The sequence below is a fragment of the Thermoflexus sp. genome (assembly GCF_034432235.1).
Taxonomy (GTDB): Bacteria; Chloroflexota; Anaerolineae; order Thermoflexales; family Thermoflexaceae; genus Thermoflexus.
Window position 1 is genome coordinate 1 of sequence record NZ_DAOUCJ010000105.1, and the last position, 48,968, is coordinate 48,968.

Consider the following 48,968-nt stretch of genomic DNA (forward strand, 5'->3'; position numbering starts at 1 on the left):
GGAGTAGCCGGCATGGCGCAGGCGGCCAGCAGCAGGCTGAACACCGTTAGACCCAGCAGGATCCTGGGAAACCTCATGACCTCCTCCTTTTAGCAGGATCGTGGAAAAGAGAGGTCTCTGCAAGGAATGACCCTCTGAGGGCAACATCCGCCCTCGATGGATCCCTTCGGACCCAGAGTCAGGCCTCGACGATTCGCTTCCGCCCGACATCCCTCCTTTCCAAAACCAAGGCTTGTTCCAAATTTTAGAGAACGATCGGACATCTGTCAAGGCCCGATCCATCCTGCCAACCATCCGATTCCACAAAAAGCAGATCTTCCTGGACCGTTTCTATTCTCTCGTTGTTTGATGGCTCTCAGAAATCAGCATATCCTAAACGGAAGGCTGAGGTTTCGAGAGGGGAAGAGCCGCCTCCGTTCGTGGGATCTCCCTGCCTCAGGCGTGTGATATCTGCTTCGGGCACACCCAGCGCCTGGAGTTCCTCCCGGAGATCGAACTTGAACCGCTGGAGCCAGTAGATGGGCACTTTCAGGTTAAAGAGAAAGACCTGTTCGTTGAGCTCGGCGATCCGACGGGCGAAGGCCCGTAGGGCTCGATCCCACTCCGCCTCCACCCATTCCCGCTCCGCCCGGCTTCGAGGATCGGTTTTCCCTTCCAGAGCTCGCAACGCTTCCTCCCGCCACTGCATCGTCCGCTGCAAATCCTGGCGGGCGAGCTCAATCCCCCGTCGGATCGCCAGATCCGCCTCAATCCACTCGGGGCGGGCGTCGTTCTGGCGGAGGATATGATAAGCAATGGCCAGGCCTGGCTCCAGGTAGGGATTCTCCTCCACCGGCAGCGGCTTCCCTTTGCCCGAAAGATGTTCGAACGCCCCCTGGCGCATCGCCTCCAGGATCTTCTGCTCCAGCCATTCGCCCCAATAGACCATCTCAGACCTCACCTATGCTGATGCTTCCTCGTCACCGGAGCCGCATCTCGCTGGAATGTCCAGGAAAGACCTTCGCTTGCGGGTTGATATAGGTAGCTGCGTAGTTCACCGCGGTTGCCGCCTGAGCGAAGCCGATCACAATGAGGTTCAGGGGCTCTACGCCTTCCGGCGCAGTGATGTCTCCGGCTGCGTAGACCCCCGGTAAATTGGTTTCCATCCGCGCGTTCACTTTGATATACCGGTTGCCCACCGTCTCCAGGCCCCAGCTCTTGATCGGCCCCAAATCCGCCTTGAACCCCAGGCTCATGATGATCGCGTCCACCGGGATGACGGTCTCCTCCCCTGTCTGGTTGTTGAAGATCACCGCCTCGCGGACGGATCCATCTGGCCCGGGGCGGATTGCTTTCAATTCATGGAAAAGGCGGATATCGATGTTCGACCGCATCAGCTCGGCGACGCTACCCGGATGGGCGCGGAACTGGTCGCGGCGGTGGATCAATGTGATATGCGCGGCGAAATCCCGGAGGTTCAGCGCCCAGTCCACCGCCGTATCGCCTCCGCCCACGATGAGCAACCGCTTGTTGCGGAAGGGCCGCCGCTCGGTTACCACATAATAAAGCCCCCGCCCTTCATACTGGTCGATCTCCGGCTTCCCCAAGCGGTTCGGCTGGAAGGCCCCGATCCCCGCTGCGATCAGGACAGCCCGCGATGAATAAACCGATTTGTCGGTCTCCACCACCCACAGCGCATCTTCCCGTCGCAATGAGAGGGCACGCTCCCCCAGGCAGAAGATCGGATTGAAAGTGGAAGCCTGCTCGACCAGAAGGCGCACGAGATCTTTCGCCATGATCTTGGGATGGCCCGGGACATCGTAGATGAACTTCTCCGGGTAAAGGACAGCCAGCTGCCCTCCGGGCTGGGGGAGCGCATCGATGATCCGGACGCTGAGCCCGCGCAGGCCAGCGTAAAAGGCGCCGAACAAACCCGTAGGCCCTGCTCCAACGATTGTCAGATCCACGGGCTCGGCATTCCCAAGGCTGGAGGTGGAAGCCATCCGCTCCTCCTTGCAAAGAGAATTCCCAAGGCGATTGGTATTATAAAGCCTCGCGCTGTTTATGGAGCAACCCAAAAATCCGAAGAGCCGATATTTCGCAGGGTGGAAGAGGTCGTGGGAGCCCCTACCCTATGCCGTCGCCCTTTGAGAGGCTACAACGACTAAGTCGAGAACTGAGAGGGGCGGCTACCGATCTCGCTAACTCCGCATATAATTATTTATTTAAAAGGGCAATTGCCCCGCTGAGGACCGGTTATGATGGCGGCAGAGATCGAAGGGCTCCTCCAGCGTCTCCAAACAACGGGGGAGCGGCTGGCGGGCCTCCCTCCCGAGACTCCCATCTCTGAGTGTCTGCGACGCATCGGGGAAGAGGCACTCCGGTTGCTGGCTCTCGAAGAGGCGGCCACCGCCATCCTTTTTTCCTATAGTCCAGAACAGCGCGGCTTGGATCCGTCCTCCCGGATCGCCGTGGGGGAGATCGAAGGATGGACAGCCCCGGACTGGCCGCGACCGGACGGGATGGCCGCCCGGGCCCTGGCTCGGGGCCGGCGGATCCTCTCCTGGGAAGAGCCCGACATGCCGATCCATCCGGCTAAGCAGGCGGCAGGGGCCCGAATGGTCGGATGCTGGCCGCTGCTTGCCGCTGGGGAACCGGTCGGGGTGCTCTATCTCTCCTGCCAGCAGGAACGATCCTTCACGGCTCTCGAGCTGGAGGCCATGGAGCTCTTCACCCGCGTGGCTGCTCTGCTGCTCCGGCGCGCCCAGGTTATGGAACGGCTTCAGCAGAACCTTCACCGGGTGACCCGGGAGCTGGATGAGCTGCGTCGAATGGACCATCTTTTGAGCGCCCGGGCCGATCCCCAGGAGATCCTGGAAGCGATCCTGCGGATCGCCCTGGAGCTGACCGGGGCCCGCTTCGGCACGCTCCGGCTGGTGGATCGACAGCGCCAGCGTCTGGTGCTGGGGGCGCTGATCGGCCGCCCGCTCCTCCCCAACATCGCCCCTGAGCTGGAGCTGGACGAGACCAGCATTGTGGGATGGGTGGCGGTGCACCGCCGCTCGCTGCGCATCGATGACCTCCACGCCTCCCCGTGGGCTTCGATCTATCGGCCCTGGCTGGCCGGCTACGAGATCCGATCGGAGCTCGCTGTGCCGTTGATCGGCGCCGGCGGAGAGGTGGAAGGCGTGCTGAATCTGGAGAGCCCTGATCCGGGCGCGTTCACAGAAGGAGACCAGCGGTTGCTGGAGATGCTGGCCGCCCGCGCGGTGATCGCGCTCCAGGAAATGCGATTGCTGCGGGGCATGCAGGAGATCACCGGTCAGCTCCTCCACGGCGGCCGGGAGGCGCTCTTCGCCCGAGCGGTCGCGCTGGCCTGCGAGCTGATCCAGGCCTCTGATGGGGCGATCTGGCTGATCCCGCCTGCGGGGCCCCCGCATCTGGCCTTCGCCACTCACCCCGCAATGGCCGGAACCGCCGGGCTGGTGGAAGCGGTGAGCCGATCCCGCCGGCCTCTCTCCTTCGAGTCCGGCGGATGGGCCCTGGCGGTCCCCATGCTGCAACCGGATGGAACCGTCTGCGGCGTCTTCGTCGTTCACTCCTCCCAACCCCGCACTTTCACAGAGCGGGATCAGCGCTTGTTGATCATCCTGGCCAACCATGCCGCCCTGGCCGTGCAGCTGACGGAGCACGTCCAGGCCCTCCAAGCGGCCCGCGAACGCCAGGCGATCACCGAGGCCTTCGCCGCGGTGGGCGACATCGCCGCCAACCTGCTTCACCGCCTGACCAACCACATCGGCCTGATCCCGGTACGCCTGGAAGGACTCCAGGAGAAGCGACCAGATCTCTTCCAGGACCCTTATCTGGCTTCGGTGTTCCAGGAGATCGAGAGCCGCGCCCGGGCCGCCCTGGACGCCGTCCGGGAGGCAATGGTGTACCTGCGGCCCATGGCGCCCCGCCCGATCGCCCTGCTCCCCTGCTTGGAGATGGCGCTGCGGGACCTTCGGATCCCGCCCGGCATTCGCCTGGAGATCGTGGGCATGGAGGATCTACCGCCGGTGATGGCGGGGGAGCCGCAACTGGCCCTGGTGTTCTTCAACCTCCTGGAGAACGCGGTGGAGGCGCTGGGGGAAAACGGGTGGATCCGGGTGGAGGGCGTCGCCGGGCCCGATGCGGTGCACTTCACCGTGCGGGACAACGGGCCGGGGATCCCCCCGGAGCTCCAGGAGCGGATCTTCGAACTGGATTTCTCCACCAAGCGATCGCCCAAGAAGCTGGGCTTCGGTTTATGGTGGGTGAAGATGCTGATCCAGCGGTTCGGCGGCGAGATCCGCGTGGAGAGCACTCCCGGACAGGGCACCGCCTTCCACGTGCGATTGCCCCGCGCTCCGGACCGCTGAGGATCGTCTAGTCATGTCTGGCCTTCGCCGGGAAATCGAAGCAGCTCCTAACTCCGGAGGAAGGAATTAAGATGGGTGTATCCTTCCCAGCGGCTTTTCCGATCGGGAAACGGGTGCTGATCGTGGATGACGACGCAGCCTGGCGGAAGCTGCTCGAGGAGGTGTTCGAGGATCTGGGCCTTACGGTAGATAGCGTCGCGGACGCACGAACAGCTATCGCGATGCTGCGCGAACGAACTTACGCCATGGCGGTCGTGGATGTCTCCCTGGATCCTGAGGACCATCGCAACCGGGGCGGCTTTCAGGTGCTGGATGCACTGGCGAACCATGAGCCGCCCATCCCTGCCATCGCGCTAACGGGCTACGCGACGGTAGAAATGGCGGTGGAGGCCTTGACCCGCCATCGGGCTGCGGATTTCCTGCGGAAGGAAACGTTCCAGCGCCGGGCCTTTGTGGAGGTCGTCGCCCGCCTGCTCCAGCAGGAGCGGGTCTCGCCCGGCCGCGCCCTGTCGACCCCCCCTCCCTTCCGTCCGCAAGCCTCCCCGACAGGGCCCCGGGTGCTGGTGGTGGAGGATGACCCGGGCTGGCAGGACCTCTATCAGGAGCTCCTCGCAGAGCTGGGCCTCTCATGCGAGACGGCACCTTCCTATGCGGAGGCGCTGGCCTGGCTCGAGCGGGAGAGCTTCGCGATGCTGATCGTCGATCTGCAACTGGCCAGCTCCATGAACCCCTTCGGGAATCGAGATGGCCTCCGCTTGCTGCAGGTCGCCCGGCGGCGCGGGCTTCCGACGATTGCGGTGAGCGCCACGGCCTCGGTGGATGAGGTGGAAATGGCCTATCAGAGCCTGGGGGTTTTCGCTTTCTTTGATAAGGCGGCGTTCAACCGGCGCACCTTTCTTCAGTTTGTCCAGCAGGCCATGAGCAGCCGGCCGACCTCCCCGACGCCCCGTCCGGCAAGGAGCCTCTCACCGGAAGACCAAGCCGCCCTGGCCTCTCTGACACCCCGGGAGCGAGAGGTGCTGCGCTGGATGGCCCACGGGCTGACCAACCGGGAGATCGCGGAGCGGCTGGTGGTCTCGCCGAATACTGTGAAGAAGCAGGTCGATAGCATCCTGAGCAAACTGGGCGTCCACACCCGTGCCGCCGCGGTGCGCAAGGCCATCCTGGGTGGATTACTGGAAGATCCCACGGACGATCCTCGGGCCCCGCTCCCGTGATCGGATCCGCTGGAGAGCTGGAGATATGATAAAATCCTTTCAGAACCCATTGAGGGGTCTGAATGGCGTTCACGGTTGCCGATTTCCACGATCTGGTGCGGCTGCTGGAACAGCATGAGGAGTGGCGGAAGGAGCTGCGCCGCCTGCTCCTGACGGATGAGTTATTGAATCTTCCGGATACAGTCCATGAGCTCCGGAAGGAGGTGAACCGTCGCTTCGCCGAGCTGGCCCGTTCGATCCGCGACCTGAGCAAAACATTCACCGCCCATCGCCAGGAGTTCCTGGCCCACCAGGCGCAGACGGAGGCCCGCTTCGCCGAGCTCAGCGCCGAAGTCCGGGCCCTGGCCGAAGCCCAACGGCGACACTATGAGGAGTTCACCGCCCAGCGCGCCGAAACCGACCGCCGCTTCGCCGAACTGGCCGAAGCCCAACGGCGCACGGAGGAAACCCTCAACCGCTTGGCCGAGGCCTTCACCACCCACCGCCAGGAGTTCCTGGAATACCGGACGGAGACCGACCGCCGCTTCGCCGAACTGGCCGAAGCCCAACGCCGCACCGAAGAATCCCTGGTCGCCCACCGCGCTGAAACCGACCGCCGCTTCGCCGAGCTCAGCGCCGAAGTCCGAGCCCTGGCCGAAGCCCAGCGGCGACACTATGAGGAGTTCACCGCCCAGCGCGCCGAAACCGACCGCCGCTTCGCCGAGCTCAGCGCCGAAGTCCGAGCCCTGGCCGAAGCCCAACGCCGCACCGAAGAGATCATACAGCAGATCCTCCTGCGTCAGGAGCAGTTCCAGCGCACCCTGGATCGATTCGGGCAGACGATCGGGGTGACGGTGGAAGGACAGATGGTGGAAGCGCTGCAGCGTTATCTGCGGGAGCGCGGCTATGCCCTCCTGGAACCCATCACCACCCTGGCCATCGATCAGATGGGAGAGCTGGATGGAGTCGCCCGGGTCCGGGGGCCGGATGGGAACGAGGCCTGGGTGCTCGTCTCGGTGAAAGCCCGCGTCAGCCCCCGCGCGGTTCACGAGTTCGTCGATCTGCTACGGAATACGCGGGTGGTGCAAGCCCTGCAGGCTTACGGCATTCGGGGGAATGTATTGCCCCTCATCTTCGGCGTGACCCTGGACCGTCGCGCTTTGGAGATCGCCCGGGAGAGCCAGGTGGGCCTTCTATTGCAGGCCCAGGGGGAGCTGATCGCCCCCCGGGCCTGGATCCTGGAGACGCTGGAGCCGTCTTAAATTGTAGGCCTTCGAACGGCGAAGAAGGGGAGGAGTAGGCCGGAGCGGCGCCGCCAGAGCGGCGGGGTCGCAGGCTGAGAGCCCCGCTCGGCGACCGCTGGCTGAAGTTCGCCCCGGAGCCGGAGCGGCGAACCGGAGGGGGATTCCCCGGCATCCGCAGTAGTCGCTCCCGGAGGGCCCGCCGTTACCTGGGCCACCCATGGGAACGCGAAACCATGGGCCCATGAGGGGGTCTGGGCCGGATGCGCCCAGGCCAAGCAGGGTGGTACCGCGGGGGATCCCACGCCCTCGTCCCTGGCCGGGATGAGGGCGTGATTGTTTCATGAAGACTTGCGTCCATCCTCCCCAGGAGGAAAGATGCGGAATGATCACCTCGGATGAGCTGGAGCGCTTACAGGAGGAGGCGCTGCGGGCCCTGGAGGCGCTGGATACTGAGGAGGCGCTCCGGGCCTGGTATGCCGGTTATCTGGGGCGGCGAAGCCGGCTGATGGAGACGTTCGCTATGCTGGGGACATTGCCGAAAGACCAGCGGCCGATCATCGGGCGCAAGGCCAACGAGGTGAAAGAAGCCCTCGAGGCAGCCTACGCGGCCCGCCTGGAAGCGATCCGCCAGGCGGCGCTGCGCCGGGAGCTGGAGGCCCCACCCCTGGATGTCACCCTGCCCGGCCGACCGGTCCGCGCCGGCCGGCTTCACCCGGCCACCCGGACCCTGCGGGAGATCATCGCTATTTTCGCTGAGATGGGCTTCCAGATCTTCACCAGCCGGGATGTGGAGACCGACGAATACAATTTCCAGCTGCTCAACATCCCACCTCATCACCCGGCCCGGGATATGTGGAGCACCTTCTACACGGACCGGGAGGGGGTGATCCTGCGCACCCACACCTCGCCGGGCCAGATCCACGCCATGCGGGCCTTCTGCCCGGAGCCGGTGCGGGTGATCCTGCCCGGGATGTGCTACCGCTACGAGCAGATCACCGCTCGCTCCGAGATCATGTTCCACCAGGTCGAAGGGCTGGCGGTCGGCGAGCGGGTGACCATGAGCGATCTGAAGGGCACCCTGGCGGATTTCGCCCGCCGGATGTTCGGGCCGGAGCGCCGGATCCGTTTCCGCCCCTCTTATTTCCCCTTCACGGAGCCCAGCGTGGAGGTGGACATCGATTGCATCCTGTGCGAGGGGCGCGGCTGTCGGGTATGCAAGTTCACGGGGTGGCTGGAGATCGCCGGGGCCGGGATGGTGCACCCGGTCGTGCTGGAGAACGGGGGATACGATCCCCGGCGCTTCACCGGCTTCGCCTTCGGCATGGGGCCGCAGCGCATCACCATGTTGAAACATCGCATCGATGACATTCGATATTTTTGGGCCAACGATCTGCGTTTCCTGGAGCAATTCGGATGAAGATCTATCGGGTTTCCCCGGAGGAAAAAGAACAGATCGCCAGGCTACTGGCCACGGCCCTGGCCGGGGAGCCTGATGTGGTCTTCGCTTACCTTCATGGGTCCTTCATGGAGGCGGATACCTTTCGGGACATCGACGTGGCGGTCTTCCTGGATCCGCTGCCGATGGTGCTCTGGCGCCGCGAGGGCAAGCTGGCGGACCGGCTGGAAAAGGCCCTGCATCGGGCGGGCTTCAAGTTCCCTGTAGATGTCCAGACGCTGAATCGGGCACCGCCTGCCTTCCGCGCTGCAGCCATCCGAACCCGGCGGATCCTGTTCTGCCGGGATGAGGATCGGCGGTCCGATTTCGAAGCGGCCACGTAGTCGGAGTATCTTGAGGTCCGCCGCCTGCACGAAGGCTACCTGCGGGAGGTTCTCTCTTTATGATCCGCTACCGAAGTGACCGATTGCGCCCGTTAATCTCCGCGCTCCTGGAAAGCCGGGATCGCCTTACCTCGCTGGCTCCGATGAGCTTGGAGGAGTTCATCGGAGACCCTGGAAGCGCCCGTTATGATCTGATCGTGAGCGCTGAGGCCATGGTCGATATCGCCCATCATCCGATCGCTCAAAACCGGTGGCGAACTCCAGAAACCTATGGTGAGGCCGTTCAGATCCTGGAGGAGCATCAAGTCATCTCGAATGAGCTCGCCGAACGTTTGCAGGGGCTGATCCGTCTTCGAAATCGCCTGGTCCATCGCGATTGGGAAACAGATGACCGGGCGGCCTTTGAGGCGATTCCAGAAGCCCTGCGGGACATCGAGGGGTTCATCCGCGCGATTGGAGCTTTCACCGGGCTTTCTTCCGAGGCCTGAACGATGGTGGAGCTTGCGCCCGGATGAATCCGTTTCGCGCCCTACTCCGAACAGAGAGCTTTTTATTCGTAGCAAGGCATGTCCATGCCCGTTCTTTTCCTGGGAACGCCTCTGACGGGCACCTCGCCTCGTGCTCGACCACAAACTGTTGCTGGAGGGATGCGCGATGCGGGTTCCGTTGCGCTGGCTGCAGGAATACGTGAAAGTGGATCTCACGCCGGAGGAGCTGGCGGAACGGTTGACCATGGCCGGCCTGGAGGTGACCGCCATCGAGCGGTTCGGGATCCCCGGCGCCCCCCTAGAATGGGATCGGGAGCGGATCGTCGTGGGCCAGATCCTTCGGGTGGAGCGCCATCCGAACGCCGACCGCCTGCTCCTGGCCACCGTGGATTACGGCCGGGGGGAGCCGAAGGTGGTGGTCACCGGCGCTCCGAACCTCTTCCCCTTCCTGGAGCGTCCCCCTGAGCGGCCGCTGAAGGTGGCCTTCGCCCTGGAGGGGGCGACGCTTTACGATGGCCATCAGCCCGGCTGGGTGAAGATGACCCTTCAGGGCCGGGCGATCCGAGGGATTTACTCGGATGCAATGGTGTGCTCAGAGAAGGAACTGGGGATCTCGGAGGACCACGAGGGGATCATCCTGCTGGACCCGGAGGCGCCGGTGGGGATGCCTCTGGCGGATTACATGGGCGACGCCGTGCTGGACATCGATCTCACTCCCAACCTGGCTCACGCCTTCTCGATGATCGGGATCGCCCGTGAGGTGGCTGCCCTCACCGGCCGACGCCTCCGATATCCCTCCACCGCGGTGAAGGCCCTGGGCCCAGCCGTCCGCCGCCTAATGGGGATCCGAATTGAGGACTCCCATGGCTGTCCGCGCTATTCCGCGATGGTGATCCAGGACGTCCAGGTCGGCCCTTCCCCTTACTGGATGCAATGGCGTCTGCGGCTGTGTGGGCTCCGCCCGATCAATAACATCGTGGATATCACCAACTATGTGATGCTGGAATGGGGCCAGCCGCTCCACGCCTTCGATTACGACCGGCTGGTGGAGCGCGCCCGCGGCCGCCCGCCCACGATCATCGTCCGCCGCGCCCGACCCGGTGAGCGCATCCGCACTCTGGATGGGGTGGATCGAACGCTGGATCCCGAGGATCTGCTGATCTGCGATGAGGCCGGGCCCATCGCGATCGCCGGCGTGATGGGCGGGGCCGAGACGGAGGTCACGGAAGCCACCCGGGCTGTCCTTCTGGAATCGGCGAACTTCGATTTCGTCTCCATCCGCCGCACCGCCGCCCGCCACCGGCTGCCCAGCGAGGCCAGCGCCCGCTTCGGCCGGGGAATCCACCCGGCCCTCACCGTGCCGGCCGCTCAGCGGGCCGCCGCCTTCATGCAGCGGCTGGCGAGGGGCCTCGTGGCCCGAGGGATCGCCGATGCCTATGTGCGGAAAGCCCGACGGGTGGTGATCCCGCTCTCCGTCGAAGCGGTGGAGCGGATCCTGGGCTTCTCGATCCCACCCCGACAGATCGAGCGGATCCTTCGCTCCCTGGAATTCCAGATGGAACCGATGGCATCCCCCCGCCGCCGGGGCCGCCGCCCATCGCCGCCGACGGCCTGGCGGGTGACCGTGCCGGATCACCGGCTGGATTGCAGCCGGCCGGAGGACCTCGTCGAGGAGATCGCCCGGATCTGGGGCTACGATCGGATCCCGGAGACCCGTCTGCGGGATCCCCTGCCGCCCCAGCGAGGAAACCCCGCCTGGGCCTTCGAGGAGCGGGTGCGGGACATCCTGGTCGCCTGCGGGCTCCAGGAGGTGATCACCTATTCCCTGATCCATCCCGAGGATGAAGCCCGCCTGACCCCACCTGACGTTGCCAACCCTTACACCGCTCTGGAATATCTCCGCCTAATCAACCCGATCAGCGAGGAGCGCACGGTACTCCGCCACACCCTGCTGCCGGGCCTGTTGCGCACCCTGGCTGCCAACCTGCGGTTCCGGGAGCGGGTGGCTCTCTTCGAGGTGGGGAAAGTCTTCCTCCCGGTCCCAGGCGCTGCGCTACCGGAGGAGCCGCGGCGCGTAGGCCTGGCCCTCACCGGCCCTCGGGATCCGGCTTCGTGGCTGAGGATGGATCGGGCGCCGATGGATTTCTTCGACCTGAAGGGGATTGTGGAGACCCTGCTGGAGCGGCTTCACATCCCGGAGGTCGTGTTCGAGCGCGCGGAACATCCGACGCTCCATCCGGGCCGCGGAGCCGAAGTGATGGCAGGGGGGCGCCCCATCGGGATCCTGGGGGAATTGCATCCGCTGGTGCGTCGAAGGTGGGAGCTGCCCGATCAACCGGTGCTGGTGGCGGAATTGGATCTGGAGGCCATGCAGGCCCTGACGCCGCTGGCTCACGCCTTTGAAGCGGTGCCCCGGGTGCCCCCTGTGGTCGAGGATCTCGCTTTCATCGTTCCAGAGAGCGTGCCGGCGGCCGCCCTGGCTGCCGTGCTCCGGGAGGCCGGCGCTCCCCTGGTGCGCGAGGTGCGCCTCTTCGATGTCTATCAGGGCGCTCCCATCCCGCCCTACCACCGGAGCCTGGCGTTCACTGTGGTCTATCAGGCCGAGGACCGCACCCTCACGGATCGCGAAGTCGCCGCGTTGCGGGAACGGCTGATCCGTGCGGCGGCGGAGCGACTGGGGGCGATTGTTCGGCAACGAGAGGAGTGATGCGAGGAAGGACTGCGAGGGCTACGGGGAGCGCCTGCGGTGCCCCTGTAGCCCTCAAAAAGCCCGGAAAAACTATCCCGCCTCCCGAATCCGGGCCGAACGGTATCCGCTCATCCCATGGAAAAGCCCGGCGGCTCCCCGAGGTCCGACGCCCTCAATGGCAACTGCATCCCCCACCGGAGGGCGCAGCGCCGCCCTGGGTGCGGAAGGAGTGGCCGCATCCACAGGTCGCGATCGCATTGGGATTGTGGATCTGGAAGCCGCCCCCCATCAGGGCATCCACATAGTCGATCGTGGAGCCCCACAGATACATCGCGCTGATGGGGTCCACCAGAATACGGATCCCGTGGCTTTCGGTTTGATAATCCTCCGCCTCCGGCTGGGCTTCGAACCCCATTCCATACTGAAGGCCCGCGCATCCCCCGCCGGCGACAAACACCCGGAGGAAATACCCTTCCAGCTTTTTCTCGGCCATGATCTGTTGCAGCTTCCGGGCTGCCTCCTCCGTCAGGGCCACCACCGGGGCTTCCACCTGGACCCTCTCTTCCTGCATGAGCTCTTCGGCCATCGGACGCCTCCTGAGATTCGTCTCCAATCCACGCCGCCAGGGAAGGGCAAGAGATGCTGGAGCGGGAAATCCCATCCTGATTTATGATACCACACCTCATCATAATGGGCGCCTTCCCCGCGCGTTCAACCCCACACTATGGTGGGGTAGTATCCTCGATCCCGCATCTCCTTCCATAGACGCTCCAGGGCGGACTCCTCTAGGATGACCAGGTTGGGGGCCAGCCAGCCCAGGATGGCGGATCCCAGGGAGGTGGCTGCGAGAAGCTCCTGCAGAATGAGGGGATCGTCGGTCTCCAGGAGGGTGATGTTCTCGAACGCCTGCACCCGGCTGAGACGCGCCCAGGCGTCCTGGAGCGCCTGACGCAGCGTGGGGGTGGGCGACAGGCCCGAGGCCTCGAAGAGGGCCAGGATCTCCTCCGGTCGATATCCCTCCCGGAGCACCGTCTCGATCCGCGCCTCATCCAGGGTGAACACGAAGGGGGAGCCCATCGGACGGCCCAGGCGGCTGGAGAGCCCGAGCAGACGGGCAGACTCCGGGCCCGGCCGCACCGACCAGGTCCGCTCATCCAGCCATTGGGTCTCCGGCAGGGAGACCCGCTCCAGCGCTCCTCCCGAGAGCGGGGCGTCCGCATCGGTTTCCCCTCGGACCCAGCGGCGGCCGCGCGGTGTCAGACGGAACGCCCGGAGCGCGTCTCCTTCATAGGCGAGGGCCACGGCTCCCAGCCAGAACAGCGATCCTTCAAGGTATGCCCGCACATGCTCGGCGAGCGGGAGGGGCTCCTGAACCGGGTGGCCACGGACCAGCCGCCAGGGCCGGTCGAGGGAGGGGCCCGCAAATCCCGGCGGCTGTGCCGCCTCCAGCGCCCGCGCCACATCCGTCCAATCCACCCATTCGTCCGGCAGCCCACTCAGCAGGCGGATCAGGATCTGCCGGCCCAGCCCCCATTCGTAATAGAGTTGCTCCATTCCCCCGACCCAGCCGATGGACCGCAACAGGCGAACCGTTGGATCCCGGCGCTGAAGCCAGAGGATCTCAAACAGGGTGGCACCGCTTTGCCACAGCCTCCACAGCTGATCCATGATCTCCCCATCGTCGGCCTCCTCCATGGCCGATGAGGCCGGGAAGCTCTCCCCCAGAGGGGTGCCGGAAAGCCGCCACATGGCCTCCACCAGGAACGCCGCGCCTTCCCACGGCAACCCGATCCGTTCCACCATCGCCTCGACCGTTTCAGAGGCCAGCCAGCTCACCGGCACCGTGATCCACTCGTAAGGGGGAGGGCCCCACGGATGGCGGGCGAGGAGGGCCTCTACTTCCTCCGCATCATGGAGCCACCCCCACAACCATGGGAACGTCCTCGCCCGGGGATGCACGCGAAGGGTGATCCTGAACCGCTGAGGGAGCATCCCGCGACGAGCCTCGCGCAGCAGCGGGGCGATGGGCGGCGCCGCCACAATCCGATCCGATGGGAAACCGCGATAAACCGTAATGGGGAACACGGGAGCCGGGAGCGCGGAGATCTCCAGGGCCGCGGCGAGATGGGCATGGGGACGCGGCCGTGTCTCATGGCCCAGGGCACAGGGGATCAACAATCCCTTCCGGATCGCCCGGTTCCAGATCTGCCGGAACGCCCGGCGCTCCCCACCCGTCCAGCGGATCCACCGCGTTTCGAGGTCCTCCAGATCCACCCGCTCATCCCCCAGCAAACGGATCAGCCCCAGGAGGCCCTCCAGCGCCGGGTCCAGCTCCTCCCGCCACAGCCCCAGCCGAAAGTGAAGGAAAAGCCGGGCGGCCAGCCGGCGTGCCAGCTCCGGCTTGCGCCCGCGGGGCAGGGACCATCCCCGAAGGCGGGCCAGGCGGAGCAGCTCCACCGTCGTCCGCTGTTCCAGCTGGGCTTCCAGCCGCCGCAGATCTTCCAGGCCCTCCTCCGGGGCGGGCCCGATATCCAACAGCAGGGCCAGCCAGGCCGCCACCTCATGGGCGCATGGTTTGCTGCTGCGACATCCACAGCCCCGCTCCCGCAGCGCTTCCAGACGGATCTCCCCTCCGGGGCTGGGCCGCCGCCATTTCATTTCCCTGGGAGCACCAGCGGGGGCCTTCGAACGAGATGAAGGGGAAACCATCACGAAGAGCACATCCCCATCCCCGGAGCGCCAGTGGATCCGGCCGGAGGACCACAGGCGGAATGCCTCCATCAGGAGCGAGCGGGGGAATCCATCAAGCCAGCGATCCATGCCCATTGGAGGAAGGTCCTCGCCTATCGGAGCGCGAGCCAGGCAGGGAACGATACCAGACCGGCACATCCGCGACGGCCGGGTGATAAGCGGGCAATTCCTCCGCCTCGAGGATCTCATATCGATAGCCCTGCTCCGTGAGGAACAACTGGCGCCGGGCGGCATAATCTTGCTCCACTGTATCCCGGCTCACCAGAGTGTAGAAGTGCGCCAGGACCCCATTGCGCTTGGGGCGAAGGATCCGGCCCAGACGCTGGGCCTCCTCCTGGCGTGATCCGAAGGTCCCTGAAACCTGGATGAGCACGTTGGCGTCTGGGAGATCGATCGCGAAATTGCCCACCCGCGAGACCACCAGGCGGCGGATCTCCCCCCGGCGCAGCTGGTCGAAGAGCCGCTCTCGCTCGACCACCGGCGTGCGGCCGGTGATCAGCGGGGCGCGGATCGCCCGGGCGATCCGCTCCAGCTGATCCAGATAATGGCCGATGATCAGCACGGTATCTTCCAGATGCTTTTCCAGCAACTGACGGACCACCGGCTCTTTGGCCCGATTGGTGGCCGCGAGGCGATACCGCTCGCTTTCTTCCGCCGTGGCATATCGAAGCCGATCCTCCGGCCCCATCGGAACGCGGACCTCATGGCATTCCACGGCAGCGATCCAGCCCCGCGCCTCCAGCTCCCGCCATGGGGCCTCGTAGCGCTTGGGGCCAATCAAGGCGAACACCTCCCGCTCCAGGCCATCCTCCCGCACCAGCGTGGCGGTCAACCCCAGACGTCGCCGGGCCTGGAGCTGCGCCGTGATGCGGAAGACCGGGGCGGGCAGCAGATGGACCTCATCGTAGATGATCAGCCCCCAATCCAGGGCGTTGAACAGGCGGAAATGGGGGAACTGGCGGAGAAGGTCCTCCTCGAAATCCCGTCGGGGACGGTGGGTGAGGATCTGGTAGGTGGCCACCGTCACCGGACGGATCTGCTTCCGGTGGCCGGTGTATTCCCCGATTTGATCCGGGCTCAGATCGGTTTTATCCAGGATCTCGGCGATCCACTGGCGAGCGGCCACCGTGTTGGTGGCGATGATCAGCGTGGCCGTCTGCAACCGGGCCATCACCCCCAGGCCCACTATGGTTTTCCCGGCCCCGCAGGGGAGCAGAACCACCCCGCTCCCCGCCTGGAGGAAAGCTTCAACGGCCTCCTCCTGGTAAGGCCGCAGGCGGAACGGCTCGCCCGTGGAACGGGAGGCCGGGCGCAGGCGCAGATCCAGGCGCGCCCCCTCGATGTATCCGGCCGCATCCTCCACTGGATAACCCAGGTAAAGAAGCGCCTGCTTCAGATGTCCGCGGGCCCGAGGCTCCACCTCCACTCGATCCCGGATCGAGCCCCCCGGGGCCGTCCGGAGGAAGGGGGCGACCACGGATTGATCGGCGGCCCAGGCCAGGAGCGCCGGATCATCGGCGACCAGCCAGAGCCGGCCGTCTTCCATCTCCAGGCGAAACCGTCCATAGCGAGCCATCCATTCCCGGATCTCCTGACGGAGCGTCTCGGGGACATGGCCGCCACTGAACTGTTCGAGCCCGGCCAGGATCTCCTCCGCCGTGAGGCCCAGGGCGGCCGCGTTCCATACCGAGAGGGGGGTCATTCGATAGACATGGATCGACCCGGCGCTTCGCTCCAGATCTGCAAAGCGGGCCAGGGCATCCCGGGCCTGCTCATATTCCGGGTGCCGGGTTTCCAGCCAGATCGTTCGATCGGTCTGGATTGTAATCGGGAAAGCGAGGCGGATCGCCATGGGCCACATCGGCAAGAGATCAGGCTATTTATTTTCACCCGCCTTCAAGGATTTCGCAAGGCTTTCCATGGAAGGCACAGGGCTTTTCGAAGATCTTACCCATTCCGACAGGAGGTGGGGGGACACCCCCGATCTCTTAGAACATTGAAAAGCCCCATGGAAGGCAGCCGGGATCAAGATCAAGAAAAAATGAGGGCGGAGCGCGGCACCCTGGGCAATCCGCTCCGCCCCCAGCGCCAGTATGGACCACGCATCCCCGGCTTTCAGGGTCGATAGACGACCGCTCGATACACCGCCACCGTATCTGCAGCGATCCGCTGATGGGTGAACCGCTCCAGGACGCGCTGCCGGCCCTTCTCCTGCAGGGACTGGTAGAGCGCGGGGTCTTCCATCAGACGACGGAGAGCCTCCCGCAAGGCGTCCTCCCGATCCTCCGGGAACACCAGCCCGGCCTCCCCGATCACCCAGGGGATCTCCCCGGCCGAGGAGCCGATGACCGGAACGCCGCACGCCATCGCCTCGATCAGCACCCGGCCGAACTGCTCCGTCCAGTTCCACCGGGTTCGGGAGGGAAGCACCAGCACATCCAGGCTTCGATAGACCTCCGGCATGCGCGTGGAGGGCAATGGGGGCTCAAACGAGACGCGTCCGGAGAGCCCCAGGCGTTCCGCCAGCCGGCGCAGGGCCGGCCCTTCGGGGCCGCTCCCGATGATCCGCACCCGCCAGTCTCCGGGCAGCCCCACGGCCGCCCGGAGCAGGAGATCGATCCCCTTCTCGGGGACCCACCGGCCCACATAGCCGATGGTGAAAGGCCGGGGCGGCCGCTCCGTCGCCGGCGAGAACAACTCCGGATCCACGCCCACCTGGGGGATCACCGCCAGAGGCCCCGCGTATCCCTTGGCCCGCCAAACCCGGGCGGCCGTCTCGCTGCCCACGATCGCCGCGTCGGCGGATCGGAGGACCTCCCGCTCCCACGCGCAAAACGGCGGGGGATATTGACGAAGGAGGTTCTGCCAGGAGAAGAAGATCACCCGGATCCCCATCCGTTTCGCGATGCGGACGGCGTGCCAGGTCGCCAGGTTATAGGGCTCCTCCTCGATGTGCAGGAGATCCGGCCGCAGGGCGCGCAGGCGTCGGCCCAGGTGGGGATAGAAATGCAGGTGGAAGTGTCCGTTGAGGGCAATGGGCTCCACCAGCAGGGTATAGCCCCGGGTGTGCGCCCGCTCAAGGGGAAGTGCCCCCCGCTCATCCCGCCAGGCAGGAGGGACAAGCACGATGAGCTCGACGTCCTCGTAGCGGGCGATCTCCTCCGCTTTGCGTTGATACGCCCCCACGACCATGGCTTTGGAGAGCAGGACCACCCGCATGAAGCTCCTCAAGCGTTGAGAGAATCATCCTGCCCGGATCCGCAGGGTTGTGTAGGGGAACTGCTTGCAGTTCCCCTACTCCCCTTCCCATGCGGTGAGAGCATCCAGGCGCTGCTTCGTCTCCTCTGGAAGGGACCAGCCTACCGCGCCGAGGAGCTCCTGCAACTGCTCGACGGTGCTGGCCCCGATGATCGGGCTGGTCACCACCGGGTTGCTCCGCACCCAGGCCAGGGCGACCTGAGAAGGCGTTTTGCCGAGCTCACGGGCGATCCGCTCCACCTCCTCCAGGGTCCGCCACGCCCGCTCGCTCCGGAGGTAACGCGAGAGCCATTCGCTGACCGCCCCCCGGCTGCCGGAAGGGGGCGGAGCATCTCGCCGGTATTTCCCGGTGAGGAAACCGCCCGCCAGCGGGCTGTAGGGGATCACGCCCAGGCCCTGATCCCGACATAAAGGCATCAGCTCCCGCTCGAACTCCGCCCGGTGGAGCAGGTTATAATGCGGCTGCAGGCTATCGAAGCGCGCCCATCCGTTCCGATCACTGATCCACAGCGCCTTGCAGAGCAGCCACGCCGGGAAGTTCGAGGCCCCGATGTAGCGCACCTTCCCCTGCCGCACCAGATCATCCAGTGCCCGAAGGGTCTCCTCCAGGGGCGTCTCCTCATCGGGCCAGTGGACCTGATAGAGATCGATGTAATCGGTCCCCAGGCGGCGGAGGCTCCCTTCCACCGCTTCCATGATGTGCTTTCGGGAGAGCCCCTGGTCGTTGGGGCCCGGGCCCATCGGCCCGCGCACCTTCGTGGCGATGACCAGGGCCTCACGCCGCCGCCCCTTCAGCCAGCGGCCGATGATCTCTTCGGTGCGCCCGGCCCATGCCCCTGGAGCCCAGTAAGGATAGATGTCAGCCGTATCGATGAAATTGACGCCCGCGTCCACGGCGGCGGAGAGGATCCGATGCGCCGTGGGCTCATCCGCCGTCCAGCCGAAGGTCATGGTTCCCAGGCAGAGAACGGAGACCTTCAGACCCGTTCGTCCGAGGGTGCGATATTCCATGGCGCGTCCTCCAGAGAACGGATTGTCACGGCGCTCGCAGCGCCCCGTCCGCCCTCACCCTACTTCCTCCACCTGAACGCGCTGATCTCCAAAGGAGGCGGATTGAGGACCCCGGGCCAGCATGGATCGCCAGATCTCCGGGATCACCGTGACCCGGCCGTTGCGATCGAGACAGACATGCCGGGTCCAGCCCGTGGCCAGGCGCTCCCCGGTATCGGCGTTGTAAACGGCGTAGCCAAAGGTGATGGCGCGGCTGCGGACCTCCTCCACCCATGTGCGCACTGTGACGCGCTCGCCGTAGCGGGCAGGGGCCTCATAACGGGCGTGCGCTTCCGTCACCGCGAACAGGGCCCCGCTGCGCTCGATATCCGCATAGTCGGCCCCGCAGGCGCGCATATACTGGCTTCGCCCTTCCTCAAACCAGACCAGATAGGCGCTGTGATGCACGATGCCCATCTGGTCGGTTTCGGCATAGCGCACGTAAAACGTCGTCGCCACAACCGGTCGATTCCCGGATGTTCCCGGCATGAGCAGATTCCGCCTTCCTCATGAAAAGGGTTCCGCGGGTCTTCCCCTGGTATGATCATCCACAGGTGGGCGACAGCCCGATTTCCCCTCCCCGCTTCGGGGAGGGGAGATTTAGGCTCCCCCTTCCCTACGAGGGAAGGGGGCCGGGGGGTTAGGTCGACGGGATGCCTGGAACGACAGCCGCCCTGGCCATCTGGACGGAGTTCGGCGGCCCCCACTGCCCGTGGGCGAGGGAAGGGCGGCCGCTTACGAGCCGGCTGGCCGCAAGAGCTCGCCGGCCTCTCGCACGGTGAGGAAAACCAGAAGCGTGATCAGGAGGAAGAAGCCGATCAGATGGACAATCCGCTCCCGCTGCGGATCCACCCGCCGGCCCCGAACGGCTTCCACCAGAACGAACAGGATCCGTCCGCCATCCAGGGCGGGGATCGGCAGGAGATTGGTGAACGCGAGGGCCAGGCTGATCAGCGCTGTGAAGGTCAGGAACACATTCGGCGAGCCCACCTCCACGCTGGCTTGAAGCGCCTCGCCAGCCTCCGCCCCAATTCGAATCGGGCCCGCTGGCTGAAGCACGCTTGGGGGAACGAGTCCCAGCACGATGCGGGCTGGTAGGCTGAAGAGCTGCCCGGTCAGCGTGGCGAACATCGCCGTGCCCCGGACGATCGCCCCGGGAACGCCGAAGCGCTGAATCCGCTGGTAATCCGGGACGGTGGCGATGATGACCCCCATCGCGCCCTGATTGGGAGGCGGATCCGGCCGCACATACACGGAAACCTCCCGCTCCACCCCGTCGCGACGGATCCGCAGGATCACGGTTTGTCCGCGGCGCTCCTGGGCCAGCCTTCGCACCTCCTCGGTCGTGGAGACCGGAATCCCATCCATAGCGATGAGGAGATCGCCCGATCGAAGCCCGGCCCGGGCCGCGGGCGAATCCGAAGCGACACCCTGGATCTGCACCCGGGGAGCGGGAACCCCGAGCAGGAAGATCAGGATCAGCACCCCCCAGGCGACCAGCATGTTCATCAACGGGCCCGCCGCCAGGATCAGCAGCCGCCACGGCCACGGCCGGGCGGCGAACCCGTCCGGAACCTCCGGATCTTCTTCCCCGCGCAGCCGCACAAAGCCCCCAAAGGGGATCGCGTTGAGGGACAGAACCGTCTCTCCCCAGCGGCCCAGGGTCACCAGGCGCGGGGGGAAACCGAAACCGAACTCCTCGACCGCAACCCCACCCAACTTCGCGGTCAACAGATGTCCCAGTTCATGGAAAAAAATCAAAGGACCCAAAACCAGCAGGAACCCCAGGATTCCCCAGGGCACTCCGATCATTGGCTCGCTCATGGTTCCTCCGCGGTGGAATTTCTCCGGATTTCTGACACCGGCGCCTGAGGGCGGGAAGCGAAATGGCCCCTTTTCCTCGGGAGGCCAGCAACACCCCTCCGGATCCCTATGAGCCCGGGATACGAGAGGCTCCACCCCCTGGCCCGCTGGTCAGCACCCGTCGCACCCCGGGCACTCGCTCCAGCCGCTGGGCCACCTCGGGGGCGACTTCCCCCGGACAGAGCACATGCACATTGGGTCCGGCGTCCAGTGTGAAGGCCACAGGCAACCCTTCCTCCCGCCAGCGACGGACCGCCTGCAGGACCGTGATGGTGGCGGGCTCCCAGTAGAACAGCGGAGGCCGCGAGGTCATCATCACGGCGTGCATCCAGATCGCATCCGTCTCTACGATCTCCACCAGGGATTCGAAGTCCCGTTGCTGGATCGCCTCCCGACAGCGAGCAACCCGTTCAGAGGCCGTCGCCACCCGCAGGGCGTGGAGCGGGCTGGTGGCCGCCCGGCGATGGCCCTCGCTGGAGCTGACCGCCTTATGCTGCTCGCTGACGATGGCGATCACATCCCACAACGCCCAGTGCTCGGGCGGGGCAATGCTGTAGGCATACGAATCCTCGTGGCGATCCCCCGCCACCCACTCCACAAAGCCAGGGGGCACGGACCGACAAGCCGACCCGGAGCCGAGACGGGCCAGGATGGAGAGCTCGCGCTCCGAAAGATCCAGTCCCAGCGCCGCGGCGGCGGCCACCGCCAGCGCCGCAAACGCGGCCGCCGAGGAAGCCAGCCCTACCCCGGCCGGGATGTCCGTGCTCGACTCCACCACGGCTTGCCCCCGAAGCCCGGCCATCCCCCGCACATGATTCAGGAACGCCTCCACCCGATCCCGGGCCGGGCCCTCCACCCGGATCCCATTCAAAATCAGGACATCCGGCCCTTCCTCCTCCAGGAACGTCACCGTAGTCACAGTGCGCAGCGCCCCCAGATTCATCGAGAGGGAAGGGTTCGCCGGAAGGCGAAGCCGGTCGTCCCGATTCCCCCAGTATTTGATAAAGGCGATGTTCGGATGGGCCTGCGCTGTCGCCCGTCGAGCTGCTTCCATCCTTCCCTTCCGGATCGAAGCACGGTTCTCCCCCGCGGGGCCATCCCCCTCGGGCCCACCGCCCCCATCGGATTCCAGATCCCATCCGGTGGACAGATCCAGTTTAACATCATTTCGAAGGCGGCATCGCTTCCCATTCCCCGGGCCAATCCCCGACGCCTACCCGGCCATGGGCTCACCAGAGCGGAACCCGCGGAAGCAACAGGCGCGCGGAAGCGGGAAGGATCCCACACGCGACCATGATATCTTCATCCCCGAATCGGGTATCGCTCCAGGCCGCGCACACCCGATCGCGGGCCACATCCAGGCCCCAGTAATCCCCGGGGGCCGGGCTGATCGGAGGCACCCCCACGTTGAGATCAAAGGAGCGGCTGCTGACCCGGAACGGCAGGCTCCACGTCCGGCCGCCATCCGGCGAATACGCATAAAAGGCATCGAACAGACGGTTTCCCGGATCCCGCCGGCGGTCCAGCCAGAACAGATGCACCCATCCACGGGAATCCGTTCGCACGATGGGATGGGCCGCATCTCCGGGAGCGGCGAACGGAACGGATACGCTCCACGTTCGACCGCCATCCTCACTACGGGCGAAGACCACCTCCGTTCCCAGATCTCCCCGGGTGGAGAGCTCGGTCCACGTGACATAGAGCCGGTTCGCATCGGAAGGATCCGCCGCCGCGCTGGGGAGCGTGTAAAGCCGCCACCGGTCGTAGGGACGCACCGGGCTGGGAGGCTGGAGGACGTGGGCCACCGTCCGGGGGGCAGAGAAGGAACGCCCACCATCGAACGAAGTCACCACGCGGATCTCCCCCGGCGTGGTCGGGGACATCGGCTCCACATAGAACAGATGGACCGCGCCGTCCGCCCCGATCACCGGCATAGCTCCCTGAACGCCTTCCCCTTCCGCCGCGGTCACTGGGGGCGACCAGGAAAGCCCCCCGTCTCCGGAGTGGACCATCCACAGCACATCGGCGTGCATCGGGCGCCAGGCCACATAGAGGCGCCCGTAGAACGGGCTGCCGGGCCGGTTATCACGGGCTAGCCATGGCTTATCATCGAGGACGGTCGATGGCTCCGAGATCACCGTCACCGCGTCCCGCCACGTGCGCCCCCCGTCATCCGACCATGTCAGAAAGAGCCCGTGATGGCGGTAAGCGGGGGTCCCTGCCCCCAGGACCAGAACGTAGAAGCGCCCGTTTTCGGCCGCCAGGGCCACGGGATCGCTCTGCCGGGTGATCGCAGGGGGGAGCCCGGGGAAGGGGAGCTGGATCGGCCAGGAGCGCCCGCCATCGAAAGAGACATAGATCCAGACCTCGCGGGTGATATCCTGGGTGCGCCGGAAATCCTTGGCGGCCACCACCAGATTCCATGGATCCTGAGGATGGATGGCCAGGCTGGGCTCCTGCTGGGCGAAGCCGCTGCGATCGCTGTTCGCGACCTCATTCGGACCCCAGAGCGGTGGAGGGAGCCATTCCGCCTCCATCCGGGCCAGCGCCAGGGAGACCGTCAGTCCCGGCAGAAGCAGCCCGATGAGGGATAGCCCTCGGGAAAACGCCCGCATCGTCAGCTCCATATCGGACCTGCGTCGTTCAGACCCCATCCAGGAGACAGGAAAGAGAAGAATGCAGGGAACCGAACAGGTTGCCTTCGGCGATTCGCCCACCCCCCAAACTTCCGAGAAGAGGATCCGGCTGGAATGCCAGGAAGAGCGTGGATTCCGCTCTTCTCTTCGTTGAATTCGCCCCACGGGTTTGCTATGATCATGGACCAGAGGGGCCAGAACGGGCAACCCCTGACAGGCATTTCCCCTTCCCATGGCTGGCAACAGGAGGAGGTCATACACCGGTGGCCATCGAACGGGAATGGATCGCGGCATGGCAGGATGCCGCGATCTGGAAAGATGCGCAATGGGGGCGGCTCCTGGTGCGCGGGGAGGATCGGCTGGCCTTCCTGCAGCGGATGTCCACGAACGACTTCCGCGGGATGCAACCCGGCATGGTCCTCCCCACGGTCTTCACCACCCCCACCGGGCGGATCGTCGACTGGGCCCATGCCTGGGCGCTGGAGGAAGAGATCCTGCTCCTGACATCCCCCGGGGCAGGCCCGACGCTGCGCTCGTGGCTTCGACGGTATATCTTCTTCCGGGATCGGGTTCGGATCGAAGACGGCGCTGACCGCTGGGAGGTCATGGGGCTGATCGGGCCCCGGGCGGTCGAGCGTCTGGGGTGGTCGCCCGGCTCCTCTTATGGGAGCCAGCGAATCCGGGTGGAGGCGATGGAAGTCCTCGCGGCGAGGACCGATTTCCCGCCGGTCATCTGGATCATCGGCCCCCCCGATCCCCTCCGGGCGCTGCAGGAGCATCTGGAGGCGCAGGGCGTGCCGGCCATGGGGAAGGCCACATGGGAGATCTGGCGGATCGAACAGGGAATCCCCGCCTGGGGTCGGGAGCTGACGGAAAGGGTGAATCCGCTGGAAGCCGGCCTTCGGTTCGCGATTTCCTTTCAGAAGGGCTGCTATATCGGGCAGGAAGTCATCGCCCGCCTGGAACACTATGAGAAAGTCCGCCGCCGCTTGATGGGCCTGCATCTGGAGGAGGAGATCCCGGCCGAAGGCGCCCGCCTGGAAGTGGAGGGGCAGGAGGTCGGGTGGCTGACCAGTTCGGTCCGTTCCCCCCGGTGGGGCCCCATCGGTCTCGGATATGTGTTGCGGGAATACGCCGAGCCCGGTCGTCCCCTTTCCGTTCGATCCGGCGAACGAGCCATCCCGGCCCGGCTGGCCACATTGCCCTTTTCCTGGAATCCCATGCCGGGCGCTCCGGAGTGAGTCAGGCCTGAACCCGGCGTTCAAATCCCAGGCCACCTGTTCGGATAGAAACCCGGCTGGACCATTCGGGCTGGGATCCGGCGGGCAGAGGCTACCCGATCCCAGCGATTTGAATTACCATTATCTTGTTGAAGAGCATCCTGCGGGAGGGGATCTCTCCCATGTCGCGAGAGCCCGTGAAGCTGGCCATCATCGGGGGAAGCGGTCTCTATCAGATGGAAGCCCTGCAAGATGTGGAGGAGGTGCGGATCCCCACGCCCTTCGGGGATCCCAGCGATGCCATCATCATCGGGACGCTGGAGGGACGGCGGGTCGCCTTCCTCCCCCGCCACGGGCGCGGCCACCGGATCGCCCCCAGCGAGATCAACAGCCGCGCGAACATCTATGCGCTCAAGGTGCTGGGGGTCGAACGGATCGTCGCCGTGAGCGCCTGCGGGAGCCTCCGGGAGGAGTTCGCCCCCGGCCACGTGGTGGTCCCGGACCAGCTGATCGATGCGACGAAGGGGAAGCGCGCTTACACGTTCTTCGGCAACGGCCTGGTGGTGCACATCTCGATGGCGGATCCCTTCTGTCCTCACCTGAGCGAATACGTTTACCAGGCAGTGAAAGCGGTGGGAGGCACGGTACACAAAGGGGGGACCTTCATCACGATCGAAGGGCCGCGTTTCTCCACGAAGGCCGAGAGCCGGGTATGGCGGCAGTGGGGGGCGGATATCATCGGCATGACGGCGGTGCCGGAGGCTCAGCTGGCCCGCGAGGCGGAAATCTGCTATGCGGCGATGGCGCATGTGACCGATTACGATGTCTGGCATGAAAGCGAGGAACCGGTGACCGCGGAGATGGTGATCCAGCGCCTGGCCGCCAACGTGGCCCTGGCCAAAGAGGCCATCCGGGTCCTGGCCCGCATCCTGCCGGATGAGCGACCGTGCGCCTGCGGCAACGCCCTGCAGCACGCCTTTGCCACCGATCTCTCCCTGATCCCTGAATCCCTCCGGCGCGATCTGGAACCGATCCTGGGGAAATACCTCCAGCAGCCCCGCCCGGCCAGCTAACCCCTCGGCCAGCTTCCTGTGCGAAATCCGGGGATCATCCAATCCATCGATCCCCCCATGCATCGCGGGCCGGGCGATCGGTCGCCCGGCCCGCAGACGTTTCGTAATACGACACCCGCAGATCGTTGTAGGGCAACGGCAAGCCGTTGCCCTGCTCTCCTCCAGGTGTGTGATGGCCCCCCTTGAAGGCCAGGTGCGGCTGTCATATTAACGGATTTCCCGCACCAGCCGCTCGTAGGGGATGTCGCCCGAAATCAGCCCTTTCCCCCGGGCCCAGGCGATCACATCCGCGAATTGCTCTCGGGTGGGGAGCGCACGCTCCGGATACGGGGGTAACCGATAGGTTCCCACCAGGGGCTGGGGCACCAGCTTCTTCTCGGAGAGAAGGCCGGCATATTTGTCCGGGTTCGCGTTGATGGCCGCCACCGCCTGATCCCATGCCTGCAGGAAGCGCCGCACTGCCTCCGGGTTCTTCTCCACCACCTCCGCCCGGAAGCTGAGCACGCTCAGGGAGATCGACTGGACCTCCCGATCGTCCGCGATCACCTTCGCCCCCTGCTGAATCGCCAGGGTCGCGAAGGGATCCGGAAGGGTGGCCGCCTTCACCCGGCCTTCCACCAGCGCCTGTAGCCGATCCGGGATGCGCGGGATGTTCACCGTTTGGTAATCCCCCGGCTTCAACCCCGCCCGCTCCAGGATCCGGTCCGTCATATACTCAATGACCGTCCCCTGGGAGATGGCGATCTCCACCCCCTTCAGATCCTGGGGGCTTCCGATCCTGGCGCTCGGGTTCGCCAGAATGAAATACTGGGGCGCCTGCGGATACGCCTGGCGGGCGATGCGGACCACGTAGATCTGGGGTTTTTCCTTGTTATAGAAGAGCGCCGAAACCGTATCGTTGACCATGGCGTCGATGCGCCCGGCCTGCATCAATTGATCCCGCTCGGCCGCAGAGGCCGCGGGCACGACTTCCACTTCCAGACCGGCCCGGGCGAAGTAGCCCTCGGTCTGGGCCACATAGACCGGCAGGACATCCAGGATCGGCAGGGCCCCGAAGCGGACCCGCATCGGACCTGCGCTCGATGAAGGCCGGCACCCGATCGCCCCCAGGATCAGCCCGACCATCAGAGCCAGCCCGATCCCTATCCGCTGCTTCATGGATCGCCTCCAATGCCAGGATGTGATCTATAGTTTATCTCGAAACCCCCCGTCTCGTGAAGAATTTCTCAAAAGGCGGAGAAGAGGAGGCCGAACATTCCGCTTTCCCCGCCAATGGCCCCTGGTGCCTGGAGTGGGAGAGCCATCGGGAGGCTTTTCCGGCGGAGTCTGTGCGGAGGCGGGCTGGCCCCAGAGCCTTCGGAGCGCCCGGCCCACACCTGGCCGCTTTGACAACTCTCCCGAACTCGCCTATACTGGAGGCAGAACACGCAGATGGGGGAGGCTTCCCTTGCGTGTAGAGATCCGCCAGCGAAGGCCATCCGCAAAACGGCACGCGGCCGATGGGCTGTCGTGCCGTTTTGCTTTTCTGTAAGGGGTTACGCCGCTCGGAATTCCACCCTCAGGAGGAGGCTCCCTATGGTGGACTCGGCGCTGATCGGCAAGATCGAGAAGGCCCGGCGCTACGCCGAGGAGCGGGATCGATTCCACTTCATCTCCTTCGCTGTCACGGTGCGCGGCGAGAACAACACCCACCACGTTCGCTACCACGAGGGGAACTGGACGTGCGACTGTGAGTTCTTCCAGCACCGCGGGACCTGCGCTCACACGATGGCGCTGGAGCGGATCCTGGAGGGGATGTTATAAGCCGGCGATCCCCTCCAGGTCCCGCAGTCCGGCGGTGTGGGAAGCATCTGTCGATGGATCTTCCGGGAAGGATCGCTGCGCTTTCCGATCGCCCCCGGACTGGGTCGGCGGGGCGGGCGGCTGTAACGCCCGCCCCCTCATCCTGAGGGCCTGGAGACACGGAAAGGCAAGCTGGCTGCCCCAGATCCCCCGCGATGGAGCAGGCCTCCTCACCCAACCCGCTATCATAAACCATGAGCCATCATGCCCGGCTTTCCCTGATCGGGCCCCGCGCTGTCCGTTCGGCGCCATCGATTTTGGAAGATCAAGCCGAATGATCCCGCGGGCAGATCCCTATCCCGCTCGACCCAGGAAGCGCCATGAGCGTCCGCGATCGAGCTCCGGCGTCTGCCTCCAGAGGAGGCGATTTCTGGTCAACCCTGCGAGAAACGATCGTGCTGGCGGCCACGCTGGCCAGTTTCCTGGCCAGCGCCTGGTTGCTCCGGCGCCCGGCTCCCGCGCCGATCCAGATCGTTCCGCCCCCGACCCCGGCACCGACCCTTACCCCCACCCCGAAGTGGATCCAGGTCTACCTGACCGGCGCCGTGCGAGCGCCCGGCGTCTACACCGTCCCCCAGGGAGTTCGAATCTGGACCCTGCTGGAGCAGGCGGGGGGCGCTCAGGCCGATGCGGATCTGGAGGCCCTCAATCTGGCCGCGCCGGTTGCGGATGGGATGCACCTGCATGTGCCCCGGCGCGGGGAGCCGCCATCGGCCACGCCCACCCCCTCCGCCCGCCTGAACCTGAACACGGCTTCCGTGGAAGCGCTGGAGCAGCTCCCCGGCATCGGGCCCCGGACCGCGCAGGCCATCGTCGATCACCGGCTCAAGCACGGCCCTTTCCGGCGCCTGGAGGATCTCCTGGCCATCCCGGGCATCGGCCCCGCTACCCTGGAGCGCATTCGCCCCTGGGTGACCATCGATCCGGAACCATGAGGGCGGTTATTCTCCCGTCCGAAGAAGTCGCCCCTGTGCTCACAGCCGATTGTTAGCCAGCACAGGGGACTCAACAGGGGATGCGAATGCGACTCCTCCCTCAACGAGTCGATCGTTCCGTGACACCTCGTCATCGATTTCATCCCGTGGGGTGAAACCGACGACCGGCCCCTTCCTGCTTCCCCGACCCGCGGCTCGTAGACCGGCGCTTCGCCGTTCCGCCTGGGGACCTCTCCCCCTTCCCCTCCCCGAATCGGGGAGGGGGAGGGGTTCGGGGTGGAGGAGGGGTCAGGCCAGTCCCCAGTGGGTGGAACCGACACCGGGGATCCCGGCTACGAAGCATGGAGGGCGGCCAGCATGTCCTCGAGCAGGTGCTCATCGGTGAAGGTTCCCTTCTCCAGCACCGCGTAGGCCTGCTCGCGCAGACGGGCCTGTTCCTCCGGCGCCAGGCTCCGGGCGGTGATCACCAGGACCGGAATGCGGCGCAGCTGCTCATCCGCTTTCAACGCCTCCAGGAGAGCAAAGCCATCCATCCCGGGCATCATCAGATCCAGGAGGATCACATCCGGCGGCTGCGCCCGGATCCGCGCCAGAGCCTCGTCGCCCCGATGGGCGGCTTCCACATAGAAAACCCCTCGCGATTGCAGAATCCGCCGGATCAGCCGCACCGCATCCGGGTCGTCGTCCACGATCAGCACCCGCCGGCTGCGCGGATCCAGCTGGTCTAATGCGGTGAGGAACCCCTCGGAAGGCGCAGCGGGGGCTTCCAGGGTGTGGACCCAACCCTCCCCCAGGGCGAACTTCTCCACCGGGAAGGTATGCCCCGACGCGTTGATGACCACGGTCTCCTCCGGCCGGATGCGCCCGGAGGCGATCAGCTTGAAGGCGCCGGCGAAGGCGGCGGCCGCCGCCGGCTCCATGGAGAGGCCTTCCATCTTGGCCAGCAGATGCATCGCCCGATAGGTTTCCTCATCGCTCACCGTCTCCATAGAGCCCCCGGTCTCCAGGACGATGCGGCGCAGCACCGGGTAGGCCGGGCCCGGATCCCCGGTCGCCAGCGTGGCGATCCGGGTGCGGGGCGTATGGACGACCCGAGCCTGCTCCCGGCCCTCGCGGAAGGATTCCACGATGGGCGCGCAGCCCTCCGCCTGGATAACGCCGATGCGTGGAACCCGGTCCACCAGGCCCATGGCCTGGAGCTCCCGGAATCCTTTCCACACCCCAATGGGACCCATCCCCCCGCTCACCGCCTGGATATACCAGTCCGGCGCCCGCCAGCCGAGCTGTTCCGCGATCTCGAAGGCGAGGGTCTTCATACTCTCCCGTGCCGCCAGGCTCCGGATCCCCCGATCCAGGAACAGCCCGCGCCGCTCGGCGAACCGGGCCGCCACCTGCTTGGTCTGATCGTAAGTCCCGGTCACCTTGATGACTTCCGCCCCATACAGGGCGACCTCCCGCATCTTGTCCGCGGGCGCGGAGCTCACCAAGAAGGCCCATAGCTGAATCCCGGCCCGGGCGCAGTAGGCGGCATAGGAGATGGCCACGTTCCCGGTGGAGGCCACCACCATCTCCTGCAGGCCGGCCTCCCGAGCCACTGAGATGGCCAGGGAAGCCTGACGGTCCTTGAAAGAGCCCGTGGGGTTCTGGCGCTCGTCCTTGATGTAAAGGCGCGGACGGCCCAGCATCAACCCCAGGTTCTCCGCCCGCAGAAGCGGCGTTCCCCCCTCATCCATCGTCACGATGTGGAGATCCTGGCGCAGGGGCAGAAGCTCCCGATAGCGCCACATGGTGAAGGGGCGGTCGCGGAGCACGCGCTCCCACTGCCGGCGGACGGCCTCCAGATCGTAGACGACATCCAGCCACTCGCCGCCGCAACGCGGGCAGCGGATCTCGAAGCGGAGATAGGGCCACCGATGACTGCAGGCCGCGCAATGCAGCCACATCCCGTCACCCCTCCGATTCAAGGCCCAGGGCCCGCCGAATGTGAAGATCGAAGGGCGGATAAAGGATTCCCCTCTCTGTGACGATCCCGGTGATGTAGCGGGCGGGCGTGACATCGAAGGCGGGGTTGGCCGCCCGCGCCCCTCGGGGCGCGATGGGGACGCCCTCGATCTCCAGCACCTCCCGCTCATCCCGCTCCTCGATAGGAATGGCGTCTCCGTTCGGCGTGTGGGGATCGATGGTGGAGGTGGGGGCCACCACATAGAAGGGAACCCCGTGTTCCTTCGCCAGGACCGCCAGGGTGTAGGTGCCGACCTTGTTGGCCACGTCGCCGTTGGCGGCGATGCGGTCGGCGCCCACCAGGACGATGTTCACCTTCCCCTTGCGCATGTAATAGCCGGCCGCGCCGTCGGCGATCACGGTGAAGGGGATGCCCAGCTGGAGCAGCTCCCACGCGGTCAGACGGGCGCCCTGTAAACGCGGCCGCGTCTCATCGACCAGCACGTGGATGCGCTTCCCCTGTTCGTGGGCCGTGCGGATCACCCCCAGGGCGGTGCCGTAATCCACCGTGGCCAGGGCGCCGGTGTTGCAGTGGTGCAGGATGGTGTCGCCGTCCCGGATCAGAGCCGCCCCGAACTGGCCCATCCGGCGGTTGGTCTCCACATCCTCTTCCGCAATGCGGATCGCCTCCGCCACCAGCGCCTCCCGCAGCGCCTGGGGATCCTCCAGGCCCTCATCCGTCGCGCGGCGGAGCATGCGATCCACCGCCCAGAACAGGTTCACCGCTGTGGGCCGGGAGGCTTTGAGCAGGGCCGCCGCTGCCTCCAGATCCCGCAACAGGCCTATCCGATCGGACGCCGGGCTGCGCAGAGCAGCCAGGGCCATCCCGAAGGCGGCCGCCGCCCCAATCGCCGGCGCCCCGCGGACCGCCATGGTGCGAATGGCCTCCGCGACCGCCTGCGGGGTGTCACACTCCAGGATCACCAGCTCATGGGGCAGGCGTCGCTGGTCGATCAGACGAAGCACGCCATCATGCCATTCCACGCTGCGCATCCGCTGGCCTCCATGCCGGAAAGATCAATGGGGATTTTACTCGAACCGGTGGTCATGCGGGGATTCCGGAGCCTCAAACCGCCTGGCGGGGACAGGATCCCGATCACCCCCCTCCCCTCCTGACTGCTCTGCGACCTCAAGGGCCCGCCGATCCCCGTAGGTTCGGATCGGAAACGAAATCCCCCCTCCCCGTTTCCAGGGAGGGGGGATCCGCTTAACATTCGCTGTAGCCGCAGTTATAGCAGGTCCGGCATCCTTCCTGCTCCAACAGCGTGGCCTCGCCGCATTGCGGGCAGAGGTCCCCCACCGGCCCGAGGGCCTCCCGCTCAGCGGGCTCCGGGCGAGGCTCCGGCAGTGGGAGCGCTGGCGGAGGGCTCGGGATCGCATGGGCCTCCAGGCCGCGCTCCGCCAGGTATTCCGCCAGCACCCGGGCGATGCCGTCGGGGAGACTGCGAACCCGCTCCGGCCCGAAGCCCAGGGCGCGCCCCCCGCCGATGCCCTGCAGCTGATCCACCACCTGGCGCAGCCGCTCGGCGGGCGGCACCGGGGAGGGCAGCCGCAGCAGCAGGGAGATCAGCCGCCCGATCGCCTCCGCCACTGCCGCGATGTCCGAACCCGCTTTCCCCACATTCAGGAACACCTCGAAGGGCTGACCCTCGCCGTTCTCATTCAGGGTGATGAACGCTGTCCCCACCGGCGTGGCGATCCGGTAGGTGACGCCAGCGAGTTTCTGCGGCCGCGGACGCACGGTCGGGCCCACCGGTTGCGGCAGCGTGGGCTGGGTCGGAACCATCGGTCCCTCCTCCCGTTTCTTTTCCTTTTTCTCCTTCGTCTCCAGCGTCTCCAGCACCTCCTTCTGTCGGGACCCCGCCACATACACCGTCAGCCCCTTGCATCCCAGCTTCCAGGCTAGAATATATGCTTTTTCTACATCTTCTATAGTAGCTTTCTCCGGGAAATTAATCGTCTTTGAAATACTGTTATCGATAAACGCCTGGATGCTGGCCTGCATCCACACATGTTCTTCAGGGGTGAGGTCCTGGGCGACGACGAAGGTGTGGCGGATCCAGTCGGGGAGCTCCTGGATGTGCTGGCAGGTGCCCTTGCGCAGGACCTCCTCGATGATCCGGGCGCGGGCCTCCTCATCGAGGCCGGCCTCCTTCAGGGCGCGCATAAAGAGGGGGCTGACGTAGCGCAGCTCCAGGCGTCCCTCCGCCTCGTGGACGTAGCGGATGTAGGCCAGGGCGAAGACCGGCTCGCACCCGTAGCCCTCGCAGCCGGCGACAGTGGAAAGCGTGCCGGTCGGGGCCACCGTGGTCTGCGCGGCGTTGCGGATGCCATAGCGGCGGATCCCCTCCACGATGGCGTTCCAGTCCAGGGGCGGTCGGCCCCAATCCCGGGTGTAGGGCTTCAGAGGCTTGGGGGGCTCCCATTTCAGGTTCTCCGGGTCATAGATGCTCCCCCGGATCGCCGGGAAGGGGCCCCGCTCTTTGGCCAGCTCGATGCTGGTGCGCATGGCGTGGTAACGGATGAACTCCGCGATCTGGGCGGCGAACTCCTGGCCCTCCTCGGAGCCATAGCGGATCCGCAGGTGATACATCAGATCCGCCAGCCCCATGAAGCCCAGGCCGATGCGCCGGGTCCTGTAGGCGGCTTCCTTCAGCTGGGGCACAGCGGGCACATACTGGTTCACCTGGACCACGTTGTCCAGGAAGCGGGTGGCCCACTCCACCGTCTCCCGCAGCTTCTCCCAGTCCACCTCCGCCCGACCGTCCACGTATTTCACATGGCGCGCCAGGTTCACCGAGCCCAGGCAGCAGTTCTCGTAAGGCCCCAACCACTGTTCACCGCAACCCCGGGATACGTAGCCCTCCGTGATCCAGGTGTCGCTCTGGGGTTCATAGAGGTCATAAACCGTTTCGTAGCCGGCGAACTCGATCTTCACGACCTGGGCAGCCCAGTTCCCCCCCGTGAAGTTGCAGCGTAGGGCTGCCTCTTCCAGCCGCCGCCTCTTCTCCGGATGGCTGAGTCGGATTTGTTCAATAAACCGTCCCAAGCTGGCTCCGGAGATCACCACGTCATATTTCGGTCGGTCATGGCGGATCTCCCGACCGTTTAAAGCATGGCGCTTACGAACAGTTCGATGGATGCGAGCGTGGACTCCGAACATGAGCAGGATCAGCCGGACTTGACGGGCCAGCTCCTCGCTGGAGGTATGGAATCGAAGGAGAGGATGGTTGGAGGAAAGATCTACACTTCCATCTGTGCTGAACAACCCGTCCAAAAGCCCTTCCAGGAACTCGCGGTTGCTGTTGATGTAAGCCAGAGGCAGTCGCTTCTCCGGGCTCCGTGCGGGGGGCAGAAGGAGCGTGCGCACCCAGCCCGCAATGACAGAACCCGGCTTGGGATCCATCATCATGGAGCGGGAACCTGGATTGACATCGGTCACGAAATGGGTGGCTCCCAGCTTCTGAAAGGCTTCCCGCACCACCGCGTTCCACTCTTCCTCGTCGGCGTGGGTGCTGAAACGGACCACATTGCGGGAGAGGGCGTGCTCGGTATAGCACCCATCTCCGACCAGCACACCAATCAGGAATCCGAACTCCCGATCGCTGAGATGAGGCGGTTTATCCGGGACAGGGTTATTCGGCATTCGGGCAGGGAACACCCGGACCCAATCGCCTGGTTTCAGCTGGTCCACCCGACGGGGCTCATAAAACTTTGTCCGGGAATCCCGGACGTGGAACTGATGGGCCGCGGTGACCTTGATCACGCCTCCGTCAGACAGGAAAACGCGATATACAGGGCGTTCTTTGTAGACTTCAATACGCTCCACCCGACCAGTCCCCAGAACAGTGCAGATCTCGTCCCCCGTCCGGATCTCCGCGGCATAACGCCAGCCTTGGGGGGTGGCCACCAGCGTATCCCCGGTCACACATGGGTTCGTCGCCTCCAACGTATACAGATGGGGCACCGGGTTGGAGCGATTCGCGGTGTCCAGGAAAAGGACGCCGGGCTCGCCGTTGTGGTGAGCCTGGGTGGCGATCTTGCGGAAGAGGTCCCGGGCCCGCACCCGCTTGTAGACCCGGATGGGGATCCCCACCCGCTCGGCGTCCTCCAGGGTCCCCCGGAAGTTGCGATAGGCGGGATGCAGCACATCCGGGAAGCGCAGCTCCCACTCCTCGTCGTTCTCCACCGCCCGCATGAAGGCGTCGGTGATGCCCACCGAGATGTTGAAGTTGGTGATAGCGTTCTCGTCCGTCTTGCAGGTGATGAACTCCTCGATGTCCGGATGATCCACCCGGAGCACCGCCATGTTGGCACCACGGCGGCTGTTGTGGGTCACCATGCCATTGGCCAGATAGGTGTGATTGTCCGACACCTCCAGATCCAGTGTCAGCGCCTCGCCGGCGGGCTCAACGGATCGAACATAGACGAACCAGCGATCGCCCACCGGGGGAGCATGTCGGGCGAATTCGGGATATCGCTCTGTTAGCTCTTCATAAGCCGTAAGGGTGAGCCGACGCTCCCCCCGGACGTAGCGCAGCAAGGCGCGTCGCAGCGCCGGGCGCGTGCTTCGGATCTTCCGACCGGTTCCTCGCCCTCGTCGATCCCGCTGGGGAAGGGCGGTCGCTTCCAGAACCGGGCTGAGCCAGTAAGCGGGCTCCGGAAGCGGATAGGCGGATTCACGATTCGAATCCGGGATCCGTTCCAGGCAAACCCGGAAACGGGAACGGGGATCACAGCCGATCCGCTCCGCCCATGCCCGCAGCCCGGCAGAGGAGACAATGCGAACGAACCAGGGGCGGGACCGTCCGAACCGGTTCCCGGATGGATGACCCGGACGCACTTTCACCGGACACCCCAGGCCGATGAGCAGCACTGCCACTTCTCGGGCCAGGCGCTCCGAGGCGGTGCAGAGCATCGGATAGCCATGGACGACGGTCCCATCGGCTTCGAAAAGCCCCCGCAGGTAAGCCGCCACCACCGAAGGAGGGCTGAGCCGGATCAGGCGGGGGACGCTGGCCTCCACGCTCCGGCCCTTCCCCAAACCGTTCACGCAAAGGAACTCCTTCACCGCGCGGTTATCGATGATGAAAAGCGTGGAGCCATCCCCGGGCCTGCGCCGGACATGGACCTGAACCTCGAAGAGGCGCTCCATCAGTCGGGGCATCTCTTCGATCAGGTAAGAATGATTGGCCACGGCCACCCCGATCCGATGATCGTTCTCCTCCTGGGCCACGAAGCCATCGCCCGTGAGATACCCCAGGAAGAAAGCGAACTCCTCGTCCAGAACGTGGGGCAGCCGGGGCATGACCTGATTGCCGTGTCGCTTCTCGACCGGCTTCAGGGGCTGGAGATGGCCATGATGCTGGCCCAGAATGACCGGGATGGCATCGCCGGGCTGCAGCTCATCCAGCCGACGCCAGACCCAACCTTCCCGCGTCAGCACCTTCACCTTATGATCCGGCGTGCCGGTCAGCGTCAGGCCTTCCTCCGTCACCACGCGCAACACCTGGGATCGGCCGCGGTTGTAGCCGTGAAGGGAAATCCGCGGGCCCTGATCGGTCAGCACGGTGATGCGCTGCGGCTGCCATCCGGGCTTTTCCGGATCGACGATCTCGTCCAGCCGGAGCAGCCCATGCGCGGTGAACACCAGGGTGTCCGGCGTCAGACATCCTCCCTGAGCGATCTCCCCGAAGGCGCGATCGTAGACCCGCAGAAAGCCCACCGGGCCGGTGGCCCGGCCCATCGAGGAGAAAACGATGGCGTTCTTGGGGCGCAGACGGGAGAACGAGAACCCGTTGCCGCCGCCCGTCTGCTGGATCAGCGCCGCATCCCGCAGCGTCTGAAAGATCCCCCCCGGGATCTTCCCCATGTCGTCCTCCAGGGGGAGGACAAAACAATTATGAACTACAACACCTTCTACAACGTAAGTGTGATCTTCTTCTACCTCACAGTTATAAACATATCCTTCGTAATAAATTTCTTCTATGTTTTCTATTTCGAAGTAAACGTGTTCTTCGTCCCGTAACACCCCATTATTTGACCCTCCGGCGTCTGGGAGATGGATCCCGAAAGCCTTTTCAATTAATCGTCGAGATCGGAGAGGAGACATGATGATCTGAGCAGCCTCACGGGCATTTGGAGTCACATAAGTGGTATCTACGCCACGAATAGATGCTTCATATCCCAATCGAAGCAAAATTTGCCACGTCTGAAAGATGAGCGTCGGGTTGCTTAACGTGAGTCGGAATGCCCTGAATAATTTGGCGGATTTCCTCCCATTAATCAGATACGCTTTCTCGCTGTAAAATCCGTCTCCTCGAAGTAGACCCGCTAGAAACTCTTCTTGAAGATCAAAATTGGCGTATTGCATCCAAATAGGGATGCGTTTGTTGTAGGAATGTCGACCAAATTGATTAAAGAACCACTGAGCGAGAGCTCGATTATATAAATCAATGTGAACCCAGTTTCCCCTTGAAGAATTCATAATAGGCGTAAACCCTAAAATACTACTCAATATATTCGAGACATCAGCATGATATTCCTTTTCTTTGATGGAAAAAGTGAACCGAACATATTCAAGATCTGGACCCAGTGTTCCCTCGGCCACGTAGTATCCACAAAGTCGTGCAACCTCGGAGCTGAGTGGGATATGGCGTGGGATCCAGCGAGCTTGGCGGCCGGAATTTTGATAAGCAGCCGGTCGACGAACCCGAATCGTGGTAGGGGTGCTCTGGACTTCGAGATCTTCCCTAGAGAGGGTCTCCGCTAAATCGAAGGAGGGCGTAGAAAGAATGCCTTTCGGAAAGCCGATGGCAACGCGATCTCCGGGACGAAGATCTGCGGCCATCACCCATCCCCGAGGAGTCAGAAAAGGATGCTCCGGGGTTACTTCGATCCTCCGGCCGATTCGTCGCACTTTGATGATCCGCAACGGCCCCCGATAAAATCGTCGAGACGTCTGCAGGACCGGCTGGTAGCGGCCTCGATGAGTCAGAACGCGATCACCGGGCCGTAGGTCGGCGATCCGTTTGAGTCCATGCTCTGTTATCACCCGTATTTCCGGCGTGAAACATGCCGCCAGCTGCCCCAGAGGGGTGCCGGCACCGGTGAAGGTGGGGGAATTGGGGAGAAAGCGGAGGGCGGTGAGCATTCGGTAGAACCGCTCCTCCCACAGGGCCGGATCGCCGCCCAGCTCCTTCTCCGCCTCGGCGATGGCCCGGGCCACCCGACGGAACATCTCGGGGATCGTCTCCACCGGCCGGCCGTCCGGCCCCTTGCGCAGATACCGCCGCTCCAGGACGATGCGGCCGTTCTCCGTTAATGGGATCTCCGCCTCCGTATCGGCTTCATCCACCCGGATCTCCCAGCGCGTCGTCATGGCCGCTTCCTCCTTCCCTTAGGGATCGCTTGGAATCGATGCGCGCCGGGCTCCATCGGCCTGCTGACCCCATGGAGCCCATGGACACCATCCGGATCTCCGCTCCCCTCGGATAACCAGAGGAACCGCCATATATGGCGGTTTATTTGACATTAATTCCTATATATGGCGAATCCGTGGGCACGATGGAGCCATCGGCAGGGTGTTCGCGGATCGGTTTCCTGGGATGGGAACAGGGCCCGAGGTCGGGCGCAGTTCAGGCCGGGCCGGCCGGCGAGGGGGCGCTTTCCCGGGCTCGGGCCTCCAGGAGGTTATCGATCTCCTGTCGGATGCTCTCCAGATCGCTCAAGCCGAGATACACGATGGCGTAGCGGATATAGGCGATCTCATCCAGCTCCTTCAACCCCGCGATGACCATGTCGCCGATCTGGCGGCTGGGGATCTCCGATTTCCCCATCGCCTGGAGGCGGGCTTCGATCCGCTCCACCAGGCGCTCCAGGGCCTCCGCCGGGATGGGCCGTTTGGCGCAGGCGATCTGGATCCCCCGCAACAGCTTCTCCCGGTCAAAGGGCTCCCGTCGCCCATCCCGCTTGATCACCATGGGCGCGAGGTGGATCGGCCGCTCAATGGTGGTGAACCGGCGCAGACACCGGGGGCACTCCCGACGCCGCCGCACCGCCCGCCGCTCCGCCTCCGGCGTGGTGTCGATCACCCGCGTGTCCTCACTCCCGCAAAAGGGACAGCGCACGGACGAGACCCCTATATATAGGGTAGAAAACGGGTCGATCCGCCAGATCTTCGGACCCAGGCGGGCCTTTATCGTAGCATGGAGGCAGGGGGCTGTCAAGCGCCACCGAACGCTTTAACCTGCGAGGAGGTCGGCCGCTGAGCGCGGCTATCCCGCTCGATCCTCCAGATGGCATGTATCGTTCAGGCGGATCACGACCCAGCGCCCATCCTGAACGACCAGCTCGGTCAGCGAGGCGTTATCGAAGCGGAAAGGGGAAGGCCGATCCAGGGGGAAGCCCAGCCAGCACCGGAAGAACATGGCGAAGGTCCCCCCGTGGGCCACCACCGCCACCGTTTGCTCCGGCCGGGCCATCGCCGCCTGCATCGCCGCCCACACCCGCTCCGCGAAGGCCTCGCGGGGCTCCACCCCTTCGATGGCCGCGGTCGGATCCCGGGCCATCTCCCGCCAGGCCCGCTGCAACGCGGCCACCTCCTCCCCCGGGCGTCCCTCGAAGGGGCCCTGCCTGCGCTCCTTCAAGCGCTCATCCACCTCGATGGGGACCCCCCAGGCGGCGGCGAGGATGCGGGCGGTCTCATAGGCCCGCCACAACGGGCTGCAGAGGATGAGGTCCGGCGGAGCGGCCCGCAGGCGCTCCGCCAGCCGGCGGGCCTGCTCCCGACCTACGTCATCCAGGGGCACATCCGCCCACCCCTGGATCCGTCCCTCGGCGTTCCACGCCGTGCGCCCGTGGCGGATCAGATACAGTCGCTCCGGCATCTCAGCGGTTCTCCCCACCCGACTTCATTGTCCTGCCTGTCGCATCCCTTGAGGCTCCATGTCCCCGTCCGGCGATTCCACACCGGGTTACCCGACATGCTCGATGTATACCCGATCTCCGGAGCCCTCCACGCCTTTCGTTCCCCGGGGCGCAGGCCAACGGGGTTACGGAATCTCCAGGGTCCCCACCTCCACGCCATCCCCGATGGAGCCATCCACCCGGACCGGCCATCGGGCCCCGGAGACAGGATCATAGAGGCCGACCCGGATCCGGTAAAAGCCGTGGAGATCCCGGGGCAGGATCACCCGGATGAAGACCGGGAAAGCGTGATCGGGGGGCCAGGAGGAGATCGGCACGAGATCGTTCGGCAGCGGGCCGTCCCGCTGGGCCACCAGATGCCCGGCGGAATCCAGGACATGAACGAACATCCGGGGAGAACGAGGGACCGGCCCCACCCGCGCCCAGGCCAGCGTCACCCCGAGCAGGTCCCCCGGCCAGCGCGGCGGGCGCAGGTGAACGCCCCGCAATTCGATCTTCCCCTCGAAATCCGCCCGCAAGGGCGTGAAGGCGAACCCGTGGAAGGGCGGCCACGTCTCATAATAGGCCACCCAGAGGGATCCGAACGGCTGTCCCCCGACCTCGAAGCCGTTCTCCAGCAACAGCCCATCGAAAAGCCCCAGGGGGTCTACCACCTCCTGCTGCCAGCCGAAGAGCCACAGCCGCCAGGGGCCCTCCGCGGGGCCGTAGCGGCGGCGGGCGTCCTCCAGCGCGGCACGAACGGCCGCCTCGTCCCACACCGGAGACTCCGGGCCCATCCATAGCGGGGCGGGAACTCCTATGCGTTCCCAGTAGTAAAGAACGGCCCAGTTGGCCCGCAGGGCGAGGGCCGCTTCCCCCGGCCGGATCTGCCGGGCCACGTGGGCTACCGCCTCCCGATACGGATCGCGGCCGCGGCCCGGATCCGCCCACCATGTCCGCCATGGGACGAGGAGCATGGCTCCCAGGGGCAGGAGGAACAGCGCCCCGATCCATCCACTCGTCCGGCGCGGCAACCCGGGGATCCGCGCCCCGAGGAGCTCCCCCAGCCGGGCGGCCCCGCCGCCGATCCCGATGACCCAGAGCGCCCACAGGAAAATCCCATAGCGGGGATGGAACAGGGCGAACCGGGGGAAAACCGTCACCAGGGTCGCGATGGTCAGGGCCGTGGTGCCCAGGGTGAGGGCCGCCCACCGGCGGGCGAAGGCGTTCCAGCGGAGCAGAGCGGCCAGGGCGAGGATAGCGGCGGGAAGCCAGGTCCCTTCCCCCGGCCAGAACCCGTGGGCGAGGGCGGAGAGGATCCCCGACAGGGTCGCGGGGGGTCGGAGGAAATCCTCGGGACGAACGAACCGTTCTCGGGCGAAGATCAGCCAGGGGCCGACGAGCAACAGGAGCCCCAGCATGCTCGCGGCCCATCGCCGGCGCGCCGCGGGGCGGCGGGCGCTCCCCAGCCCCAGCCCGATGGCCATCACGGCCGCCGGGAAAAGCCCGTAATAATGCGTGAGGATCGTTCCGGCGGCGAACAGCGTCCAGATCAGGAAGCGGAGCGGCGTGGGCTTCCGGAGGATCGCTTCCATTCCCTCGAAGGCGGCCAGCGCCCCGGTGGCCAGCATTGCATACATCCGGGCTTCCTGGACATAATACAGCCAGAACGGGGAAAGCCCCATCGCCAGCATCGTCAGGATCCCCGCGGGCCGTCCCCACCCGCGCGCGGCGATCCGTCCGGCCAGGGCGGCCGCCAGCAGGCCAAACACCACCGAGGGCCACCGCAGCGCGAACTCGCTCTCCCCGGCAATCCGGATCCAGAGATGGAGAAGCAGGTAATAGAGGAAGGGGCTGCGGTCCGCCGCCGTGGCCTGCAGCATCTCCGGGATCGGCATGCGGGCCAGATGCCAGGACCATCCCTCGTCGAACCAGAGGGAAGGGACGTGGAGGCGATTCAGGAAGATGGCGGACAAGAGCACCAACCATGCGATCGGCATTCCGGTTCAATCCCGAACGCGGCTTGCGGCGCGCCCGGGCGAGGGGAGCTCCCTCGGCGCCCGGCGGCGGCCTTCGATTTCCAGAGGACGCATCCGGACGGATCCGCTCCTCAAAGTGTAACCATCGAGGCTTTCCCTGCCAAACCGGTTCCCCGGAGTGGCCGGCTCAGGCTATTATGGAAAAGGGCGGCCCGGCGGGGCTCGCATCCGGGGGAAGGGAGACACCGGAAGGATCTGGGGGCGAAGGGCTCATGCACATCGTCGTGCAGATCCCAGCCTACAACGAAGCGGAGACCATCGGGGAGGTGATCCGAGGGATCCCGCGGGAGATCCCGGGGGTGGAGCGGGTCACCGTCCTGGTGGTGGATGACGGCTCAACCGACGGGACTGGAGCGATCGCCCGTTCCGCCGGAGCGGACATCGTCATACGGCATCGGCGGAACCGGGGGCTGGCGGCCGCCTTTCAGACCGGGTTCGACGCCGCCCTGCGTCTGGGCGCGGACATCATTGTGAACGTAGACGCCGATGGCCAGTATGATCCGGGAGACATCCCGGCGCTGATCGCGCCCATCCTGCGAGGGGAAGCCGACATGGTCGTCGGCGATCGACAGGTCAACCGCCTGGCCCACTTCCCCTGGCACAAGCGCATTCTGTCCGCCCTGGGCTCGGCCGTCGTGCGCTGGGCCTCAGGGCTGGACGTTCCGGACGCGCCGAGCGGCTTCCGGGCCTACAGTCGGGAGGCGGCCCTGCGATTGATCGTGCTGACGGACTTCTCGTATACCGTGGAACATCTGATCCAGGCCGGCAAGCGACGTCTGGCCGTCACCCATGTTCCCATCCATGCCCGTCCCACTTCCCGGCCCTCCCGGCTCCATCAGGGCCTATGGGATTTCATCAAACGGCAGGGGGCGACCATTGTGCGGGTCTACGCGAGCTACGAGCCGCTGAAGGCCTTTTTCTATCTCTCCCTTCCCTTCTGGGGGGTTGGCCTGATCCTCTTCGCCCGGCTGGCGTGGTTTTTCATCACCGAAGGTTTCGCCCTGCGAGGTCACCTGCAATCCCTGATCGTCGCCACCCTCTCGATCATCCTGGCCTTTCTGATCTTCCTGTTCGGCCTCCTGGCTGACCGCATCGGCGACAATCGCCGGCTGCTGGAGGAACTCCTGTATCGCTTGAGGGAACGGGAGGAGTAGCCTTGAAGGGCAAAGAGGGCTTACGTATTATGAGATTGAAATTCGGTAAAAATAATGTTAGCGACCGCCGAAAACGCTTTGGAAGCCCCCGAACACATCTGGATATCCAACCGGTCCACCACCCCTCTATACGAAATCTCGAGGGATTTTCTAGCAAACGATAAGTATAATCCTCTATTTGAAACCCACAATCCCGCAAAGCCTTTCGTAAAGTCCACCATGAAACCGGATTCTCGTAATAAAACGGAACGTTGGAGATCCATCGAACAATTCGATTCGCAATGAATCGTGGGAACCAGCTAAGGAATGGAATCCCATAATGCTCTTCAATTGGGAACCAACGGTTGGGTCCACTGAAGAAGCACACGCCTCCTGGCCGGAGCACCCGGTGAATTTCCTGAAGAAGACAACGCCAGTCCGGGACATGTTCATAAACCTGAGCGCAAATAATCAAATCAAAAGAATCGTTTGGAAAAGGAAGACGCATAGCATCTCCAAAGCAAAAATAAGCATAGTGTCTGTGAGCCGTCGCCCAGTGCAACGCATCCTCATCAATATCGACACCAATCACGTGCCAATCGGGCCACAACTGAGCGAAATGCTCAGTGATCCGTCCGGTGGAGCAGCCGATATCCAGCGCCCAGCCATTCCAATGAGCAATCCCAGGCACTGCCTCTTCCAAGACGGCCTGAATCTTCCATGCTTTTCGCTGTCGAAGATAAGGATCTTTAACACGTTCCCACTTAGACCAGTATTCCCTTTGATATTTCATCCGCATTGAAATTGCCTTCTATGAGATTGCTGATGATCTCCAGCATCGTTTCGGGTTGGAACCACCTTCGGAGTGCTACCGTGCGGGCTCGGAGGCGAGCCCATTCCTCTGGTCGCTTGAGTACCTCGCGCAGGCCGGTGGCCAAAGCCTCTGCGGAGGCTTCCTCAACCACCCAGCCGACTTGTCCTCTCCGCACGAGCATTCCAAGATCTCCAACATCTGTTGCGATAACCGGCAACCCCACTTGCATGGCATCCCCGAAAACCAAAGGGATGCTTTCGATGCGTGAGGGAATCACCAGATAATGAACTGCTTTCATCATCGCCACAACCTGTTGAGGCGAGGCGTAGCCGTAGAGCGACACATGGTCCTTCAATGCGTAGAGGCGCAGATGCTCTTCCACCCATGGCCTCAAAGTTCCATCTCCCAGGAGGTGAACTCGAACGCCCTCCAGCTCCGGGCGCAGGGAGCGCAATGCTTCAATCAGCAGATCAATTCCCTTTTGTTTCTCAAAGCGGCCCACATATAGCAGATGACAGCGTGCAGGTGGAAGGGAGGCGGGAGGAGTAGCCAGCGGCAACCGCCGGGAGGCGGGAAGGAATCCGCAAGACTTTCCCCTTAATCGCCCCACCTCCTCCGCCAACCGACAGCCATCGGCCAAACAGAACGAAGCATCTTTGAGAACACGGCGGACGATTCGCTCTCCCAGCGGATATCGATGCCTTCCCCAGATGTCGGAGCCCAGGGCCCAGACCCCGTAAGGGATTTTCTTTCTTCGCCAAGCCCAGCATGCAAGCGCGCCCGAGGGGATCGCCCACAAGGCAAGGCTGAGATCCACCCTCAGGCTCGAGACCACGCGCTCCACAAAAACCATGCCAACCAACAGCAGGCTGGCAAAGCGAATGAGATTCAGCAGATGGGTAGATTGAGAAGCGAGCTCCCGGTAGCTTCCCCACCAAGGAAATTCCAGAACCGGAACATGGGGATCCCGAATCGGTCGATCTTTTCGGGGGGTGACTACCCAAACGGCCCATCCTCGATTTTGGAGTCCGAGGGCCAGCTCACGCGCCAGGGCCCCTGCGTTGAACGTCTCTTCAGGGCTCAAGGGATAAGATGAGGTGATCAGAAGGATCCGTTTCAACCTTCCCTCCTGAGCAGCCAGCCCATATAACGGGCATGATGGTCCCACTTCATTATCTCCGCAAGCCATTCCAGGGGATAAGCTACGCTTAAGAACAGATAGAGACCGATCCATGGCCATCGACTGTGCCGAAACCAATCGGCCGCCGCCTCCACCAGTGTGCTCTCCGAAGTCCTCGTTTTCCTCCACGCGCCCCAGCGGCGCAGAATTGGGATCCAAGGAAGCCGTTCGGTGGCCCGACGCCGGAGAACCCGCAACCCCGTTCGCATGAACAGCTCTTCCCAGCTTTCCCGGGATCGTGGGAACAGATAGAAGCCCTCCTCGCATTGCTGGCATAGCTCTATGATGATCATGCATCCTCCAGGGCGCAGCAGACGCCGAATTTCCTGCAGAGCATATTCCTGAACTTCATAGGGAAGATGCTGAAGAACAGTCACGGAGATCGCCCAATCGAACGATCGGCTACGAAATCCGAGAGCTGGAAGAGCCATGACCGCCCATTGCCCTGCCGGGGAGAGGATGCGGGCCCAGCGCAACGCGTGGATGCCCACATCGACGCCCACCGTTTGCACCCCGTAGCGTTGGAACAAACGAGACCACCTTCCCGTCCCGCAACCCAGATCCAAGGCTTGCTGTCCGGGGCGTGGCGGAGAGAGCCGGAGAAGCGCCTGGACCGCTCGCCGCTGCCAAAAATCGAAGAAGCGATTGAAAGCAGCCGGCATCCCTCGGTAAAGATCATGAATGAGACTCAGATCCTCCGAATGCCCTCCGCCCAGGCCTCCCAGCTGGGCATCGTGGCGACGCCAGAAATCCAGCAGCCTCTCATAGGGACGGCTCATGGACGGATCACGAACTCCACATGCCAGGTGAGCACCTCTCCCAGGATCGGTATCTTTGAAACATTCAGCGGCAGGAAGCGGACACCCTGATAGACGATTTGAAACCCTTCCTGGAGAATCCATCTGCGAGCCTTCCGAATTGTCACAGGATATAGCCCGTAGGATCCGAAAGCCTGAGCGAAGGAGAGGGGATAAATCGGATACTGCGAAGGGATCCATTCCCCATCCCCCCACCATCTTCGCCATCGGGCCATAGCAAGCGCCACACGCTCTCCCAAGTAATGAAAGGGGGAGAACTGATGCCCACCTAACGGACTATAAAATGGAGGAAAACTGAGGTAAACCCAGCCTCCCGGCCGCGTCACACGTCGGATCTCTCGAAGCAAGGCCAGGGGGTCCTTCACATGTTCGATCAAGCTGGCACATAGGATGCCATCGAAAGTCGCCTCCGCGAAAGGGAGACGAAGGGCATTCCCCTGAATCGGAAAGAAGGACTGTGCCGGAAAGCCCGGCCGGATCCAAAGATCCAGAGCCACCCCATGGGCACCGGCCTCTTCCAGGGCGAGGGTATATCCTCCGATTCCACAACCCAAATCTAATACCCGCCTTCCTGCCAGCACACATCCATGGCGAGCGAGGCCTTCCAACACCCAGCGCCCCTGATAGCGTTGAAAGAGGCGATAATCCTCCTCACTACGGAGCCGCCGCCTTGCCAGATCCCACAAGCCCCACCAGCGGCGGAAGAACCTCATGCCCTTCCCCTCCGCCACAGCTGACGTATAGTTTCGACCACATAGAGAACATCGGATTCATCCATGTGAGCTGTCAAGGGCAATGAAAGGGTCTCCTCAGAGATGCGCTCTGCGTGGGGGAACATCCCCGGCCGATAGCCAAAGGCTTGCTGATAGAACCGGTGCAGATGCAGAGCCTTGTAGTGGATCCCCGTGCCGATGCCCGCTTGATGCAGCATGCGGCTGAGCTCGTCTCGACAAAAGGGCGCCTCCTGGGGATCCACTCGAATAGTATACAGGTGACGAGCGTGGACAATATGCGCATCCTCCGGCGGGAGCTGTATCCCGGCCAGATCCCTAAGCCCCTCGTTATAAAGCTGCCATAAAAGCTCGCGGCGTTGCCGCCAATGCTCGAGATAGGGTAGTTGAGCGAGGCCCAGCGCTGCTTGGATATCGGTCATATTGTATTTGTACCCTGCCTCCAGCACCTCGTAATCTGGAAATTGCTCCTCGCTGTAACGACGCCAGGCATCCCGACTCAAACCGTGCATGCGCAGAAGGCGTGCTCGCTCTGCCCATGCCTCCGACCTAGTGATGAGCATCCCACCCTCTCCGGTCGTCAGGCTCTTGGTCGGATAGAAGCTGAAGGCAGCCAGATCCCCCAGCGTCCCCACCTTGCGGCCTTTATAGAACGCTTCCAGCGCATGAGCGGCATCCTCGACGAGAAAAACCCCATAGCGCCGGGCAAGGTCGATGAATGCATCCATCTCACATGGGCGCCCGGCATAGTGCACGACGATAATTGCGCGGGTGCGAGACGTGAGCACATCCCGGGTGGCCTCTGGATCTAGATTTCCCGTCCGCGGATCCACATCGGCAAAAACAGGGCGCGCTCCTGCATGGACGATCACATTGGCAGTGGCCGCAAAAGTCATGGGGGAGGTGATCACCTCATCCCCAGGGCCGACCCCGATCAGTCGCAGGGCGAGGTGGAGAGCAGCCGTGCATGAGCTCACAGCCACAGCGAAGGGGGCGCCGATATATCGAGCGAAGGCTTCCTCAAAGGCCGCCACCCGCGGGCCTGTTCCCAGCCAGCCCGAGCGGAGGACCTCCACCACTGCCTCAATGGCTTCCTCGGGTAATCGAGGCGCTCCGAAAACCAGATAGCGGCCACGCGGCGAGATGACAGGAGCCATCGCTACCTCCCCAGGCGCTCAAAGATCCGATTCACCCGCTCCCGCATGAAATCCTCTGTCAAAGGATCGGACCATTTCACAAGCAGATAGCCTACCAAGTTCCCCTTCCAGAAAACAACTTCATGGGACCAGATCTTTCCGCTTCTCGATTCCTCGGAGGGGCGGATCCTCCAGCGCGCCTCGTCGGCTGCCGTCTGGATCAAACGAAATGAGTCTTCTGATGAAGACAAGCGCCGGGCATAGGCCTCCCAGGCCAAGTGGATGTCCTGAAACAGCCGTAGCTCCACCACGAAACCCTTTATGAACGGATGATAACGATCTTCCTCCACTGGATAACGCAACTCAAGACCATGGGAGGTCGGCTCACGGATTTCAGTGCGGAGAACATAGAGAGTTCGCATGAACGGGAAATCCTCGGGCCGAAGCATCGACGACTCCAAATTCAAGTTGGCAGGATAAGGCGGGGAAAACGTGGCGGGCATGGCCATGGGCTCAACGGGCGATTCGAATAAAATCGGGGAGGGCCGGCCCATGGAAGAAATGGAAGGAGAACCAAAGGGAAACGGACGGAAGAGCGCGCAGCTCCCGATAAGGCTCATAACCCCTAGCCAGCAAAGCATGCGAACGGCAGCCATAGCTTCTCCTCTTCAACATCAAAAATGCCGGGGTGCGACCGTGGTTGCACCCCGGCATTTTAATCCTAGCATGGTGATCGAATCAAGAGGAGCTAGGGGGATTTGACTCCCGGGAACCCTGCAGCCACATCCCCAGATAGGATCAAGCTGTTCTGATCGCCGATCACCGCGATCGGCTTGTCCGATGAAATGGTGACGCTACCGAGGAAACCGGGTGGAATATGTCCATCAGAGAGCTGATTGAAGGTTTGGGCGTTGTTCACCGTGACATTCCGGATGTAGGTGCCCAGATTGCCCGAGTAGTTAAGAGTCAGATTAGCTGTCCCCCCGTCAATCACCTGAACGGAGAAGGTTGTAGTCCATTTTCCTCCGCTGTATTGATTTTCGATCAAGGGCACGGCCATCTTCTCGCCTACGTCGGATGGAGCGAAGGCGGTGTAACCGATGGCCCGATCGCCCGGCCCCAGCGTGTTCGCGATATTATAAGCAATGACCAGGGGTTGCGTGGAGCTCACCGTTGCTGCTCCATAGAAATTGCTGGCCAGCGGCCCCCCGGTGCATCCTCCATAGACATTCGCGGCAGGATTCAGATAGAGACTGCCATTGGCTGGAATGGAGCAATTCAATGTCTGGTTGTTTGTGAACTGAATTTGAACAGAAGCCGGGCTTGATGCCGTGTTGATCATCGTAAAGTCGGTAGTCCATGGTCCATAGGCGTTGATATAACCCGGCATGTACAACGTGGTGCTGGCCTTACTAAGCGGCAAAGCCGAGTAGGAGACTAACATTCCCCCCGTTATCCGATATTCATCCACCGTGACCGCCACGGGCTGCGTCGCCGAGATAATCGCTGATCCATTGAAATCGGCTATAGGAAGATCGTATTGATCTACCAGTGCAGAAGCTCCTACAGGAAGATTCGGAATGGTCTGGGTAACCACCACGGTGCCCCCGCTGATGAACCGGATCTCCACATTCGCTGGCGACGTACCCGCGTTCTGGATCGCCATGCGGGTGTTCCAAGGACCGAACTTGGCCATCACAATCGGCGCAAAAACCACAGTAGAGGGCTCTCCGATTCCCACGTAGGCATCTGATACATACTGAGATCCAGAGAGATTGTTCGCTACTGTGGCGATCGCAGAGACCG

At 64.2% G+C, this 48,968-nt stretch carries 37 protein-coding genes; 12 read left to right on the forward strand and 25 right to left on the reverse strand.

What is annotated here, in order from left to right:
• Positions 1-355: 355 nt before the first annotated feature.
• Together VAE54_RS12345 and VAE54_RS12350 are read right to left on the reverse strand one after the other, a co-directional pair.
• Positions 356-928, reverse strand: coding sequence for a DnaJ family domain-containing protein (locus VAE54_RS12345; RefSeq protein ID WP_322802275.1), 573 nt, complete (start codon positions 926-928; stop codon positions 356-358).
• Between the two features lie 31 nt (positions 929-959).
• Positions 960-1,982 (reverse strand): NAD(P)/FAD-dependent oxidoreductase, encoded by a 1,023-nt coding sequence (locus VAE54_RS12350; protein ID WP_322802276.1) that lies wholly within the window; start codon positions 1,980-1,982, stop codon positions 960-962.
• Between the two features lie 258 nt (positions 1,983-2,240).
• Here VAE54_RS12350 and VAE54_RS12355 point away from each other — a divergent pair, with 258 nt between their 5' ends.
• The 7 genes from VAE54_RS12355 (at position 2,241) to pheT (ending at position 11,793) form a co-directional block, all read left to right on the forward strand.
• Positions 2,241-4,379, forward strand: a complete 2,139-nt coding sequence (locus tag VAE54_RS12355) for a GAF domain-containing protein (protein WP_322802277.1) — start codon at positions 2,241-2,243, stop codon at positions 4,377-4,379.
• Positions 4,380-4,450: 71 nt separating this feature from the next.
• A complete protein-coding gene (locus VAE54_RS12360) occupies positions 4,451-5,596 on the forward strand; it encodes a response regulator (protein ID WP_322802278.1) in 1,146 nt (381 codons plus the stop codon).
• A 62-nt stretch (positions 5,597-5,658) separates the two neighbouring features.
• Positions 5,659-6,837: a hypothetical protein gene (locus tag VAE54_RS12365; protein WP_322802279.1), complete on the forward strand. Its 1,179-nt coding sequence runs from the start codon at positions 5,659-5,661 to the stop codon at positions 6,835-6,837.
• Between the two features lie 364 nt (positions 6,838-7,201).
• Positions 7,202-8,236: a phenylalanine--tRNA ligase subunit alpha gene (pheS, locus tag VAE54_RS12370; protein WP_322802280.1), complete on the forward strand. Its 1,035-nt coding sequence runs from the start codon at positions 7,202-7,204 to the stop codon at positions 8,234-8,236.
• Positions 8,233-8,598, forward strand: coding sequence for a nucleotidyltransferase domain-containing protein (locus tag VAE54_RS12375; RefSeq protein WP_322802281.1), 366 nt, complete (start codon positions 8,233-8,235; stop codon positions 8,596-8,598). The genes pheS and VAE54_RS12375 overlap by 4 nt, the downstream gene beginning before the upstream one ends.
• A 59-nt stretch (positions 8,599-8,657) precedes the next feature.
• Positions 8,658-9,086 carry a type VII toxin-antitoxin system HepT family RNase toxin gene (hepT, locus tag VAE54_RS12380; protein ID WP_322802282.1) on the forward strand — a complete coding sequence of 143 codons (429 nt, stop codon included), beginning with the start codon at positions 8,658-8,660 and terminating at the stop codon, positions 9,084-9,086.
• A gap of 166 nt (positions 9,087-9,252) precedes the next feature.
• Positions 9,253-11,793, forward strand: coding sequence for a phenylalanine--tRNA ligase subunit beta (pheT, locus tag VAE54_RS12385; protein WP_322802283.1), 2,541 nt, complete (start codon positions 9,253-9,255; stop codon positions 11,791-11,793).
• Positions 11,794-11,947: 154 nt separating this feature from the next.
• Here the strand turns inward: pheT and VAE54_RS12390 are convergent, their stop codons facing one another.
• The 9 genes from VAE54_RS12390 to VAE54_RS12430 all read right to left on the reverse strand — a co-directional run bounded on the left by VAE54_RS12390 (position 11,948) and on the right by VAE54_RS12430 (position 23,312).
• Positions 11,948-12,361: an iron-sulfur cluster assembly accessory protein gene (locus tag VAE54_RS12390; RefSeq protein ID WP_322802284.1), complete on the reverse strand. Its 414-nt coding sequence runs from the start codon at positions 12,359-12,361 to the stop codon at positions 11,948-11,950.
• 125 nt (positions 12,362-12,486) lie between these two features.
• Positions 12,487-14,433, reverse strand: coding sequence for a hypothetical protein (locus VAE54_RS12395; RefSeq protein WP_322802285.1), 1,947 nt, complete (start codon positions 14,431-14,433; stop codon positions 12,487-12,489).
• A gap of 145 nt (positions 14,434-14,578) precedes the next feature.
• Positions 14,579-16,378, reverse strand: coding sequence for a DNA repair helicase XPB (locus tag VAE54_RS12400; RefSeq protein WP_322802286.1), 1,800 nt, complete (start codon positions 16,376-16,378; stop codon positions 14,579-14,581).
• 263 nt (positions 16,379-16,641) lie between these two features.
• A complete protein-coding gene (locus VAE54_RS12405; protein ID WP_322802287.1) occupies positions 16,642-17,745 on the reverse strand; it encodes a glycosyltransferase family 4 protein in 1,104 nt (367 codons plus the stop codon).
• 75 nt (positions 17,746-17,820) lie between these two features.
• Positions 17,821-18,795, reverse strand: coding sequence for an aldo/keto reductase (locus VAE54_RS12410; RefSeq protein ID WP_322802288.1), 975 nt, complete (start codon positions 18,793-18,795; stop codon positions 17,821-17,823).
• A 54-nt stretch (positions 18,796-18,849) separates the two neighbouring features.
• Positions 18,850-19,323, reverse strand: a complete 474-nt coding sequence (locus VAE54_RS12415) for a thioesterase family protein (protein ID WP_322802289.1) — start codon at positions 19,321-19,323, stop codon at positions 18,850-18,852.
• Positions 19,324-19,569: 246 nt separating this feature from the next.
• The gene (locus VAE54_RS12420) at positions 19,570-20,658 is read right to left on the reverse strand and encodes a M50 family metallopeptidase (RefSeq protein WP_322802290.1); all 1,089 of its coding nucleotides are present in this window, start codon (positions 20,656-20,658) and stop codon (positions 19,570-19,572) included.
• Positions 20,659-20,764: 106 nt separating this feature from the next.
• Entirely contained in the window at positions 20,765-21,751 is a 987-nt protein-coding gene (mvaD, locus tag VAE54_RS12425) for a diphosphomevalonate decarboxylase (protein ID WP_322802291.1), read from the reverse strand.
• A 175-nt stretch (positions 21,752-21,926) separates the two neighbouring features.
• On the reverse strand, positions 21,927-23,312 hold the full coding sequence (locus tag VAE54_RS12430; RefSeq protein WP_322802292.1) for a sialidase family protein: 1,386 nt from the start codon (positions 23,310-23,312) through the stop codon (positions 21,927-21,929).
• A 284-nt stretch (positions 23,313-23,596) separates the two neighbouring features.
• Here VAE54_RS12430 and VAE54_RS12435 point away from each other — a divergent pair, with 284 nt between their 5' ends.
• On the forward strand, positions 23,597-24,574 hold the full coding sequence (locus tag VAE54_RS12435) for a YgfZ/GcvT domain-containing protein (protein ID WP_322802293.1): 978 nt from the start codon (positions 23,597-23,599) through the stop codon (positions 24,572-24,574).
• Positions 24,575-24,735: 161 nt separating this feature from the next.
• A complete protein-coding gene (gene mtnP, locus VAE54_RS12440) occupies positions 24,736-25,626 on the forward strand; it encodes an S-methyl-5'-thioadenosine phosphorylase (RefSeq protein ID WP_322802294.1) in 891 nt (296 codons plus the stop codon).
• A 207-nt stretch (positions 25,627-25,833) separates the two neighbouring features.
• Here mtnP and VAE54_RS12445 read toward each other — a convergent pair whose 3' ends face one another.
• The gene (locus tag VAE54_RS12445) at positions 25,834-26,784 is read right to left on the reverse strand and encodes an ABC transporter substrate-binding protein (protein ID WP_322802295.1); all 951 of its coding nucleotides are present in this window, start codon (positions 26,782-26,784) and stop codon (positions 25,834-25,836) included.
• Between the two features lie 417 nt (positions 26,785-27,201).
• Here VAE54_RS12445 and VAE54_RS12450 point away from each other — a divergent pair, with 417 nt between their 5' ends.
• On the forward strand, positions 27,202-27,429 hold the full coding sequence (locus VAE54_RS12450; protein ID WP_322802296.1) for an SWIM zinc finger family protein: 228 nt from the start codon (positions 27,202-27,204) through the stop codon (positions 27,427-27,429).
• A 359-nt stretch (positions 27,430-27,788) separates the two neighbouring features.
• Positions 27,789-28,403 carry a ComEA family DNA-binding protein gene (locus tag VAE54_RS12455; RefSeq protein WP_322802297.1) on the forward strand — a complete coding sequence of 205 codons (615 nt, stop codon included), beginning with the start codon at positions 27,789-27,791 and terminating at the stop codon, positions 28,401-28,403.
• A 332-nt stretch (positions 28,404-28,735) separates the two neighbouring features.
• Here the strand turns inward: VAE54_RS12455 and VAE54_RS12460 are convergent, their stop codons facing one another.
• The 6 genes from VAE54_RS12460 to VAE54_RS12485 all read right to left on the reverse strand — a co-directional run bounded on the left by VAE54_RS12460 (position 28,736) and on the right by VAE54_RS12485 (position 41,311).
• The gene (locus VAE54_RS12460; RefSeq protein WP_322802298.1) at positions 28,736-30,346 is read right to left on the reverse strand and encodes a threonine synthase; all 1,611 of its coding nucleotides are present in this window, start codon (positions 30,344-30,346) and stop codon (positions 28,736-28,738) included.
• A 4-nt stretch (positions 30,347-30,350) separates the two neighbouring features.
• The gene (gene mtnA / locus VAE54_RS12465; protein ID WP_322802299.1) at positions 30,351-31,397 is read right to left on the reverse strand and encodes an S-methyl-5-thioribose-1-phosphate isomerase; all 1,047 of its coding nucleotides are present in this window, start codon (positions 31,395-31,397) and stop codon (positions 30,351-30,353) included.
• Positions 31,398-31,611: 214 nt separating this feature from the next.
• Positions 31,612-37,785, reverse strand: coding sequence for an LAGLIDADG family homing endonuclease (locus VAE54_RS12470; RefSeq protein ID WP_322802300.1), 6,174 nt, complete (start codon positions 37,783-37,785; stop codon positions 31,612-31,614).
• A gap of 256 nt (positions 37,786-38,041) precedes the next feature.
• Positions 38,042-38,533, reverse strand: a complete 492-nt coding sequence (gene nrdR, locus VAE54_RS12475) for a transcriptional regulator NrdR (protein ID WP_322802301.1) — start codon at positions 38,531-38,533, stop codon at positions 38,042-38,044.
• Between the two features lie 147 nt (positions 38,534-38,680).
• Positions 38,681-39,292, reverse strand: coding sequence for a histidine phosphatase family protein (locus VAE54_RS12480; RefSeq protein ID WP_322802302.1), 612 nt, complete (start codon positions 39,290-39,292; stop codon positions 38,681-38,683).
• A 165-nt stretch (positions 39,293-39,457) separates the two neighbouring features.
• Positions 39,458-41,311 (reverse strand): glycosyltransferase family 39 protein, encoded by a 1,854-nt coding sequence (locus VAE54_RS12485; RefSeq protein WP_322802303.1) that lies wholly within the window; start codon positions 41,309-41,311, stop codon positions 39,458-39,460.
• A gap of 251 nt (positions 41,312-41,562) precedes the next feature.
• On the opposite strand from VAE54_RS12485, the gene VAE54_RS12490 reads away from it, so the two are divergent.
• Positions 41,563-42,504, forward strand: coding sequence for a glycosyltransferase family 2 protein (locus VAE54_RS12490; protein ID WP_322802304.1), 942 nt, complete (start codon positions 41,563-41,565; stop codon positions 42,502-42,504).
• Here the strand turns inward: VAE54_RS12490 and VAE54_RS14685 are convergent.
• The 7 genes from VAE54_RS14685 to VAE54_RS12520 form a co-directional block, all read right to left on the reverse strand.
• A complete protein-coding gene (locus VAE54_RS14685; RefSeq protein WP_416223808.1) occupies positions 42,395-43,282 on the reverse strand; it encodes a class I SAM-dependent methyltransferase in 888 nt (295 codons plus the stop codon). The two genes, VAE54_RS12490 and VAE54_RS14685, sit on opposite strands and share 110 nt — an antisense overlap.
• The gene (locus VAE54_RS12495) at positions 43,248-44,531 is read right to left on the reverse strand and encodes a glycosyltransferase (protein WP_322802310.1); all 1,284 of its coding nucleotides are present in this window, start codon (positions 44,529-44,531) and stop codon (positions 43,248-43,250) included. The genes VAE54_RS14685 and VAE54_RS12495 overlap by 35 nt, the downstream gene beginning before the upstream one ends.
• A complete protein-coding gene (locus VAE54_RS12500) occupies positions 44,414-45,256 on the reverse strand; it encodes a class I SAM-dependent methyltransferase (protein ID WP_322802305.1) in 843 nt (280 codons plus the stop codon). The genes VAE54_RS12495 and VAE54_RS12500 overlap by 118 nt, the downstream gene beginning before the upstream one ends.
• Positions 45,253-46,008, reverse strand: a complete 756-nt coding sequence (locus VAE54_RS12505) for a class I SAM-dependent methyltransferase (RefSeq protein WP_322802306.1) — start codon at positions 46,006-46,008, stop codon at positions 45,253-45,255. The genes VAE54_RS12500 and VAE54_RS12505 overlap by 4 nt, the downstream gene beginning before the upstream one ends.
• Positions 46,005-47,183 (reverse strand): DegT/DnrJ/EryC1/StrS family aminotransferase, encoded by a 1,179-nt coding sequence (locus tag VAE54_RS12510; protein ID WP_322802307.1) that lies wholly within the window; start codon positions 47,181-47,183, stop codon positions 46,005-46,007. The genes VAE54_RS12505 and VAE54_RS12510 overlap by 4 nt, the downstream gene beginning before the upstream one ends.
• 2 nt (positions 47,184-47,185) lie before the next feature.
• Entirely contained in the window at positions 47,186-47,818 is a 633-nt protein-coding gene (locus tag VAE54_RS12515; RefSeq protein ID WP_322802308.1) for a hypothetical protein, read from the reverse strand.
• A gap of 92 nt (positions 47,819-47,910) precedes the next feature.
• A partial coding sequence (locus VAE54_RS12520; RefSeq protein ID WP_322802309.1) for a hypothetical protein occupies positions 47,911-48,968 on the reverse strand: 1,058 nt, incomplete at its 5' end.

Excerpts from the sequence above, each read along its gene's own strand:
- VAE54_RS12430 (WP_322802292.1), bottom strand. The coding sequence starts at position 23,312 with ATGCGGGCGTTTTCCCGAGGGCTATCCCTCATCGGGCTGCTTCTGCCG.
- pheS (WP_322802280.1), top strand. The coding sequence starts at position 7,202 with ATGATCACCTCGGATGAGCTGGAGCGCTTACAGGAGGAGGCGCTGCGG.
- VAE54_RS12485 (WP_322802303.1), bottom strand. The coding sequence starts at position 41,311 with ATGCCGATCGCATGGTTGGTGCTCTTGTCCGCCATCTTCCTGAATCGC.
- mtnA (WP_322802299.1), bottom strand. The coding sequence starts at position 31,397 with ATGCGCAGCGTGGAATGGCATGATGGCGTGCTTCGTCTGATCGACCAG.
- VAE54_RS12350 (WP_322802276.1), bottom strand. The coding sequence starts at position 1,982 with ATGGCTTCCACCTCCAGCCTTGGGAATGCCGAGCCCGTGGATCTGACA.
- VAE54_RS12395 (WP_322802285.1), bottom strand. The coding sequence starts at position 14,433 with ATGAAATGGCGGCGGCCCAGCCCCGGAGGGGAGATCCGTCTGGAAGCG.
- VAE54_RS14685 (WP_416223808.1), bottom strand. The coding sequence starts at position 43,282 with ATGCGGATGAAATATCAAAGGGAATACTGGTCTAAGTGGGAACGTGTT.
- VAE54_RS12355 (WP_322802277.1), top strand. The coding sequence starts at position 2,241 with ATGGCGGCAGAGATCGAAGGGCTCCTCCAGCGTCTCCAAACAACGGGG.
- VAE54_RS12375 (WP_322802281.1), top strand. The coding sequence starts at position 8,233 with ATGAAGATCTATCGGGTTTCCCCGGAGGAAAAAGAACAGATCGCCAGG.
- VAE54_RS12480 (WP_322802302.1), bottom strand. The coding sequence starts at position 39,292 with ATGCCGGAGCGACTGTATCTGATCCGCCACGGGCGCACGGCGTGGAAC.
- VAE54_RS12495 (WP_322802310.1), bottom strand. The coding sequence starts at position 44,531 with ATGGATCGGTCTCTATCTGTTCTTAAGCGTAGCTTATCCCCTGGAATG.
- hepT (WP_322802282.1), top strand. The coding sequence starts at position 8,658 with ATGATCCGCTACCGAAGTGACCGATTGCGCCCGTTAATCTCCGCGCTC.
- VAE54_RS12490 (WP_322802304.1), top strand. The coding sequence starts at position 41,563 with ATGCACATCGTCGTGCAGATCCCAGCCTACAACGAAGCGGAGACCATC.
- VAE54_RS12365 (WP_322802279.1), top strand. The coding sequence starts at position 5,659 with ATGGCGTTCACGGTTGCCGATTTCCACGATCTGGTGCGGCTGCTGGAA.
- VAE54_RS12450 (WP_322802296.1), top strand. The coding sequence starts at position 27,202 with ATGGTGGACTCGGCGCTGATCGGCAAGATCGAGAAGGCCCGGCGCTAC.
- VAE54_RS12405 (WP_322802287.1), bottom strand. The coding sequence starts at position 17,745 with ATGCGGGTGGTCCTGCTCTCCAAAGCCATGGTCGTGGGGGCGTATCAA.
- VAE54_RS12500 (WP_322802305.1), bottom strand. The coding sequence starts at position 45,256 with ATGAGCCGTCCCTATGAGAGGCTGCTGGATTTCTGGCGTCGCCACGAT.
- pheT (WP_322802283.1), top strand. The coding sequence starts at position 9,253 with ATGCGGGTTCCGTTGCGCTGGCTGCAGGAATACGTGAAAGTGGATCTC.
- mtnP (WP_322802294.1), top strand. The coding sequence starts at position 24,736 with ATGTCGCGAGAGCCCGTGAAGCTGGCCATCATCGGGGGAAGCGGTCTC.
- VAE54_RS12360 (WP_322802278.1), top strand. The coding sequence starts at position 4,451 with ATGGGTGTATCCTTCCCAGCGGCTTTTCCGATCGGGAAACGGGTGCTG.
- VAE54_RS12415 (WP_322802289.1), bottom strand. The coding sequence starts at position 19,323 with ATGCCGGGAACATCCGGGAATCGACCGGTTGTGGCGACGACGTTTTAC.
- VAE54_RS12390 (WP_322802284.1), bottom strand. The coding sequence starts at position 12,361 with ATGGCCGAAGAGCTCATGCAGGAAGAGAGGGTCCAGGTGGAAGCCCCG.
- VAE54_RS12345 (WP_322802275.1), bottom strand. The coding sequence starts at position 928 with ATGGTCTATTGGGGCGAATGGCTGGAGCAGAAGATCCTGGAGGCGATG.
- mvaD (WP_322802291.1), bottom strand. The coding sequence starts at position 21,751 with ATGGAAGCAGCTCGACGGGCGACAGCGCAGGCCCATCCGAACATCGCC.
- VAE54_RS12460 (WP_322802298.1), bottom strand. The coding sequence starts at position 30,346 with ATGTGGCTGCATTGCGCGGCCTGCAGTCATCGGTGGCCCTATCTCCGC.
- VAE54_RS12400 (WP_322802286.1), bottom strand. The coding sequence starts at position 16,378 with ATGGCGATCCGCCTCGCTTTCCCGATTACAATCCAGACCGATCGAACG.
- VAE54_RS12510 (WP_322802307.1), bottom strand. The coding sequence starts at position 47,183 with ATGGCTCCTGTCATCTCGCCGCGTGGCCGCTATCTGGTTTTCGGAGCG.
- VAE54_RS12470 (WP_322802300.1), bottom strand. The coding sequence starts at position 37,785 with ATGACGACGCGCTGGGAGATCCGGGTGGATGAAGCCGATACGGAGGCG.
- VAE54_RS12420 (WP_322802290.1), bottom strand. The coding sequence starts at position 20,658 with ATGAGCGAGCCAATGATCGGAGTGCCCTGGGGAATCCTGGGGTTCCTG.
- VAE54_RS12455 (WP_322802297.1), top strand. The coding sequence starts at position 27,789 with ATGAGCGTCCGCGATCGAGCTCCGGCGTCTGCCTCCAGAGGAGGCGAT.
- VAE54_RS12515 (WP_322802308.1), bottom strand. The coding sequence starts at position 47,818 with ATGGCTGCCGTTCGCATGCTTTGCTGGCTAGGGGTTATGAGCCTTATC.
- VAE54_RS12505 (WP_322802306.1), bottom strand. The coding sequence starts at position 46,008 with ATGAGGTTCTTCCGCCGCTGGTGGGGCTTGTGGGATCTGGCAAGGCGG.
- VAE54_RS12445 (WP_322802295.1), bottom strand. The coding sequence starts at position 26,784 with ATGAAGCAGCGGATAGGGATCGGGCTGGCTCTGATGGTCGGGCTGATC.
- VAE54_RS12410 (WP_322802288.1), bottom strand. The coding sequence starts at position 18,795 with ATGGAATATCGCACCCTCGGACGAACGGGTCTGAAGGTCTCCGTTCTC.